The organism is Actinoallomurus rhizosphaericola, from assembly GCF_024055675.1.
GTDB lineage: Bacteria > Actinomycetota > Actinomycetes > Streptosporangiales > Streptosporangiaceae > Actinoallomurus > Actinoallomurus soli.
In genome coordinates, this window is record NZ_JAMXMW010000012.1 from 115343 (window position 1) to 173013 (window position 57671).

At 71.4% G+C, this 57671-nt stretch carries 49 protein-coding genes and 1 riboswitch (1 of these 50 cut by a window edge); of the genes, 24 read left to right on the plus strand and 25 right to left on the minus strand.

Annotated features, from left to right (window positions below; all coding sequences use genetic code 11):
• Window positions 1–802 carry the 3' portion of a universal stress protein gene (locus NE234_RS25650; RefSeq protein WP_252783193.1) on the plus strand. 56 nt of this gene lie to the left of the window's left edge, so the window shows 802 of its 858 coding nt (coding positions 57–858); the start codon falls outside the window, past its left edge; the stop codon is at window positions 800–802.
• Window positions 803–854: 52 nt separating this feature from the next.
• Here the strand turns inward: NE234_RS25650 and NE234_RS25655 are convergent, their stop codons facing one another.
• On the minus strand, window positions 855–2402 hold the full coding sequence (locus NE234_RS25655) for a sensor histidine kinase (RefSeq protein WP_252783194.1): 1548 nt from the start codon (window positions 2400–2402) through the stop codon (window positions 855–857).
• Complete coding sequence (locus tag NE234_RS25660) at window positions 2399–3106, minus strand: response regulator transcription factor (protein WP_252783195.1); 708 nt, start codon at window positions 3104–3106, stop codon at window positions 2399–2401. Before NE234_RS25660 ends, NE234_RS25655 begins: the two co-directional genes overlap by 4 nt.
• Before the next feature lie 235 nt (window positions 3107–3341).
• On the opposite strand from NE234_RS25660, the gene NE234_RS25665 reads away from it, so the two are divergent.
• The 3 genes from NE234_RS25665 to NE234_RS25675 are packed head-to-tail and all read left to right on the plus strand — an operon-like array spanning window position 3342 to window position 6070.
• Window positions 3342–4712, plus strand: coding sequence for a ferredoxin reductase family protein (locus tag NE234_RS25665; RefSeq protein ID WP_252783196.1), 1371 nt, complete (start codon window positions 3342–3344; stop codon window positions 4710–4712).
• A 21-nt stretch (window positions 4713–4733) separates the two neighbouring features.
• Window positions 4734–5243, plus strand: coding sequence for an FMN-binding protein (locus NE234_RS25670; protein ID WP_252783197.1), 510 nt, complete (start codon window positions 4734–4736; stop codon window positions 5241–5243).
• Window positions 5240–6070, plus strand: a complete 831-nt coding sequence (locus NE234_RS25675; protein ID WP_252783198.1) for an FAD:protein FMN transferase — start codon at window positions 5240–5242, stop codon at window positions 6068–6070. Before NE234_RS25670 ends, NE234_RS25675 begins: the two co-directional genes overlap by 4 nt.
• On the opposite strand, the gene NE234_RS25680 is transcribed toward NE234_RS25675, so the two are convergent.
• The 3 genes from NE234_RS25680 to NE234_RS25690 all read right to left on the minus strand — a co-directional run bounded on the left by NE234_RS25680 (window position 5986) and on the right by NE234_RS25690 (window position 9501).
• The gene (locus NE234_RS25680) at window positions 5986–6789 is read right to left on the minus strand and encodes an HAD-IIA family hydrolase (RefSeq protein WP_252783199.1); all 804 of its coding nucleotides are present in this window, start codon (window positions 6787–6789) and stop codon (window positions 5986–5988) included. The two genes, NE234_RS25675 and NE234_RS25680, sit on opposite strands and share 85 nt — an antisense overlap.
• Before the next feature lie 105 nt (window positions 6790–6894).
• Window positions 6895–8496: an adenylate/guanylate cyclase domain-containing protein gene (locus tag NE234_RS25685; RefSeq protein ID WP_252783200.1), complete on the minus strand. Its 1602-nt coding sequence runs from the start codon at window positions 8494–8496 to the stop codon at window positions 6895–6897.
• A gap of 192 nt (window positions 8497–8688) precedes the next feature.
• On the minus strand, window positions 8689–9501 hold the full coding sequence (locus NE234_RS25690; protein WP_252783201.1) for a helix-turn-helix transcriptional regulator: 813 nt from the start codon (window positions 9499–9501) through the stop codon (window positions 8689–8691).
• Between the two features lie 205 nt (window positions 9502–9706).
• On the opposite strand from NE234_RS25690, the gene NE234_RS25695 reads away from it, so the two are divergent.
• From NE234_RS25695 to NE234_RS25710, 4 genes are all read left to right on the plus strand, one after another.
• Window positions 9707–10456, plus strand: a complete 750-nt coding sequence (locus tag NE234_RS25695; protein WP_252783202.1) for a dienelactone hydrolase family protein — start codon at window positions 9707–9709, stop codon at window positions 10454–10456.
• Between the two features lie 129 nt (window positions 10457–10585).
• Complete coding sequence (locus NE234_RS25700) at window positions 10586–11524, plus strand: aldo/keto reductase (protein ID WP_252783203.1); 939 nt, start codon at window positions 10586–10588, stop codon at window positions 11522–11524.
• Window positions 11525–11663: 139 nt separating this feature from the next.
• Window positions 11664–12593 carry a DMT family transporter gene (locus tag NE234_RS25705; protein WP_252783204.1) on the plus strand — a complete coding sequence of 310 codons (930 nt, stop codon included), beginning with the start codon at window positions 11664–11666 and terminating at the stop codon, window positions 12591–12593.
• 107 nt (window positions 12594–12700) lie between these two features.
• Complete coding sequence (locus NE234_RS25710; RefSeq protein ID WP_252783205.1) at window positions 12701–14392, plus strand: LCP family glycopolymer transferase; 1692 nt, start codon at window positions 12701–12703, stop codon at window positions 14390–14392.
• Here NE234_RS25710 and NE234_RS25715 read toward each other — a convergent pair.
• Window positions 14364–15269: a glycosyltransferase gene (locus NE234_RS25715; protein WP_308206929.1), complete on the minus strand. Its 906-nt coding sequence runs from the start codon at window positions 15267–15269 to the stop codon at window positions 14364–14366. The two genes, NE234_RS25710 and NE234_RS25715, sit on opposite strands and share 29 nt — an antisense overlap.
• 101 nt (window positions 15270–15370) lie before the next feature.
• Here NE234_RS25715 and NE234_RS25720 point away from each other — a divergent pair, with 101 nt between their 5' ends.
• From NE234_RS25720 to NE234_RS25750, 7 genes are read left to right on the plus strand one after another with little or no spacing between them, the layout of a single operon-like run.
• Entirely contained in the window at window positions 15371–16234 is an 864-nt protein-coding gene (locus tag NE234_RS25720) for a glycosyltransferase (RefSeq protein WP_252783207.1), read from the plus strand.
• Entirely contained in the window at window positions 16224–17360 is a 1137-nt protein-coding gene (glf, locus tag NE234_RS25725; RefSeq protein ID WP_252783208.1) for a UDP-galactopyranose mutase, read from the plus strand. Before NE234_RS25720 ends, glf begins: the two co-directional genes overlap by 11 nt.
• Window positions 17357–19513 (plus strand): glycosyltransferase, encoded by a 2157-nt coding sequence (locus NE234_RS25730; protein WP_305886718.1) that lies wholly within the window; start codon window positions 17357–17359, stop codon window positions 19511–19513. Before glf ends, NE234_RS25730 begins: the two co-directional genes overlap by 4 nt.
• Window positions 19510–20406 (plus strand): ABC transporter permease, encoded by an 897-nt coding sequence (locus NE234_RS25735; RefSeq protein ID WP_252783350.1) that lies wholly within the window; start codon window positions 19510–19512, stop codon window positions 20404–20406. The genes NE234_RS25730 and NE234_RS25735 overlap by 4 nt, the downstream gene beginning before the upstream one ends.
• On the plus strand, window positions 20407–21801 hold the full coding sequence (locus tag NE234_RS25740) for an ATP-binding cassette domain-containing protein (RefSeq protein WP_252783209.1): 1395 nt from the start codon (window positions 20407–20409) through the stop codon (window positions 21799–21801).
• Complete coding sequence (locus NE234_RS25745) at window positions 21801–23078, plus strand: sialidase family protein (protein WP_252783210.1); 1278 nt, start codon at window positions 21801–21803, stop codon at window positions 23076–23078. The genes NE234_RS25740 and NE234_RS25745 overlap by 1 nt, the downstream gene beginning before the upstream one ends.
• Before the next feature lie 6 nt (window positions 23079–23084).
• On the plus strand, window positions 23085–24317 hold the full coding sequence (locus NE234_RS25750; RefSeq protein WP_252783211.1) for an acyltransferase family protein: 1233 nt from the start codon (window positions 23085–23087) through the stop codon (window positions 24315–24317).
• 6 nt (window positions 24318–24323) lie between these two features.
• On the opposite strand, the gene NE234_RS25755 is transcribed toward NE234_RS25750, so the two are convergent.
• The 8 genes from NE234_RS25755 to NE234_RS25790 form a co-directional block, all read right to left on the minus strand.
• Window positions 24324–25436, minus strand: coding sequence for a GDSL-type esterase/lipase family protein (locus NE234_RS25755; protein ID WP_252783212.1), 1113 nt, complete (start codon window positions 25434–25436; stop codon window positions 24324–24326).
• Between the two features lie 37 nt (window positions 25437–25473).
• Complete coding sequence (locus NE234_RS45095; protein WP_305886719.1) at window positions 25474–28482, minus strand: hypothetical protein; 3009 nt, start codon at window positions 28480–28482, stop codon at window positions 25474–25476.
• Between the two features lie 421 nt (window positions 28483–28903).
• On the minus strand, window positions 28904–29917 hold the full coding sequence (gene galT, locus NE234_RS25765) for a galactose-1-phosphate uridylyltransferase (RefSeq protein WP_252783213.1): 1014 nt from the start codon (window positions 29915–29917) through the stop codon (window positions 28904–28906).
• A 64-nt stretch (window positions 29918–29981) separates the two neighbouring features.
• A complete protein-coding gene (locus NE234_RS25770) occupies window positions 29982–32648 on the minus strand; it encodes a glycoside hydrolase family 2 TIM barrel-domain containing protein (RefSeq protein WP_252783214.1) in 2667 nt (888 codons plus the stop codon).
• Window positions 32649–32657: 9 nt separating this feature from the next.
• A complete protein-coding gene (gene arfA, locus NE234_RS25775) occupies window positions 32658–34142 on the minus strand; it encodes an arabinosylfuranosidase ArfA (RefSeq protein WP_252783215.1) in 1485 nt (494 codons plus the stop codon).
• Window positions 34139–34948, minus strand: a complete 810-nt coding sequence (locus NE234_RS25780) for a carbohydrate ABC transporter permease (protein WP_252783216.1) — start codon at window positions 34946–34948, stop codon at window positions 34139–34141. Before NE234_RS25780 ends, arfA begins: the two co-directional genes overlap by 4 nt.
• On the minus strand, window positions 34948–35856 hold the full coding sequence (locus NE234_RS25785) for a carbohydrate ABC transporter permease (RefSeq protein WP_252783217.1): 909 nt from the start codon (window positions 35854–35856) through the stop codon (window positions 34948–34950). Before NE234_RS25785 ends, NE234_RS25780 begins: the two co-directional genes overlap by 1 nt.
• 7 nt (window positions 35857–35863) lie before the next feature.
• Window positions 35864–37138, minus strand: a complete 1275-nt coding sequence (locus NE234_RS25790) for an ABC transporter substrate-binding protein (RefSeq protein WP_252783218.1) — start codon at window positions 37136–37138, stop codon at window positions 35864–35866.
• Window positions 37139–37342: 204 nt separating this feature from the next.
• On the opposite strand from NE234_RS25790, the gene NE234_RS25795 reads away from it, so the two are divergent.
• Window positions 37343–38398: a LacI family DNA-binding transcriptional regulator gene (locus NE234_RS25795; RefSeq protein ID WP_252783219.1), complete on the plus strand. Its 1056-nt coding sequence runs from the start codon at window positions 37343–37345 to the stop codon at window positions 38396–38398.
• Between the two features lie 177 nt (window positions 38399–38575).
• Here the strand turns inward: NE234_RS25795 and NE234_RS25800 are convergent, their stop codons facing one another.
• Complete coding sequence (locus NE234_RS25800) at window positions 38576–41278, minus strand: beta-glucosidase family protein (protein ID WP_252783220.1); 2703 nt, start codon at window positions 41276–41278, stop codon at window positions 38576–38578.
• Between the two features lie 336 nt (window positions 41279–41614).
• Here NE234_RS25800 and NE234_RS25805 point away from each other — a divergent pair, with 336 nt between their 5' ends.
• Both NE234_RS25805 and NE234_RS25810 read left to right on the plus strand, forming a co-directional pair.
• Window positions 41615–42154, plus strand: a complete 540-nt coding sequence (locus NE234_RS25805) for a hypothetical protein (protein ID WP_252783221.1) — start codon at window positions 41615–41617, stop codon at window positions 42152–42154.
• Between the two features lie 212 nt (window positions 42155–42366).
• On the plus strand, window positions 42367–43029 hold the full coding sequence (locus NE234_RS25810) for a DUF5753 domain-containing protein (RefSeq protein WP_252783222.1): 663 nt from the start codon (window positions 42367–42369) through the stop codon (window positions 43027–43029).
• A 99-nt stretch (window positions 43030–43128) separates the two neighbouring features.
• Here the strand turns inward: NE234_RS25810 and tenA are convergent, their stop codons facing one another.
• A complete protein-coding gene (gene tenA / locus NE234_RS25815) occupies window positions 43129–43809 on the minus strand; it encodes a thiaminase II (RefSeq protein ID WP_252783223.1) in 681 nt (226 codons plus the stop codon).
• A 61-nt stretch (window positions 43810–43870) separates the two neighbouring features.
• Window positions 43871–43968, minus strand: a riboswitch (TPP riboswitch).
• A gap of 53 nt (window positions 43969–44021) precedes the next feature.
• Window positions 44022–44810 (minus strand): sulfite exporter TauE/SafE family protein, encoded by a 789-nt coding sequence (locus NE234_RS25820; RefSeq protein ID WP_252783224.1) that lies wholly within the window; start codon window positions 44808–44810, stop codon window positions 44022–44024.
• Between the two features lie 85 nt (window positions 44811–44895).
• Between NE234_RS25820 and NE234_RS25825 the strand changes: the two genes are divergently transcribed.
• A complete protein-coding gene (locus NE234_RS25825; RefSeq protein WP_252783225.1) occupies window positions 44896–45657 on the plus strand; it encodes an AraC family transcriptional regulator in 762 nt (253 codons plus the stop codon).
• Window positions 45658–45667: 10 nt separating this feature from the next.
• Here the strand turns inward: NE234_RS25825 and NE234_RS25830 are convergent, their stop codons facing one another.
• Window positions 45668–46114: a GNAT family N-acetyltransferase gene (locus NE234_RS25830; RefSeq protein ID WP_252783226.1), complete on the minus strand. Its 447-nt coding sequence runs from the start codon at window positions 46112–46114 to the stop codon at window positions 45668–45670.
• A gap of 207 nt (window positions 46115–46321) precedes the next feature.
• Between NE234_RS25830 and NE234_RS25835 the strand changes: the two genes are divergently transcribed.
• Entirely contained in the window at window positions 46322–47362 is a 1041-nt protein-coding gene (locus NE234_RS25835) for a hypothetical protein (RefSeq protein WP_252783227.1), read from the plus strand.
• Here the strand turns inward: NE234_RS25835 and NE234_RS25840 are convergent.
• Together NE234_RS25840 and NE234_RS25845 are read right to left on the minus strand one after the other, a co-directional pair.
• Window positions 47310–48020 (minus strand): hypothetical protein, encoded by a 711-nt coding sequence (locus NE234_RS25840; protein WP_252783228.1) that lies wholly within the window; start codon window positions 48018–48020, stop codon window positions 47310–47312. The two genes, NE234_RS25835 and NE234_RS25840, sit on opposite strands and share 53 nt — an antisense overlap.
• On the minus strand, window positions 48017–48757 hold the full coding sequence (locus NE234_RS25845) for a class I SAM-dependent methyltransferase (RefSeq protein ID WP_252783229.1): 741 nt from the start codon (window positions 48755–48757) through the stop codon (window positions 48017–48019). Before NE234_RS25845 ends, NE234_RS25840 begins: the two co-directional genes overlap by 4 nt.
• Window positions 48758–48804: 47 nt before the next feature.
• On the opposite strand from NE234_RS25845, the gene NE234_RS25850 reads away from it, so the two are divergent.
• Window positions 48805–49458 (plus strand): PhzF family phenazine biosynthesis protein, encoded by a 654-nt coding sequence (locus NE234_RS25850; RefSeq protein ID WP_252783230.1) that lies wholly within the window; start codon window positions 48805–48807, stop codon window positions 49456–49458.
• Window positions 49459–49660: 202 nt separating this feature from the next.
• Here the strand turns inward: NE234_RS25850 and NE234_RS25855 are convergent, their stop codons facing one another.
• Window positions 49661–50086 (minus strand): MerR family transcriptional regulator, encoded by a 426-nt coding sequence (locus NE234_RS25855; protein WP_252783231.1) that lies wholly within the window; start codon window positions 50084–50086, stop codon window positions 49661–49663.
• A gap of 56 nt (window positions 50087–50142) precedes the next feature.
• Here NE234_RS25855 and NE234_RS25860 point away from each other — a divergent pair, with 56 nt between their 5' ends.
• A complete protein-coding gene (locus NE234_RS25860; RefSeq protein WP_252783232.1) occupies window positions 50143–51099 on the plus strand; it encodes an SDR family NAD(P)-dependent oxidoreductase in 957 nt (318 codons plus the stop codon).
• Between the two features lie 167 nt (window positions 51100–51266).
• Window positions 51267–53138 carry a rhamnogalacturonan lyase gene (locus tag NE234_RS25865; protein ID WP_252783233.1) on the plus strand — a complete coding sequence of 624 codons (1872 nt, stop codon included), beginning with the start codon at window positions 51267–51269 and terminating at the stop codon, window positions 53136–53138.
• A 52-nt stretch (window positions 53139–53190) separates the two neighbouring features.
• On the opposite strand, the gene NE234_RS25870 is transcribed toward NE234_RS25865, so the two are convergent.
• The gene (locus tag NE234_RS25870) at window positions 53191–54216 is read right to left on the minus strand and encodes a pectate lyase family protein (protein ID WP_252783234.1); all 1026 of its coding nucleotides are present in this window, start codon (window positions 54214–54216) and stop codon (window positions 53191–53193) included.
• A gap of 330 nt (window positions 54217–54546) precedes the next feature.
• On the opposite strand from NE234_RS25870, the gene NE234_RS25875 reads away from it, so the two are divergent.
• Entirely contained in the window at window positions 54547–56073 is a 1527-nt protein-coding gene (locus NE234_RS25875; RefSeq protein ID WP_252783235.1) for an MDR family MFS transporter, read from the plus strand.
• A 276-nt stretch (window positions 56074–56349) separates the two neighbouring features.
• Here the strand turns inward: NE234_RS25875 and NE234_RS45480 are convergent, their stop codons facing one another.
• The 3 genes from NE234_RS45480 to NE234_RS25895 are packed head-to-tail and all read right to left on the minus strand — an operon-like array spanning window position 56350 to window position 57589.
• Window positions 56350–56904 (minus strand): Clp protease N-terminal domain-containing protein, encoded by a 555-nt coding sequence (locus NE234_RS45480; protein ID WP_308206930.1) that lies wholly within the window; start codon window positions 56902–56904, stop codon window positions 56350–56352.
• A gap of 2 nt (window positions 56905–56906) precedes the next feature.
• Window positions 56907–57140 carry an RNA polymerase subunit sigma-70 gene (locus NE234_RS25890; protein WP_252783236.1) on the minus strand — a complete coding sequence of 78 codons (234 nt, stop codon included), beginning with the start codon at window positions 57138–57140 and terminating at the stop codon, window positions 56907–56909.
• A gap of 50 nt (window positions 57141–57190) precedes the next feature.
• Window positions 57191–57589, minus strand: coding sequence for a PPOX class F420-dependent oxidoreductase (locus NE234_RS25895; protein WP_252783237.1), 399 nt, complete (start codon window positions 57587–57589; stop codon window positions 57191–57193).
• Window positions 57590–57671 lie beyond the last annotated feature (82 nt).

Sequence of the window (57671 nt, forward strand, 5' to 3'; positions counted from 1 at the left end):
GTGGGCCGCGGAGGAGGCGGGACGGACCGGGCGCCCGCTCCACGTTCTGCACGCCGTCGAACGCTGGCCGTACGACGTGCCGTTCCACCCGGCCCCGGGCCTGGCCGAGTCCCGCGCCGAGGACGCGGACCGGGTCCTCGCCGACGCCGCGGACATCGCCGTGAAGGCCAGACCGGGCATCGAGGTCACGACCGGGCTCGTCGAGGAGAGTCCGTCCGAGGCGCTCCGGCAGGCGGCCTTCGGCGCGTACGAGGTCGTGATCGGCAACCGTGGCCTCGGGGGCCTCGCGGCCCTGTTGCTCGGGTCGACCGGGCTGAAGGTGGCGGGGCACGCTCCCGGGCCGGTGATCATCGTGCGGGGTGAGACCGGCGAGACCCGTGGTGAGGTCGTCGTCGGAGTCGACCGGTCCGGCGAGTCCGCCCTCGCGCTGGAGTACGCCTTCGAGACGGCGAGCCTTCGCGGCGCGTGGGTCAGGGCCGTGCACGTCACGCCGGCCCCGTCCGCCGCGCTCACGACGTCGTATCCGGCGGCGATCCGCGACGCGGCCGCGGCCGCCGCGACGCTCCTGATCGGCGCCCTCGCGCCCTGGCGGGAGAGGTACCCCGAGGTCAGGGTCGTCGAGCAGGCGGCCGTGGGGCACACGGTCGGCGAGCTCGTCGAACGCTCCGCCCGCGCGGACCTGCTCGTCGTCGGCGTCCGCCCGAACTGCGGCGGCCGCTACGGCCTGCACCTCGGCTCGGTGAGCCACGGCGTGATCCATCACTCCGCCTGCCCGGTCGCCGTCGTCCGCGCACGCCCCTGACCGTCCGCTTCCCGCCTGCCCCGGCCGTGCGTCCGAGACCGCGCGGCCGGCCTCAGCCCGGCGGCTCCTTGCCGGGCGATCCGATCGGCAGGCGGATCCGGAAGCGCGTTCGCCCCGGCCTGCTGTCGAGCGTGGCCGACCCGCCGTGGGCGTGGACGACGGCGGACACGATCGCCAGGCCGAGCCCACTGCCGCCGGCCTTGCGCGAGCGAGAGCCGTCGCCCCGTACGAAGCGTTCGAAGACGTCGTCGCGTAGGTCGGCGGGGACGCCGGGGCCGTCGTCGACCACCTCGAGCAGGACCGTCTCGTCCCGATCGGCCGCGGCGACGCGCACCGTGACGTTCGTGCCCGGCGGGGTGTGGGTGCGGGCGTTGGTGAGGAGGTTCCCGATGACCTGGTGCAGCCGGAACTCGTCCCCGTACACCGTCACCGGATCCTCCGGCAGGTCCAGGGCCCAGTGGTGGTCCGGGCCCGCGGCCCGCGCGTCGCTGGTGGTGTCGATCGCGAGCCGGGTCAGGTCCACCGGTTCGTTCGCGAGCGGGCGCCCGGCGTCGAGCCGCGCGAGCAGGAGCAGGTCGTCGACCAGATGCCCCATCCGCGCCGACTCCGCCTCGATCCGGCGTAGCGCGTGGTCGGCCCGCGGACCGGTCTCGCCCGGATCCCGGCGGGCCGCCTCGGCGTGGCTGCGGATGCTCGCCAGGGGGGTGCGCAGCTCGTGGCTGGCGTCGGCGATGAACCGCCGCAGCCTGTCCTCGCTGGCCTGCCGCTGCGCGAGCGCCGACTCGACGTGTTCCAGCATGTGGTTGAAGGCCGTGCTGACCTGCCCGACCTCGGTGCCCGGCTCGGTGTACGGCACCCGGGCGGGCAGCGCGACCTCCCCGCTCGCCAGCGGCAGCTCGGAGACGTGGATGGCGGTGGCGGCGACGCGCCGCAGTGGGCGCAGGGCGAGCCGTACGAACGTGGCGCCGGCGACCCCGCCGGCGGCGAGGACTACGATGAACACCGTGAGCTCGACCATGACGAGCCGGCCCACGGTCTCGTCGACACCGTGCATCGGCAGCCCGGTGACCAGGATGTCGCGGTCCTCACCGTGGCTGGCCATGAGCCGGTACTTGCCGAGGGACTCCAGCTCGACCGTGCGCGAGCGGCCGTCGGGGGACAGCGCCTCCAGCCGCGCCCGGTCCGCCGCGGGCAGGGCGAGCTGACCGCCGTGGTCCCGTACGACGCCGCACTGCGTCACCTCGCCGTCGGCCAGGCGGGCGCCGAACGTGCCGACCGCCTGGCCCTTGACGCGGTCGAAGTGCTCGTCCTCCACGGCGTGTTCCAGGCCGATGGCGTACCGGCCCTTGGCGTCCTGGAGCTGCTGGTCGAGCCGGCCGATGAGGAAGCGCTGCAGGGACAGGGTCGTGGCGACGCCGACGATCGTGCAGGCGAGCGTGAACAGCAGGAGCGACCCGGCGATGAGCCGGCCGCGCAGCGTACGGATCCGGAGCCGGCCCAGGGGCAGGCGGATCCGGTGCCCCGGGCGGCGGGTCGCGGGCCCCTCGGAGGGGCGGCTCGCCGGGACGGCGTGTTCCGCGCGGTCGGTCGGGGCCGTCATGAGGCGGGCGGCCGCAGGACGTAACCGACGCCGCGGACGGTGTGAATCATCGGCTCGCGCCCGGCGTCGATCTTCTTGCGCAGATAGCTGACGTACAGCTCGACGACGTGCGCCTGCCCGCCGAAGTCGTAGTTCCATACGCGGTCCAGGATCTGCGGTTTGGACAGCACCCGGCGGGGGTTGCGCATGAAGTAGCGCAGCAGTTCGAACTCCGTGGCCGTCAGCTCGACCAGGTCACCGCCCCGGCGCACCTCGCGAGAACCCTCGTCGAGGGTGAGGTCGCCGACCGCCAGGGCCTCGCCGCCCTGCGCACGGGCCAGCCCGGACCGCCGGAGCAGCCCCCGCAGGCGGGCCAGCACCTCCTCCAGGCTGAACGGCTTGGTGACGTAGTCGTCGCCGCCGGCGGTGATGCCCGCGACACGGTCCTCGACGGCGTCCCGCGCGGTCAGGAAGAGGACGCAGACGTCCGGGTTGTCGGCGCGCAGCCTCCGCATGACCTCCAGGCCGTCGAAGTCGGGGAGCATCACGTCGAGCAAGACGGCGTCGGGCCGGAACTCCCGGCCCGCCTTCACCGCCTCGGCGCCGGCGCCGGCCGTCATGACCTCCCAGCCCTCGAAGCGCAGGACGCTGGCGAGGACCTCGGCGAGGCTCGTCTCGTCGTCGACCACGAGCACGCGTACCGGCGAACCGTCGGGTCGCGTCATCAACGGATGCCGGGCCGACGGGGAATCGGGGGGTCGGGGTTCGCTCATCGTCTCCTACGCTGCTCCCGCAGTTCTGGGCACCCTAAACGTTTGCTGAGAAATCCCTCTGAGCGTTCCTCATCCGCGCAGGTCGGCGCGGTCTCAGCGGGGGCGCACAAGCCGTTCAGAAGGAACGTTCAGCTTCGGGACCGAAAGTAGTCGACCGAACGACCCAAATCATACGGGGGGACAACCTGTGACTACTCTCGACGAACGGGCCGCGGTGCGGAGGCCGGGGACCGGCCGGCAGCCGGTGCGCGCCCGGCCCGAGCACGTGCTGGTCCCGATCGGCCTGGGAGCGGCCGCGGTGATCGCGCTGTGGTGGCATGACACCCCGGCCATCCACGGATTCGGCGACTGGCTCACCAACGCGGGACGCATCACCGGGCTGCTGGCCGGATTCGCGGCCGTCGTCCTCGTCGGCCTCATGGCCCGGGTCCCGGCGCTCGAGCGCGGGGTCGGCACGGACCGGCTCGCCCGGTGGCACGCGATGGGCGGCCGGTACATGGTCTGGCTCGTCATGGCGCACGCACTCCTGATCATCTGGGGGTACGCGGTCACCGCGCACACCGACCCGATCCACCAGACCAAGACGCTGCTGCTGAGCTACCCGGACGTGCTGATGGCGACCGTCGCGGGCCTGCTCCTCGTCGGTGTGGGCGTCGTCTCCGCCCGCGCCGCGCGCCGCCGGATGCGCTACGAGACGTGGTACTACCTGCACTTCTACACCTACCTGGCGATCGCGCTGGCGTTCAGCCACCAGTTCGCGACCGGCGCCGACTTCATGACGAACCTGCCCGCCCGCGTGCTGTGGTCCGCGCTGTACATCTTCGTCGGCGTGCTCCTCCTCTGGTTCAGGTTCGCGGTGCCGATCCGGCGGGCGTTCCGGCATCGGATGCGCGTCGAAGGGGTGTACCACGAGGGCCCCGGCGTCGTGTCGGTGTGGGTCCGCGGCCGGCACCTCGACGAGTTGCGGGCCGAGCCGGGCCAGTTCTTCCGCTGGCGGTTCCTCACCCGTGACCTGTGGTGGGCCTCGAATCCGTACTCGCTGTCGGCTCCGGCCCGGCCGGACATGCTCCGCGTCACGGTGAAGACCTTCGGAGAGCACAGCGGCGCGCTGTCCCGGCTGCGTCCCGGCACGCGCGTGTTCGCCGAGGGCCCGTACGGCGCCTTCACCTCGGGACGGCGCCGGCGGCGGAAGGTGCTGCTGCTGGGCGGCGGCGTCGGCATCACCCCGATCCGCACGCTGTTCGAGACGCTCCCGGCCGCTCCCGGCGACCTCACGCTCATCTACCGGGCCACCGACTGGTCCGACGTGGTCTTCCAGGAGGAGCTCCGCCAGATCGCGAAGGCCCGCGGCGCGGGGCTGCACTACATGGTCGGCTCGCGCCGGAAACTCGGAGCAGACCCGCTGTCCCCGCAGGTCCTCACGCGGCTCCTGCCGGACCTGAGCGACCACGACGTCTACCTCTGCGGCCCGGACGGCATGGCGAACGCCGCGAAGGCGGCCCTCCACCAGGCGGGCGTGCCGCGCCGCCGCATCCACCACGAGTCTTTCGAGTTCTGAGTTCCAGGGGGATAAGAGCACATGAAGAGGGCGATCCTCACCATCGTCGGGACCGTCGCCGGTCTGGTCCTGTTGTTGAGCTTCAAGACGCACTCGGCGCCGAGCACCGCCTCCGCCGGAGCCACGCTGGGCACGGGTTCGGGTACGGACAGCGGCGGGGCGGCTCCGGCGCCGAGCGACAGCAGCGGCGCGAGCGCCGGCACCGGGAGCGGGACCAAGACGGGAGGCGGCAGCGGCCGGACGTCGAAGTCCACGACCCGTACCGTCACCGGGAGCACCATCGACACGCGCTGGGGCCCCGTCCAGGTGCAGGTCACGCTCAAGGACGGGAAGATCACCAAGGTTCAGGCGCTCCAGCTGCCGAGCGGCAACCGCCGCGACCTGGAGATCAACAACTTCGCCGTGCCGCAGCTCTACCAGGAGACCCTGTCGGCGCAGAGCGCGCAGATCGACGCGGTCTCCGGCGCCACCTACACCAGCCAGGGCTACATCCAGTCGCTGCAGAGCGCGCTCGACAAGGCCGGCAAGTGACGGCGCTGCGGCACGCCGAGCCGTGCATGGGAACGATCTTCTCCTTCGACCTGCGCGAGCCGTACCCGCGCGACGGCGCGCTGGACGAGGCGATCGCCTGGCTGCACTGGGTGGACGCGACCTTCTCGACGTACCGCCCGGACAGCGACATCAGCCGGCTCGCGCGCGATGAGGTGGACGTGGTCGACTGCGCGCCCGAGGTGGCGGAGATCCTCGCCCTGTGCGACCGGCTCGCCGAGACCACCGAGGGCTGCTTCAGCGCCTACGCCGACGGCTCGCTCGACCCGTCCGGCGTGGTCAAGGGCTGGGCGATCGAGCACGCCGGGAGCATGCTGCGCGCGGCCGGCGCGCCGAACCACAGTGTCAACGGGGGCGGCGACATCCAGCTGTCCGGCGGTCCCGAGCCGGGCCGTCCGTGGCGGGTGGGCATCGCCGACCCCCTGCGCCCCGGCTCGGTGGCGACGGTCGTCGCCGGGCGCGACATGGCCGTGGCGACCTCCGGGACCGCCGAACGCGGCGCGCACATCCTCGACCCGCACACCGGACGGCCTGCGGACGGGCTCGCCGCGGTGACGGTCGTCGGGCCGAGCGTCACCCTCGCCGACGCCTACGCGACCGCCGCCTTCGTCATGGGGGACGCCGCCCGCGACTGGATCGAGGGCCTGGCCGGTTACGAGGCGTACGGCATCGGACTCGACGGAGGGACCTGGGCCACGTCCGGTCTGCGCGGCGACGCCTCCCCTCAGCCCGTGGCCAGGTCCGGCAGGTCGACCATGTCCACCAGGTCCGCGATCGAGTCGGCGACCCGCTGCGGGCGAAAGGGGTAACGCTCGATCTCGCCCCGGGAGGTCACCCCGGTCAGCACCAGGATCGTGTACAGACCGGCCTCCATGCCGGACACCACGTCGGTGTCCATGCGGTCACCGATCATCGCGGTCTCCTCGGAGTGACCGCCCACCGTGTTCAGCGCGTTGCGCATCATCAGGGGGTTCGGCTTGCCGACGAAGTACGGCTCGACCCCGGTGGCCTTGGTGATCAGCGCGGCGACCGCGCCGGTGGCGGGCAGCGAGCCCTCGTTGGACGGGCCGATGGGGTCGGGGTTGGTGGCGATGAACCGCGCGCCCTTGTCGATCAGGCGGATCGCGGTCGTGATCGCGGTGAAGCTGTACGTCCGGGTCTCGCCCAGGACGACGTAGTCAGGGTCCAGGTCGGTCAGGACGTACCCGACCTCGTGCAGGGCGGTCGTCAGGCCGGCCTCGCCCAGGACGTACGCCGAGCCGCCGGGGCGCTGGTTGTTGAGGAACTGTGCGGTGGCCAGCGCGGAGGTGTAGATCGACTCGATGGGGATGTCGAGCCCGGCCGCGCGGAGCCGGACGTGCAGGTCCCTCGGCGTGTAGATCGAGTTGTTGGTCAGCACGAGGAACCGCTTGCCGGCCTCCCTCAGCCGGGAGAGGAACTCCTTGGCCCCGGGCACGGGCTGCCCCTCGTGCACCAGTACGCCGTCCATGTCCGTCAACCAGCAGTTGATCGGCTTGCGCTCAGTCATGCGACCAAATATCCCGCATGACCATGGACGTTATCCAGCCGGGCCATTCCGGCAGGTGAGACGTCGACGGTCGGGGAGGTGGCCGGACGGCGGATGGCGCTCTCCTCAGCGGCGGAGGCGGTTGATCACCCGGTCGATGCCGCTGGGCGGCGGTCGCCGGAACGGCGCGGCCAGCCGGGTCCGGCTCGTACGGCCGCGCAGCGTCACGGCGCTGCCGAGCCGCCAGTGCGCGGCCTCGCCCGGCCCGGCGGCCGCGACGACCGTTTCCGAGGCGAGCAGCCGGTCCGGCGCGGCCTTGGCGAGGTCGCTGAGCCGCGCGGCCTCGTTGACCGGATCCCCGATCACGGTGTACTCCAGGCGCTGCTCCGCGCCGATGTGCCCGGCGACGACCTGCCCGGCCGACACCCCGATCCCGGCGACGAGCTGGGGGAGCTCCGCCCGCAGGCGGCGCGACAGCTCACGGGCGGCGGCCAGCGCCTGACCCGCCGGGTCCTCGAGCCGCTCGGGCACGCCGAAGACGGCCAGGGCGGCGTCGCCCTGGAACTTGTTGATCAGCCCGCCGTGCCGGGCCACCACCTCGACGACGACGCCGAAGTACGCGTTGAGCAGGGCGACGACCTCGCCGGGCGGCCGCGTCGCGGCCAGGTGCGTCGAGCCCTGCAGATCGACGAAGAAGACGGCCGCCTCGCGCAGCTCACCGCCCAGCACGACGCCGTGTTCGAGGGCGTGCCGGGCGACGTCCTCCCCGACGTGCCGGCCGAACAGGTCCCGCACCCGCTCGTTCTCCCGCAGCCCCGCCGCCATGTGGTTGAACCCGGCCTGCAACCGGCCCAGCTCGCTCGCGTCATAGACCGGGACCGACGCCTGAAGATCGCCGCGTTCGACCCGCGCCAGCCCCTCCCGCACGGACCGGACCGGGTCGGCGATCGCGCGGGCGGCGATGTAGGTCACCGGCGCCCCCACGAGCAGGGCGACGCCGCCGAGCACGAGGATCGTGCCGGCCAGCTGGGTCAGGGACATGCCGTCGACGACCAGCGCGGCCACCGCGGCGGCGACGGAGCCGAGGACCGGGACCGCGCTGCCGAGCGCCCACGCGAGCATGGCGCGGGGCGTGATGCCGAACCACGCGTCGTACTGCGCCGGCCCGGCCGCCATCACCACCGCCGCGATGGGCCGCAGCAGGCGCTCGGTGAGCAGATACACGATCGCGCAGGTGGTGACGCCGCCGAGCGCCGTGATCATGCCGACCTTCAGGGCGAGCAGGCCGGAGTAGGGCGCGTCGATCACGGCCCAGCCGACCGCGCCCAGCCCCCACAGCGTGCCCTGCATCGCCAGCAGCCGCAGGGGACCGCGCAGCACGCCGCGCCGCTCCTTCTCGGTCGGGTCGTGCTCGTGACCGGCGAAGGTGCGCACCGGGCGGAACAACCACAGCCCCCAGGTGACGCCGATCGGCGCGCCGAACACGAGATAGGCGCAGAAGACCAGGAGGTTGACGAACCGGACGTGCGCGGGGTCGGCGATCCCCGGCGGGTCCGGCATCACGAACGTCGAGAAGAGCAGGACGAACAACGCGCCGGCGAGGTTCGCCCCGCCGACCGCGACGATGAGCAGCCACCGCGTGCGGCGTTCGAGCACCGCACGTGAGGCGCCCGGCGGCCCGTCCAGCCGCCCGTGGAGCCCCTTGTTCGTCACCGCTTTGGCGGCCACCGCCCGACTGCCTCCTCGCGCATCTGTGGAAGACCAGTGTGACCGATCCCCGGGAGAACCCGCGCGCGGAGGTTCACAGACCCACCTCCGACGAGGGCGGAACCCAGGGTTTCGGCCTCAGGGCAGGCACCCGGGACGGGGAGAGGGCCTCGGCCTCAGGACGCCGGCCCCGACGAGGGCGCGAACCCGGCCTCAGGGCCGCGACGAGGGCGCGACCTCGGCCTCGCCCGAGCCGACGGGGGTGAACGTGATGAGCCGCTGCCGGGCGTCGCCCGCGAGTTCAAAGTTCTCGAAGCAGAACGTGAGCGTGCCGAGGACTCCGTGGTGGAACCTCTTGACGCCGTACGTGCGCACGTCGACGTCACCGCCCGCCCACAACCGGCGGAAGTCGCCGCTGCCGGAGTGCAGCTCCCGGATCAGCGCCGACAGCTCGGCGTCGCCGGGGTACCGGCCGGCGGCGACCCTGAGCTCACCCACCGTCGCCGCGGCGACCTCCTCCCACTCCACGTAGAACACCCGTCCCTCAGGAACCAGGAACTGGAACCGGGCCAGGTTCCCGCGCGCCGCCGGGAAGGTGTCCAGCGCGAAGATCTGCTTCGCGCCCGGGTTCCCAGCCAGCAGGTCGAACCGGTCGTTGATGACGATGGCGGGCACGTTGATGAGACCCAGCAGGCGCCGCAGCTCCGGCCGGACGATCTCGACCGGAGCGACGTGCCCGGTCCGCCGCCGGGCCGGGCGGGCCAGGACCCGCAGATGCTCGCGCTCCACCGCGTCGAGACGGAGGACCTCGGCCAGGGAGTCGAGCACCTCATCCGAGGGGCGGGTGGCACGGCCCTGTTCGAGCCGCTGGTAGTACTCCGCGCTGATCCCGGCGAGCTGGGCGAGCTCTTCCCGGCGCAGGCCGGGTACCCGGCGCCGGGCACCACCGCGCAGTCCGGCGCTCTCCGGGCTGACGCGGGCCCGGCGGGTCCGCAGGAACCGCCCCAGCTCCCGGTGATCTTCCATGCCCGCCAGTATGCCCGGCCCGGTCACGGCGGCCTCCGGCCCTCGGGCGCGAGCCGGTGGCGCGCATGCGGAAGTGGTGCGCCCAGGGTGGCCCTGCGAGTACCCGTAACAGTGGGGGACTGGGTGACGGGACGAAGCGGCGGCAGGCTGCGGGACGTCCCCGGCCGACGGGGACCCGAGTCCACGAGAGACGGAGATTCCTGCCATGTGTCACAGTGTCGACGCCCTGCCGCCCGCCGCCCCTGTCGTGACCGGGGAGGTCGCCGAGCACGGACCGCTGGAGCTGACCGCGGCCGACGGGAATCGCTTCCGGGCCTACCGCGCGGTTCCCGGCGTTCCCAACGGGCGCAGTGTGCTCCTGCTCCCGGACACCCGCGGCCTGCACCCCTTCTACGAGGCCCTGGCCCGGCGGTTCGCCGAGGCGGGGTTCCACACTCTGGTGATGGACTATTACGGGCGCAGCGCCGGTACCGGAGCCCGTGACGAGTCGTTCGACGAGATGGCGCACCTCGAGCGGCTGGAACCCGCGCACGTGGAGACCGACGCGGCGGCGGCCGTGGCGGCCCTCCGCCGGTGGGACGGCGGTCCGGTGTTCAGCGTCGGTTTCTGCCTCGGCGGCGGGACCTCCTGGCGGCTGGCCGCGGCCGGCCTCGGGCTCGCCGGAGCTGTCGGCTTCTACGGTCCGCCACGCTTCTTCGGCGACCGGACGGCCGATCTGTCGGCACCGCTGCTGATGCTGCTCGCCGGTGATGACGTCGTGACCACGCAGGAGGAGTTCGACGCGCTCGCGGCGGGATTCGACGAAGCCGGGAAGGAGTACGAGATGCACGTCTACCCCGGAGCGCCGCACTCCTTCTTCGACGCCGCATACGCGGAGTGGACGGAGGCCTGCGCCGACGCCTGGCACCGCATCCTCGACTTCACCCGTCGGCACGGCGACGCCCGCGCGTCCTGATCCTTCCTGCCGTGGCCCCTCCCCGCAGGCTCGGCCTCTCGCCGGCCGAGCAGGCCCCTGCGGCTGCGCTGTCCGCGCCGGAGGCGGCCGGCTCCCGCGGCCGGACGGCCTCGTGGGACGGTAGGTCGCATGACCGTGATCGGGAGGATGGGGCTCGGGCTGGCCGCCCTGGGGCGACCGGCGTACATCAACCTCGGCCGGGACGGCGCACTGCCCGCCGAGCGGACGGTGGAGGCGATGCGGGCGGCCGCCTGGCGGGTGCTGGACGCGGCGTACGACGAGGGGATCCGCTGGGTCGACGCCGCCCGCTCGTACGGACTGGCCGAGGAGTTCCTGGCCGGCTGGCTGGACGACCGGGGGCACCGCGACGTCACCGTCTCCAGCAAGTGGGGCTACGCCTACGTCGGCGAGTGGCGCCTGGACGCGGACGTGCACGAGGTCAAGGAGCACTCCCTGGCGAGGTTCCGGGACCAGGTGGCGCGGAGCCGGGAGCTGCTCGGCGACCGCCTCGCGGTGTACCAGATCCACTCCCTGATGGCGGACGGCCCGGTGTTCGCCGACGCCGCCCTGCAGCGGGCCCTGGCCGAGCTCGCCGCGGAGGGCGTACGCGTGGGCTTCTCCACGTCCGGCCCCGCCCAGGCCGAGACGGTACGGCGCGCGCTCGACCTCGAGGTCGACGGGCGGCCTCTCTTCGCGGCCGTGCAGTCGACCTGGAACGTCCTGGAGCCCTCGGCGGGCGACGCGCTCGCCGAGGCGCACGCCCGCGGCCTGCACGTCCTCGTGAAGGAGGGGCTGGCCAACGGCCGGCTCGCGGTCGAGCCGCCCGCGGCCGTACGCGAGATCGCGGCGGCGCACGGGGTCGGGACGGACGCGGTCGCGCTCGCCGCCGTGCTCGCCCGGCCCTGGGCGGACACCGTGCTGGCCGGGGCGGTGAGCGTCGCGCAACTGGCGTCCAACCTCGCGGCCCCGCGCGTCCCGCTGAGCGACGACGACCTCGCCGCGCTGGACGCGCTCGCGATCCCGCCGGAGGAGTACTGGAGGCGCCGCGCCGCCTTGCCGTGGACATGACACGGTATTGACTGAAACACCGTACGGAACCGACCTATATCGGCGAACATGGCTATTGACGCGATGATCGCTATCCGCGACAGTCGTGACACTTGGAGCGAGGAACACGTGTCATGAAGCGGGACGAGAGGCTCGGTGCATGGGTGGATCCGACGTCAGGGGCGCCGTACTGGCGCTGATGGCGACCCTCATCTACTACCTGGGCTTCATCGTCTTCCGCGTCGCCGCGGGCCGCATGCCCGAACTGCGCGGGACCCGGCCGCTCCGCCTCCTGCAGTACACCTACACGGACTGGCTGTGGCTGTCCGGCCTGGTCATCGTGCTGGCCGGGGTGGCCACCCAGGTCAAGGCGCTGACGATGCTCCCGCTGAGCCTCGCCCAGCCGATCTTCGCCGTGAGCCTCCTGTTCATCCTCTTCTACGCCGGCGTCTTCTTCGGCGAGCGGCTCACCGGCCGGGAGTGGGCCAGCGTGGGCCTGTTCGGCCTGGCGACCGCGATGGTCGGCGCGTCGAACGGCCGGCACGAGGTGCTGACCTGCGCCGTCGCCGGACCGCTCACCCTGACCGCCGTCGTCGTCCCCGGCGTGCTGGTCGGTGTGGCGGTCCTGGTCGGCGGTGACATCCGGACGTTCGGCAGGCACGCCCGGCCGCTGGCCGGCATCGCCTACGGGATCGGGTCCGGCGTCAGCCTCGGCGTCTCCGAACTGGCACTGAAGGGAGTGGCCGCGGTCTACAACGCGCACGGGCTGGCGGCCGCGGCGTACGGCACGCCGTACCCGTACGTCGCGGTCGGGATGGCGGCGCTCGGCCTGGCCCAGCTGCAGATCGGCCTTCAGCGCTGCCGCATGTCGATCGTCGTGTCCGTGCTCACCGTGACCGCCAAGACCCAGCTCGTCATCCTCGGCGCACTGCTGTACAAGGAGCCGTGGCCGTCCGACCGTCTGCTGGTCATCCTCCGGATCGCGGCGTTCGTCCTGGCCGTGGTGGCGCTGGTGCTGTTCCCCCGGCACGACGCGGTGGAGGAGCGTCCCGGCACCGCGCTGGTGCCCTCCGCCCGCGAGCGCGCCTGACCTGACGCAAAGGGTCAAAAGCGGTATTTGTCATCTGATGTACTTCGGCGTGCGTCTAAGGGGCAGGGACTCGCGCGGCACCGCGCGTGACGGATCGATGAGGTGGAATGGCCGACAACGACGCTGACGACGTGACGCCGGAGGAGGCGTCGCCGAAGGCGCCGGACTCCGAGGGCCCGGCGGGCGAGACGCCGGCCGCGGAGACGCGACGGGGCGAGAAGAACGACCAAGGCCCGGCAGGCGAGCCTGGTGAGGGCGAGCCCGCGGCGGCGCCGGGTTCCGCGAACGAGGAACCCGGCGAAGGGTCCGCCGCCGAGGGACCCGGCGAAGGGGCCGCCGCCGAGGGACCCGGCGAAGGGTCCACCGCCGAGGAACCCGGTGACGAGTCCGCCGCCGAGGGGGCCGGCGGCGATGAGCCCGCCGAGGGCGGGGCCGGTGAGAAGGCGCCCCCGGTTCCGCCGGAGCCCGTGCGCCGCCGTGGGCGGCGCGTCCTGCGCTGGGTCGCGGTCGGCGTGGTGCTCGCGCTCGTCGCGGCGGGCGGCACGGCCTTCGGCCTGTACGAGAAGCTGCAGGGCAACATCACGAAGGAGCACGTCGACCAGCGGCAGCTGGGTACGAACCGCCCGCCGAAGCTGAACAAGTCGATGAACATCCTGCTGCTCGGCTCGGACTCCCGTGACGGGGAGAACCATGAGTACTGGTCGCCGGACATCGCCGGTGAGCGCTCGGACACGACGATCCTGCTGCACCTGTCGCCGAACCGGGACCGCGCGGTGGCGATCAGTTTCCCCCGTGACTCCATGGTCCACGTCCCGGAGTGCCGGAAGAAGAAGGGCGGCACGGTGCCGGCCTTCTTCGGCATGCTGAACGCCGCGTTCGCCTACGCCGGGGCGACCTGCACCTGGAAGATGATCGAGGCGGACACCGACATCCACATCGACCACTACGTCAAGATCGACTTCGCCGGGTTCAAGAAGGTGGTCGACGCGCTGGGCGGGGTGGAGATCTGCGTGCCGCAGGCGGTGAACGACCCGCGCGCCAACCTGTCGCTGAAGGCCGGCCGCCAGGTCGTCAAGGGCAACGACGCGCTGGGGTACGTCCGTACGCGCTACGGCCTCGGCGACGGCTCGGACCTGGAGCGCATCCAGCGGCAGCAGAAGTTCATGGCCTCGGTGGTCAAGAAGGCCACGAGCCAGGCCATGCTGACCGACCCGACGCGCACGTACCGCTTCCTGAACGCCGTGACCAAGGCGATCTCGACCGACGACGACTTCAGCGTCTCCGCGATGAGGAAGCTCGCGACCAGCCTGAAGGGGATGAGCGCGGGCACCGTGCGGTTCGTCACCGTGCCGACGCAGACCTACCCCAAGGACCCCAACCGGGTGCAGTGGGACATGGCCCAGGCCGGTCCGCTGTTCGACGCCATCCGCAAGGACGACGACCTGCCCGCACCGAAGCCGGAACCGTCCATGCCGGTGGCGCCGAAGCCCGACGAGGTCAAGGTCACCGCGGTCAACGCGCCGAAGAAGGCGGTGCAGGACCTGAAGAGCCAGGGCTTCCACGTGAAGGCGGCGAAGGGCCCGGCGCAGCCGCAGACCAGGATCCTCTACGGGCCGGGCGCCGAGCGCTTCGCCGACGCCCTGGCCGTCGCAGTGCCGGGTGTGGTCATCGCGGCCGACAACACGGTCGCGCCGGGCACCGTGTCCTTGGTCGTCGGCCCCGAGGGCGTGCAGGTGAAGGCCCCGGACATCCCGAAGGTGAACGGGGAGATCAACGCGGCTCAGAATCCGTGTCAGTGAGGACGGCGTCGTTGGGCCGGGGGCCGGAGCGCAGGCCCGCCCACAGTCCCCGGCCCAGGTCTCGTACGAGCGCCGTCCGGTCGGCGGAGCCCGCGAGCGTACGGGCCCAGCGGCGGGCCGTCGCGCCGGCGTAGAGCAGGCGTTCGCCGGGGCCGAGGCAGCGGCTGCGGGTGAACAGCCAGACCTTGTTGCGCACCTCGTGGAAGAACCGCCGCCCCGGATCGAAGTCGGGGGAGGCGGTCCTGTGCACGGCCACGCTGTCCCGGCAGAGCAGGCCGGCGCGCCCGCGCAGCAGCCGCAGCGTGAACTCGAAGTCGTCGTTCCAGAGGAAGTAGTCGGCGATCGGCAGCCCGCGCTCCCGTACGGCCTCGGCGTCGACGAGCACGGACACGAAGGACGCGGAGCGGATCCGGGCGCAGCCGGGCACGGCCGACGGCCGGGACCGCGGGGTGTTCATCGGGTGGTCGCGGCCGTCGGTCCAGACGACGCGGCCGGCGACGAGCGCGGGCGGCCGCCCGCCGCCGTCGCGCCCCCGGTCGCGCGCCGTCAGGAGGGCGGCCAGGGCGTCCGGCTCGGGCACCGTGTCGTCGTCCAGCAGCCAGAGCGCGTCCGCCCCGGTGGCCAGGGCGTGGGCGATCCCCGTGGCGAAGCCGCCGGCGCCGCCGGTGTTGCGGGGGAGCGCCAGCAGCCGGACGCCGGGGAAGCGTTCGCGGACGAGGCGGGCGGTTCCGTCGGCCGAGGCGTTGTCGACGACCACGATGCCGTCGGGCGGGCGGGTCTGCTTCTCGAGGGCGGTCAACGCCTCGGTCAACAGATCTCGTCGGTTGTGCGTGACAACCACGGCGGCGATTTGGGCGTCTTTCAGCTGACACCTCACCTATCACCGAGTTGGGCCATCAATGAAGTCGGCAAAAGTAGCATAAGATGCATTCCGCCTCAGTGGCCGCATCGCATCCCCCTCCACCCCGAGACGGACGCATGGCCGAACCCTTCGCGCTTCTCCTCACCGTCTACGGCGGGGACCGGGCGGACCGCGTCCGCGAGGCGTTCCGCAGTTCGGTGGACGCCCAGACGCGCCGGCCCGACCAGGTGATCCTCGTGCAGGACGGGCCGGTCCCGGCGGAGCTCGCCGGCTGCCTGGCCCGGCTGACGGAGGGGAGCCCGGTGCCCGTGACGTTCCTCCCGCTGGAGCACAACGGCGGCCTGGGCCTGGCCCTGGACGCCGGGCTGGCGGCCAGCCGGTACGACGTGGTGGCCCGCATGGACGCCGACGACATCGCCATGCCGCACCGCTTCGCGACGCAGCTGCCGGTGATCGAACGCGGGGCCGACCTGGTCGGCGCGGGAATGCTGGAGTTCGGGACGGGCCGGGACGACATCGTCGGCAGCCGCACGCCGGTCTCCGACCCGGAGCACATCGCGCGCTACGCCCGGCTGCACGATCCGTTCAACCACCCGACGATCGTGTACCGGCGCACCGCCGTCCTGGCCGCGGGCGGCTACGGCGACATGCCGCTGATGGAGGACTACTGGCTGTTCGCGCGCATGATCGCGAGCGGTGCCAAGGTCGTCAACCTGCCCGAGCCGCTCGTGTACTACCGCGTGGGCGAGGGCGCGTACGAGCGCCGCGGCGGGCTGACGCTGCTGCGGGCCGAGCTGCGCCTGCAGCGTGAGCTGCGGCGCAGCGGCTTCACCACCCTCGCCCAGTACGCGCGCAACGTGAGCGTCCGCGGCGGGTACCGGCTGACGCCGACCTGGATCCGCAAGCCGCTGTACCGGCGGTTCGTGGCCCCGCGCGGCGCGGGGGAGCGGACCCCCGTGGAGGAGACGAGTGAACGCTGACCTGGTGGTGGCCGGCGCCGGCCTGTTCGGGCTGACCGTCGCCGAGCGCTGCGCCCGCGACCTCGGCCTGCGGGTGCTGGTCGTCGAGCGACGCGACCACATCGGCGGCAACGCCTACAGCGAGACCGAGCCGTCCACCGGCATCGAGGTCCACCGGTACGGCGCGCACCTGTTCCACACCTCCAACGAGCGGGTCTGGGAGTACGTCAACCGGTTCACCGCCTTCACCGACTACCGGCACCGGGTCTTCACGGTCTTCAAGGACCAGGTGTACCCGATGCCGATCAACCTGGGCACCATGTGCGCGTTCTTCGGCCGGGCGATGTCCCCGGACGAGGCGCGGGCCCTGATCGCCGGGCAGGCCGCCGAGATCAGTGACCCCGCGAACCTGGAGGAGAAGGCGATCTCGCTGATCGGGCGGCCGCTGTACGAGGCGTTCATCCGGGGCTACACGGCGAAACAGTGGCAGACCGACCCCCGCGCGCTGCCGGCGGAGATCATCACGCGCCTGCCCGTGCGCTACACCTTCGACGACCGCTACTTCGCCGACCGGTACGAGGGCCTGCCCGTGGACGGCTACGCCGCCTGGCTGGAGCGCATGGCCGACCACCCGGGGATCGAGGTCCGCCTCGGCACGGACTTCTTCGACCTGGACGCCGTCGGCAACGTCCCGGTCGTCTACACCGGCCCCCTCGACCGCTACTTCGGCCACCGCGAGGGCGCGCTCGGCTGGCGCACCCTGGACTTCGAGCTGGAGGTCCTGCCGACCGGCGACTTCCAGGGCACCCCGGTGATGAACTACGCCGACGAGGACGTCCCGTACACCCGGATCCACGAGTTCCGGCACTTCCATCCGGAGCGGGACCATCCGGGAGATCGAACCGTGATCATGCGCGAGTACTCTCGCTTCGCCGGGCCCGCCGACGAGCCGTACTACCCGATCGACACGCCCGCCGACCGCGCGATGCTGCACCGCTACCGGGAACTGGCCCGCGCGGAGAAGGACGTGCTGTTCGGCGGCCGTCTCGGCACCTACAAGTACCTGGACATGCACATGGCCATCGCGTCCGCGCTGACCATGTACGAGAACCGGCTGCGGCCGCGTTTCACCGGAGGCACGGGATGAGGGTCCTGCAGCGCGTCGTGCTGCCCGTTCGACGCGATCCGGACGTCGTGAGCCTGTACGTCGACGGCCGCGTCGTATGGAGCGGGGCCGACAGGGACGGCGCGGCGGCGCGATGGTCCGCGGCACGGGCCGGCTCCGAGGCCAGGATCACCGGCCGGCGCGGCCTCGTCGTGCCGACCGGCCGGCGGGTGTCGTTCTGCACCTACTTCAACGCCTTCCCGGCGAGCTACTGGCGACGCTGGAGCGTGGTCGACCGCGTCACGCTGCGGCTGCGGCTGCGCGGCGACGCCATCGTCAACGTCCACCGCTCCACCGGCAAGGGCCTCACCCAGAAGGTCACGCAGGTGGAGGTCGACGCGAACATCACCGTGGTCCGCGAGATCGACCTGCCCCTGAAGCCGTTCATCGACGGCGGCTGGTACTGGTTCGACATCGTCGCCGGCGACCGCGACGCCGTCCTGGACGGCGCGGAGTGGTGCGCCGACTCCGACCGGCCGCGGGGCAGCGCGAGCATCGGCATCACGACGTTCAACCGGCCGGAGTTCTGCGTCGAGCAGCTGCGGGCGATGGGCGAGGCGTGCGACGTGCTCGACGTCGTCGACGAGATCTTCGTCGTCGACCAGGGCACCGACCGGGTCGAGGACCACCCCGACTTCGCGGCCGCCGCCGAGTCGCTGGGCGGCCGGCTGCGCCTCATCGACCAGGGCAACATCGGCGGCTCCGGCGGATTCTCCCGCGCGATGAGCGAGACCCTCGACGCCGGGCGGAGCGACTACGTCCTGCTCCTCGACGACGACGTGACCGTCGAGCCGGAGGGCATCCTGCGCGCGGTGACCTTCGCTGACCTGGCCCGTACCCCGACGATCGTCGGCGGCCACATGCTCGACATCTTCCACCGGTCCGTGCTGCACGTCTTCGGCGAGACGATCGCGCGCTACCGCTGGTGGATGACGCCGGCGGCGCACACCTTCCTCGGGCACGACCTGGCCGAGCACCCGCTGCGCCACACGCCCTGGCTGCACCGCCGGGTCGACGTCGACTACAACGCCTGGTGGATGTGCCTCATCCCGGTCGACATCGTGCGCAAGGTCGGGCTGTCGCTGCCCTTCTTCATCAAGTGGGACGACATCGAGTACGGCATCCGCGCCGCGAAGGCGGGGTTCCCCACGGTGTCGCTGCCGGGCGCGGCGGTCTGGCACGTGCCGTGGCATTCCAAGGACGACACGCTGGACTGGCAGGCCTACTTCACCGAGCGGAACCGCATCATCACCGCGCTCATGTACTCGCCGTACAAGCGGGGCGGCAACATGCTCAAGGAGAGCCTGTTCATCGCGACCAAGCACGCGCTGGCGATGCAGTACTCCACGGCCGAGCTGATGCTGCTCGCCATCGAGGACGCGCTGCGCGGCCCCGAGCACCTGCACGCGTCGATGACCACGAAGATGGCCGAGCTGCGGGCCCTGCGCGCCGGGTTCCCCGACGCGCAGGCCAAGCCGGACATCGACAGGTTCCCCAAGGTCAAGCGGCGCAGGCCGCCCCGGCGCGGCCGCGAGCCGGAGCCTCCCCACGGGCGCAAGGCGATGGTCAGGACCGCGCTCGGCGGAGTGCTCCGGCACTCCCGGCCCGTCGACTCCCACCCCAGGAGGCATCCGGAGGTGGCCGTGCCGCACGTCGACCAGTCCTGGTGGCTGCTGTCGCGCTACGACAGCGCCCTGGTCACCTCGGCCGACGGCACCAAGGCGGCCTGGTACCAGCGGGACCCCGCGCGGTTCCGCTCCCTGCTGCAGCGGGCCACGGCCCTGCACGCGCGCCTGGCGTACGAGTGGCCGCAGCTGAGCCGCCGCTACCGCGCCGCCATCCCCGACCTCGCCTCGCCCGAACGCTGGCGCGAGACGTTCGAGGCCGCGCGGCCGGAGAAGCCGTCCGAGGCGGCGACCGGCCCACAGGATCCGTCCGAGGCGGTGACCGGGTCGGAGACGGCGGCCGGGCCGGAGGAGACGTCCGTGGCACCGGCCGGGCCGGAGGAGACGTCCGTGGCACCGGCCGGGCCGGAGGAGACGTCCGTGGCACCGGCCGGGCCGGAGGAGACGTCCGTGGCACCGGCCGGGCCGGAGGAGACGTCCGAGGCCGCGGAACGGCCGGAGGAGCGATGACGGTTCCGCCCCTGACCGCGCCGGGGAGCGGCGGCGGTCTGCTGGAGGTCGCCCGGCGGAGGTACCTGCTGCGGCTGCTGGTGCGCCGGGAGCTGCGCAGCCGCTACCAGGGATCCCTCCTCGGACTGGGCTGGTCGTACGTCCGTCCCGCCGTCAACTTCGCGGTCTACTTCTTCGTCGTCGGCATCTTCCTGAAGATGAGCAAGTCCATCCCCGGGTACCCGGTCTTCCTGTTCTCCGGGATGGTGCTGGTCAGCTTCTTCACCGAGACGCTGATCACCAGCACGTGGTCCGTCATCGGGAACGCGCCGCTCGTCCAGAAGATCTACCTGCCGCGCGAGATGTTCCCGGTGTCCTCGGCGCTGGTCTCGGCCGTGCACATGGTGCCCGGCATGGCGATCCTGTGGGGCGGCGCGCTGCTCGGCGGCTGGCGGCCCTCCACGCTCGCGTTCGGGTCGATGGCACTCGGCCTGGCGATCGTCGCCGTGCTGGGCCTGGCGTTCGGCCTGCTGTTCGCCGGGATCAACGTCTTCTTCCGCGACTTCGGCCAGGTCGTCGACATCCTCAACATCGTCATCCCGTGGACCGCCCCGATGATCTACCCGTGGACGGCCGTACAGGACTCGGCGGGGAACGGCCTCGGCCTGCAGATCTACCTGTCCAACCCGCTGGGAACGGCGACGCTGCTGTTCCAGCGGGCGTTCTGGTGGCCCGCCGACCCGCGTCAGGCGCACCTGCCCGACGGCACCCCGACGTTCCCGGACGGCAGGCACGCGTTCCCCGACCACCTGACCGTACGAGGACTGGGGAGCCTCCTCGCGGCCGTCGTGCTGCTGGGGCTGGCCCAGATGGTCTTCTTCCGCCTGCAGCGGCGGTTCGCCCAGGAGCTCTAGTTGGAATCGATCGTCGTCGACGGCGTGACCAAGCGTTTCACGCTGCGCCACGCGCACTCCATCAAGGAGATGACCGTACGCGCCGCGCGCCGTCAGAGCCTGTCGGAGCGGTTCACGGCCCTCGACGAGGTGTCGGTCACCGTGGAGCAGGGCGAGTCACTCGCCCTGATGGGGCTCAACGGGTCGGGCAAGAGCACGCTGCTCAAGCTGATCTCCGGTGTCATGCAGCCCGACGCCGGGTCGGTCGGAATCCGCGGCCGGGTCGCGGGCCTGATCGAGGTCGGCGCCGGCCTGCACCCCGACCTGACCGGCAAGGAGAACATCTTCCTCAACGCCGCGATCCTCGGCATGAGCAAGGCGGAGACCCAGGCCAGGTACGACGAGATCGTCGCATTCTCCGAGATCGAGAAGTTCCTCGACACGCAGGTGAAGTTCTACTCCTCCGGCATGTTCATGCGGCTGGGCTTCTCCGTCGCCGTCCACACCGACCCGGACGTCTTCCTCGTCGACGAGGTGCTTGCCGTCGGCGACCCGCCGTTCCAGAAGAAGTGCCTGGAGCGCATCGAGCAGCTGCACGGCGAGGGACGCACGCTCGTCATCGTCTCCCACGACATGGGCACGCTGGAGAAGGTCTGCGGGCGGGGCGTCGTGTTGCGCGAGGGCCGGGTCGCGTTCGAGGGCGAGATCACCGAGGCCGTCGACTTCCTCAATCCGCCGGACGGCCCCCTCGACGCCGCCCGCCGGCAGCGGGGTCGTGAGGAGGCCAGGCTCGCCGCCGCCACGCTCAAGGCGGAGAAGGCCGCGGCGGCCGAGGCGGCCAAGCTGATCGACGAGCTCATGCCCGACGCCACGGCCCTGCCGGACCCGCAGGCGACGCTCGAGTACGCCCTGTCCCTCGCCGAGGGCCAGGAGGGGATGGCGCTGGAATTCGGCGTCTTCTCCGGCCGTACGCTGCGGACCATCACCGCCGCCTGCGACGGCAAGAACGTCTTCGGCTTCGACTCCTTCGAGGGACTTCCCGAGGACTGGCGGGAGGGCTTCCCCGCCGGCACCTTCGCCGTGGACGCGCCCCCGGAGGTGCTCGGCGCGGAACTGGTCGTCGGACTGTTCGAGGACACCCTTCCCGGGTTCCTCGACGAGCACCCCGAGCCGGTCGCCTTCCTCCACCTCGACGCCGACCTGTACTCCTCGACGCGGACGGTCCTGCGTCACGTGGGACCGCGCCTGCGGCCCGGCAGCGTCGTCGTCTTCGACGAGTTCTTCGGCTACCCGGGGTGGCGCGAGCACGAGTACCGCGCGTGGACGGAGTACGTCGAGCGGGCCGGCCTGCGGTTCCGCTACGAGGGCTACACGCGCGGCAACGAGCAGGTCATCCTGCGGATAACGGAGCGGTGATGAGTACGAAGCGATGGGTGTACGCGGCGGTGGCCGCGCTGGTCGCCGGCGCGGGCGTCACGGTGGCCGCGACCCACTCCGGCGGAGGACGGGCCGTCGACACAGAGGCCGCCGAACCGGCCGCGGCGACCCGCCCGGACGGAGGACGGCCCCCCGGCACGGGCGCCGCCGCGGCGGTCCGCCCGGACGGACGGCGGGCCGCGGGAGCGGGCGCCGCCGCATCGGCCGCCGCGAGGCCGCTGCGGGCCGGCACCGGTCTGTACCCGCGCGTCGTCCGCCTCGCGCACAGCGGTGCGGCGAACGGCCGCGTCATCGCGAGCGTCGTCACGTTCACGGGGAACGCCGGCCTCGGCTCGGTGTACGAGAGCACGGACGCCGGCAGGACGTTCCGGCAGATCGGCTCGATCGCCGACTCGTACGGCGCCGCGGGCAAGGGCGCGTGTTGTGGCACGCTGTACGAGCTGCCGAGGAAGGTCGGCACCAGCCCGGCCGGCACGCTGCTCTGGGCCGCCGCCTTCGGCCGGAACGTCACGCCGGACCGGCGCATGACCATCCGGCTGTGGCGCAGCCTCGACCATGGGCGCACCTGGGCGTACCTGTCCACGATCGCCACGGCGAAGACGGCGGGCGGCCTGTGGGAGCCCGAGCTGACCGTGTCCTCCGACGGCAGGCTGGTCGCCTTCTACTCCGACGAGACCGATTCCCGCCACAGTCAGAAGATCGTGCGCGTCCGCTCCTCCGACGGCCGTACCTGGACCGGCCGCACGGACACCGTCGCCTTCACCGCCAAGGCCGAGCGGCCGGGCATGCCGGTCGTACGCCGCCTGCCGAACGGCCACTACGTCATGAGCTACGAGGCCTGTGGCTCCCGAAAGTGCGAGGTACGGCTCCGGACGTCGGCGAACGGATGGAGCTGGGGCAAGGCGACGACGCCCGGCACCCGCCCGAGCGTCGGCGGCCGCCACTTCGCCCACGCCCCGACGATCGCGCCGCGCCCCGACGGATCGCTTCTCCTGGTCGGCCAGACACTGGTGACGGCGAGCGGATCGGCGGCCTCCGGCAACGGCCGTACGCTCTTCGTCGGCGCGAAGGGCGGCGCCGGTACCTGGCGCGCGGTGACCGCGCCGGTCGCCGTCCCGGACGCCCGCAACGACTACTGCCCCAACTACAGCTCCGCGCTGCTCCCCGCGGCCAAGGGCACCTCGGTTCTGGAGATCGCCACGGACTACGCCGGCACGGTCTGCACCCCGTACTTCGCGACCGCCGCCACGGGCTGAGCCGCGATGCCATCGACGAACGGTTCCACGGCGGCCGGCGCGCAGGACGCGGCGCCGACGAAGACCGGGGACGCGCGCGGACCCGTACGGCCGCCGGGACGGCTCCGCGAGCTGGACCTGCTGCGCTTCGTGGCCGCCGCCGCCGTCATGCTGCACCACTTCACCGGGGTGCCCGCGCCGGAATGGCCCGGCGGCAGCGCCCGGAAGATCTTCCCCGGCCTGGGGGAGGTGACGCGGTGGGGCTTCCTCGGGGTCGAGCTGTTCTTCCTGATCAGCGGCTTCGTCATCCTGATGAGCGCCTGGGACCGCGGCGTGGGCGACTTCGCCGTGTCCCGGTTCACCCGGCTGTTCCCGGCCTACTGGGTGAGCGTGTGCCTCTCGCTCGGCGCGTACCTGGCCTTCCGCTCCTACGTCCCGTTCGGGCCGGGGACCGACGGGCCCGTCATGCGGTTCCTGCCGAATCTGACGATGCTCCAGGAGGGCGTCGGGTCCCAGCGCATGGAGGTCGTCTACTGGACCCTCTATGTGGAGCTGCACTTCTACGCGCTCATCGCGCTCCTCGTCTGGCGGGGCGTCACGTACGGCCGGTGCGTCGCGTTCATGACCGGCTGGCTCCTGCTCAGCGTGTTCGCCATGGAGGCCGACTTCGGCTTCGCCAAGGTCCTGCTGCTGTGGCGGTACGCGCCGTTCTTCGTCGCCGGGATGGGGTTCTTCCTGATCTACCGGTACGGGAGCAACCTCATCGTCTGGCTGCTCATCGCCGTCGCCTGGGCGCTCGGCTGCTACTACGACCTGAAGTACAACTTCCCCGACTTCATCGTGCCGGGCGTCTCGGAGTACGTCATCCCGGCCGGCGTCACGTTCGTCTTCGTCATCATGGCGCTCGTCGCGACGCATCGGCTGGCGTGGCTGCGCTGGCGCGGCCTCACCCTGCTGGGGATGCTCACCTACCCGCTGTACCTGGTGCACCAGACGATCGCGCGGACGCTCGTCCCACGTCTCTACCCGCACCTGAGCCGGTGGGCGGTGCTCGGCGTCCTGATCGCCGTCGCGCTGGTCTCGGCCTACCTGATCTACCGGCTCGTCGAGGCCCCCGCACAGCACCGGCTGCGCGCCCGGCTGAAGACCGCGCTGGCGCAGATCCGCCGGAACGGCCTTCCCGCGGAGGCCCCGGACGGGGTTCGCGGCGACGCGGCGGCGCGACGCCCAGGGGACGATGCCGAGGTGCCGTCGTCCTGAGGGAGGTCAGCGGGCGGGCGCCAGGTCGATCGCGTCGATCTCCGCGCTGCAGGTCTGCCGGGTGAACCGGATCGTGTTCCGGCCCGCGTTCAGCCAGACGTCGACGGCGGTGATGGTCCACTGGTCCCAGCCGTACGGGCGGTAGACCAGCCGCTCCCGCGGCCGCCCGTTGACCGAGAGGAGCTGGCCGCACGGTGCGTCCATGCCGTCGGCGGCGCGCACGTACATCCGGTAGCGGCCGCCGCTCGGCAGCGGGAGCGCGAACTCCAGGTAGCTGTCCGGCGCGGCGAGGTACCCGGCCTTGCCGTTGCCCGACGCCCGTGACGTGGTCAGCCGTTCGCCCTCGTTGATCGTCGTGTACGCCGGCTTCTCCGCCTCCCACCGCGTCATCGGGACGCCGGTCAGCGCGGCGTACCACCGCGCCGCCATCTTGGAGTAGCCCCCGTAGGTCGGATGGATTCCGTCGGCGGACAGGTCGGCCCTCGTGAGCGCCGCGTGCATGTCGACGAGGTGGACGTGCCGGCCCCGTGCGGCCCGCGCCGACACGATGCCGGGGATCGCCGCGTTGTACCGCCGGGCGAGCCGGTCGCCGGCCGGGTCGGCCAGCGGGACGATCGTGGCCACGTACACCTGCGCGTCCGGCAGCGTCGCGGTGATGAGATCCACCAGCGCGGCCAGCCGCGCCGGAGCCTGCGGCAGCGCGCTCCGCTGAATGACGTCGTTCGTTCCGATGTGCAGGAGGACGACGTCGGGACGGTAGACCCGCAGCCACTCCCGCACCCGGACGGCCAGCTGGTGGATCCGCCATCCGGGATGGCCTTCCTCGTTACGGTCGCCCAGCTGCGGGGGACCGGTCGCCCGTGACCCCACGAAGTCGGCCGACCTTCCGTCGGCCTTCAGGTACTGCCACAGATCGCTGCGGTAACCACCGGACGTCTGCAGCCCATCGGTGATCGAGTCTCCGAGCGGCATGATCCGCAGCGGCGGACGGGGCGTGGCGCTCGGGGTGGGGCGACGGGGCTCGGTGACGGCAGGGGATCTCACCTCCGCGCACGCCGCCGTGACGAGCAGGCAGGCGCTCGCCACGGCCGCCAGCGTGGCCCGGAGGCGGCCGGTCACGACCGCGCGGCCTTCTGCCCGATCCGGGACGGGACGCTCACGGCAACGGCCTACGCCACAGCGTCGGCTGCTCGCCCTGGTGGTCGGTGCTCACTCCGACGGCGAGCAGGTCGCCGCCCAGCGGTGTCATCCCGGTGAGCCATTGGTCGCCCCGCCCGGACAGGCCGGTTCCCTCGGGCGTCTGGGCGGTCCAGGAGCGTCCGTCGCGGGAGGTCCACAGCACGACGTCCGAACGGCCGAGCCGCCCGCCGGCGCCGGTGACGACGAACCCGCGCGGGGTCGCGGTCGCGGCGGTGACGATGGAGTTGCGGTCGCTGGAGTCCGGCCCGTCCGGGCCGGCGGCCGGCAACCGGACCTCCTGCCACGAGGCGCCGCCGTCCGGCGAGACGAACGCGAACGCCCTCCGGCCGGAGGCCGTGGCCGCGGACCCCGTGGCGACCACCACGTTGCCGACGGCGGCGACCTTGTCGAACCACCCCTCCAGTGCGCCGGACGGCAGCGGTATCCGGTGCAGCGTCCACTTCCTGCCGTCGGCCGACGTCCAGGCGGCCGGTCGGCCCCTCGGCGCGTCCTTGACCGCCGGATCGTTCAGCCCGCCGACCGCGACGTATCCGAACGAGCCGCCGACCACGCCGCGCATCCAGCGGTTGGCCTGCTGATCGCCGGTGAGGTCCGGTCCGGTGCCCCGGTCCCAGTTCTTGAGATCGGCCGAATGCCACGTCCCCGCCGAGAGGCCGCTCTCGCCGACGATCACATATCCCGCCGGCCCGACCGTCGCGGCGTACGTGGCGACGTGGTCGGCGCCTCCCGGCGCGAACGCCTTCCCGCCGTCGACCGCCCGCCAGGTCGTCCCGTCGTCGGAGGCGACGATCAGGGGATGGTTCACGTCGAACCCGACGGCGAGCCAGCCCGCGTTGCCGGACACCACGCTGATGAGCCGCTGCTTACCCGGCCGGGCGAACACCTGGCCGGGCGCCTGGGCCCGGCTCCAGCGCCTGCCGTCGGCGGACGTCCAGGCCGCGGCGTCACCGTTCGTGCTGCCCACCGCCACGCTCAGCCGGGAACCCGTCGCCACCGAGGTCAGCGCCTGGTCCGGCTCGACCGCTCCGGCGATCCGGGTGGGGTCGACCGCGATCTCCTGCCCGAGCGGATCGCGCACCGCGAGGACCGCGTCGGCGTCCTGGGTCCCGGCCTCCCGCCCGGCGACGATGGTCGCGCCCGCGGTCACGGCCATGCCCTGGATCGAGACGCTCGACGGCGTCGGCACCTCCCCGGCGTTCTGCCACGCCCGGCCGTCCGTGCTGCGGGCGAGCAGGACCTTCCGGTCGCCGCCGATGAGGGCGGCCACGCCACGGTCGGTTCCGGCCAGCCGCTGCAGACCGCCGTAGCCGGGCAGGTGGATCTCGCCGGCGGTCTGCCACTGCTTCCCGTCGGCGGACGTCATCATCACGCCGTACCGCTCCGACTTCGAACTGCCGTTCCGGCCCGCGACGAAGCCGCTCGACGTCGCCCCGATCGCGATGCCCGGACCGGCGGTGCCCTTCGGGTGCGGGACGTCGACCCATCCCCAGGACCGCCCGCCGTCGGCGGACCGCCACACGGCGTCCTTGACGACCCTGCCCTTGTGATCGGTCGTCCACCCGTAGACGATCGCGGTGTTGCCCACGGCCGCCAGGTCGACGAGGGACAGCGGGCCGCCGGACAGCGACATCCTGAGCTGGTCGTTGCCCAGCCGCTCCCAGTTCCGGCCGTCCGAGGAGAGCCAGACGACCGGCACCGCGTCGCTGTAGTCGCCCTTCTGTGACGTGTCGCCGATGGCGACGAAGCCGCTCGCCGTCCGCGCGACCCGCGCGATCCGGTCGCGGCCGAAGGACGCGCCCGCCGCGTCCGGCTGCCGCACCCACGACGTGCCGTCCTTGCTCGTCCACACGGCCGTCCCCGCGTGCGAACTCCCGAGCGCGACCCAGGCGCCGCCCGACCCGGCGACCACCCGCGGGACGTCACCGTACGCGGGCTCGGCGCCGTCGGCCGTACGAAGCCCGGCGAGCCGGAACGAGCGCCCGCCGTCGGTCGAGACGAGGAACTCGGCCCGGTAGTCCGCGGTGTCGGCCTCGCCGCCGATGGCGACCACGGTCGAACCCGACGACGCGACCCCGAGCAGTTCCTGGTCCCGCCCGTCCGCACCGGCCGCCGGGTCCGCCGCGAACAGCCGGCCCGCGAGCCGGGCCGTCGGCGTCTTCGGCGCGGACTTCTTGTCGCCGCCGGTGAGGACGTACACGCCGCCGGCGACCAGCCCGGCGATCGCCACGCCCGCGACGCCGATGAGGACGGGCCGCAGCGGTATCCCCCGACGTCTCGTCCGGCCGGGGGTCTCCATCCGCCACGGCTCGTCGAAGCGGACGGTGTTCTCCCCGGAGGTCCGCGAGTCGCGCCCGAGGTCGCCGGGCGGCCGTGGCGTCGACCGCGGAACCATTGCCGACGGTGGCAGGTCCAGGGCGGTCGACCGGTCCCCTCCGCCCGCGTCGTAGGCGGGGAATCGCGGCGCGGGCGGTTCCTGCGCACCCGCGTCGTAGGGAGGAAAGCGCGGTGGGGACGGTTCCTCAGCGCCTGCGTCGTAGGCGGCGAAGCGCGGTCCGGGCGGCTCCTGCTCATCGGGGCCGTACGGATCCGGGGGAGGCGGGGACACGGCGGGGGAGGGCTCGACGGCCGGATCCCACACCGGCTGCGGCGGAATCCGCCACGGATCGGCCGCCGGCTCCGGCGCCCACTCCTGCGTCTCGGGCGGCGCCTGTCCTTCTGGCGGGCCCTCCTGCGCCGGAGGGCTGGACGGCGGGGGTTCTTCCGGTGGTGGCGCGTACGGCGGGGAACCGGGCAGACCCGGCGGCGGAGCGCCGTACGGCGGCGCGGGAGGCGCGGCCCAGGGCGGAAGCGTCGGCCGAGCCGGATCCGGGCCCCAGGCCGGGGGCGGCGGGGGAGGAGGTGACCACTGATCGTCGGACGGGGGCTCCTTGTTCGGATCGTCGTCCGGCGTCTTGTGCCCGGCCACGCGCACCCTTTCCGTCCATCGCCCGGAGAGGCGACCCCGAACCCGACCTCCACACAGAGCGTCGTGGCCAGATCTTATCCGGGCAAAGCGGGTCAAGCGGCGCAGTCACTGTCGCATCCTCGGCGCTGCGAACAAACGAGCCGCACGACGTCGTCCGCCCTGTCAAGAACGCGAGGGGCCTCCGAGCGCAGGCGGCGAAGAGTTCCCCAGGCGCCAGGTGCAGCGTCTGCTCGGCCTGGTCGGCGGTGATGGTGCCGCCGTCGAACAAGAAGTTCGCCAGCGCTGGCCGCCCGTCGGGTTGCGGCGGCACCCAGTCGACGAGGAGGAGACCGCCGGGCCGCAGCTCGATGCCGGGTTCCACAGCCGCCGCAGCGCCGCCACGGCCCCGAGGTCTCGCCGACCGGGGCCGCGGCCTCGCTGCTCAGGCGGCCGGGCGGTCCTCGTCGTGGCCGTCGTCCGCCACCTCGCGGGCGAGGACGTCGCGGAGCGCGGCGGCCGTGCGTTCGGGCGCCAGGTCGGTGACGTACGCGCCCGCGGCCAGTTCGCTGCCGGCCAGGTACTTGCGCCTGGTGGCGGTCCGATAGGGCGGCGAGAGCTCCAGGTGGAGGTGGGTGAGGTCGGCGTAGCCGGGGACGGCGGGCCCCTGGTGCACCGCCATGACGTAGGGCATCGAGAAGCCGAATAGGCCGTCATAGGCGACCAGCACCTGCTTGAGCACGCGCGCCAGGTCGTCCCTCTCAGGTGCGGTGAGCGACGGCAGCGCGGGCGCGTGGCGGCGGGCGCTGATGTACACCTGGTAGGGAAAGCGCGCCCAGAACGGCACGTACGCGGCGAAGGCGTCGCCGGTGACGACGAGTCGCTCGGAACTCTCCTCCCGGATGACGACATCGCACCACACGCACGACCCGTGCAGCGACCGATACCGCCGCGCGGCGGTGATCTCCTGCGCCGGGATCGGCGGGATGTCGGGGTAGCCGTAGATCTGGCCGTGCGGGTGGTGGAGGGTGACGCCTATCTCCTCGCCCTTGTTCTCGAACGGGAAGACGTAACCGATCTCCGGGCGCCGGCCGAGCACGGTCGTGCGGTCCGCCCACACGTCCACGAGGGCGCGCAGCCGGGCGACCGACAGCTCGATCAGCGTGGCGTCGTGGTCGCTGGTGAACACCACGACCTCCGCATGGCCCACCGCCGGCTCGACCGGAGTCAGCGCGTCGCCGACGACCGAAGGCTCCAGAGGGTGGGCGGTGAACGACGGGAACCGATTGTCGAAGGTGACGAGTTCGTATGACGCGTGCGGGATCTCGGTCGGCGGCCCGCCGGGCGCGGTGGGGCATAGCGGGCACTGGTCGGCGGGCGGGAGGAACGTACGGTTCTGTCGGTGGGTGGCGAAGGTGACCCACTCACCGCGGGTCGGGTCGTATCGCCGCTCGGTCATGGGACCTCCTTCGTCGGCCCCATGACCAAGGTGCTGTGCTTGCCGATTCCCTCGCTCCGCTCGGTCATGAGGCGTCCTTCGTCGCGTAGTAGGTGATGGCCCGGCCGTCGGCGAGGTGGTCGTGCTCGGCCCGTAGCCCGAGAACAGGCGCGGCGAGGTGGCGGAGGAGGTCCGCGAGCACCGCCGTGGCCATCGGGTCGCCCCGTCGTACGGCCGCGAGCAGCGGGAACTGACAGACGAGCAACCGGCCAGGCCCGACGCGGGTCTCCCCGATGATCGTGCCGGCGATCTCGTCCGGGAACGGCTTCCACATCCCGGCGACCACGTGTCCGGGGAACGGACCGTCGCCGATCCGGGTCCACACCACGTCCGGCACGATCGACATCGACTCGACGGACAGGACGGTGGCCTGCGGCAGCGAGGGCACCGCCAGTTCATCGGTGGTGAACAGGAACGGCGTCGATCCCCAGGCGGTGGCGACCTCGGTCAGCTCAGCCGTGATCGGCAGGTGCCGGGCCCGGTCCGCGTCCTGCGCCAGGACGAGGACCGCCCGCCCGGCGGCCAGCGCCTCGGCGGCCAGGGCGCCACTCTGAGCGTCCAGCGCGTCCTCTGCCACGACGAGCGGCGCCGTGTCGTCGGTGACGACATCCGCCCCGGCCAGGTCGCTCGCATCGCCGACGAGCCGTACCGCGACCCGCGCGGGCTCGGACGAGACCACGTGCACGGGATACCGGTTCGATCCGACCACGTCGTCTCCGACGAGCCGTACGGTCAGCTCATGCGTCCCGGTCACCTCGGGCGCCGGCACGCGGACCGTCGCGACCTCCGATGCCGTGTGCGCGGGCAGGTCCACCGGGCCGTACCGCACCGTACGCCCGCGGAGGGTGACCTCGAGGACCACGCCGGAGAGCGCGGGACCGTCGTTGGCCACCGAGACGGGCACCTCCACCGCCTCGCCCGCGGCCACGGTCCAGGTGGCCCGTGCGACGATCGGCAAGACGTCCGCGCAGGCCAGGGAGAACTCGGCGAGCGCGGCGGGCTTGGGGGCGCGTTCCAGGCTCCACAAGCCGTTGAATTCGTGCGGCACGTCGGTCAGCTCGGTGACGCACCAACCGGCGATGCCGTCCTGGCGGCGGAACAGCTCGACCTGCAGCCGGTCGGCGATGCCCTGGTATCGCTGCGTGCCCTCGACGAACGCCGCCACCGTCCTCGGCCACGGCGTCCGCTCGATCGCCGTGCTCAGGTCGGCGCCGTACCACCAGAACGGTCCGTCTTCGCGCGGACCCAGGTCGGGCAGGCCCCAGTCGCCGAACTCGCTCACCAGGAACGGGCGAGGCGAGGCGGCCCACGGCGCGGTCTTGGCGGCCAGCTCCGTCAGGTACGCCGTGGACAGCCGGCCGTACCAGTGCGCGGTGAGGATGGGGCTCTCGAAGACGCGATCCGGGTCGGGGTCCACCCAGTCGTTCTCGATGACCGGGCGGGTCGCATCGGCGTCCGCCACGGCGGCGTAGAGGCGCCGCGCGAAGCCCTCGTACCCTTCGCTCGCGCGGGACGGCTCGTGCTCGAGTCCCAATTCGTTCATCGCCGACCAGAGCACGATGCTCGGGTGGTTCCGATCGCGGCGTACCTGTTCGGTCGCTGCCGTGGCGCACCGGTCGGCCACTTCGCCGGTGAAACCCAACTCGCCGTGCGCGATCGGCTCCGCGACCGGGATGTCGCAGTGGACGAGCATGCCCAGCTCGTCGCACACGTCGAGGTAGACCGGGTCGAACGCCTTGATGTGCAGCCGCAGCGTGTTGAGCCCGAGCCGCTTGGCCTCGGTGACCTCGGCCTCGATCGCCTCGCGGCCGGGCTCGGCGTACAGAGTGCCGGCATAGAAGCCCTGGACCAGCGCGCTGCGCATGCGGTACGGCTCGCCGTTCAACACGAGCCGGTCGCCCTCGACCGTGATGGTCCGCAGCCCGAAACGCGTCGTCCGCTGGTCGCTGACCTCATCCTCGGCGGTGACCGTGACCTTCGCCTCGTGCAGCACCGGAGACTCCGGCGACCAGCGCGCCGCGCCGGCCGGGCCGAAGGCGATGGTCACCCCGCCGTGTCCGCCCGGCGGCAGGACGGCCTCCTCTTCGCGCACGTCACCGGGTACGCCCGCGCGGACCCGGGCGGTGACGGTGTCCGGCGAGCGGTTGGACAGTTCGACGGCGACGGTCAGGTCCTCGGGGTCGCCGTTCACGAAGACGTCCTCGATGGCGATCGGCCCGTGGCGGCGCAGCGTGACCGACTGCCAGATGCCACCGTAGGTCAGGTAGAGGCTCGGCGGGCTGGGGAACGCCTGGTTGGCCCAGCCCTGCTTGCCGTGCGCTGTGCGCGGGTGCTCCGGGTCGGTCAGGGCGTGGTCGGTGACGCGTACGGCGAGGACGTTCTCGCCCGCGACGAGCGCGTCGCCGGGGTCGAACTCGAACGGCGTGAACGCGCCGAGGTGCGCACCCAGCGCGACGCCGTTGAGGTAGACCTCGGCGGTGTCCATGACCGCGCCGAACCGCAGGGTCCATCGGCCGGACGGGTCGTCGCACGGGAAGGTTCGGCGGTACCACGCAACGCCGTCGAGGGCCGGGTCGACCTCCGCCTCCCACAGCCCGGGTACGGTGACGGGCCGCGACGGAGCGTCGGCCAGCCCGGCGATCCCGGGGTCGCCGACGATGAGGTCCCAAGTGCCGTCGAGGGTGAGATGCATCGTTCCCTTTCAGATGGTGAGCCGGAGGACGTTCCAGGACACCGGCGGCAACTCGACGAGCAGCGGCTCGCCGGGCCGTACCGGAATCTCGCCGCGCCGGGGGGTAACGCGGCCGGGGGCGGTCGCGGTGTTGGCGGCGCCCCGATCCGCGTCGGCCAGGACGATCCGTTCGGCGTTCCGCACGGGCGGCAGGGCGCGGGGGTCGAGTGTGAGGCCGACGGCCTCATCGACGTCCCGGTTGACGGCGAACACCGTGATGCCCTCGTCGTCGCGGGTCGCGACCGCGTCGACGAGCGGGACATCGCCGTACCTGGCCGTCTCGTACCGCGGGGTGTCGAGTACGACCCGCAGCGCGTCGCCCTTCGCGTACGCCGCGACATGCGCGAAGGGATGGAAGATCGTCTGCCGCCAGGCCGGCCCGCCCGGCTCGGTGCGGATCGGCGCGAGGATGTTCGCGAGCTGCGCCTGGCAGGCGACGCCGATCCGGTCGGCGTGCCGGAGCAGGGAGATCAGCAGGTTCCCGACCACGACGGCGTCGGCCACGTTGAACAGGTCCTCGCTCATGCGCGGCGCCTGCTGCCAGGTGCCCCCGTCGAAGGAGTCGGTGTACCAGACGTTCCACTCGTCGAAGGAGAGCTGGATCCGCTTTGACCTGTGCAGCTTGGCCCGTACGTGGTCGGCGGTGGCGATGACGCCTTCGATGAAGGCGTCCATGTCCACGGCCGAGGCGAGGAAGCTGGGCAGATCGCCGTCCTGGCCATAGTAGGCGTGCAGAGAGATGTAGTCGGCCTCGTCGTAGCAGTGCTCGAGGACCGTGGCCTCCCAGCTCCCGAACGTCGGCATGTGCCCATTCGAGCTGCCACAGGCGACCAGTTCGATGCTCGGATCGACGAGCTTCATCGCCTTCCCGGTCTCCTGGGCGAGCCGGCCGTACTCCTGTGCCGTCTTGTGGCCGATCTGCCAGGGCCCGTCCATCTCATTGCCCAGGCACCACAGGCCGATGTCGTACGGTTCGGCCCGCCCGTTCTTCACGCGACGGTCCGACAGGGCCGTGCCACCGGGATGGTTGCAGTACTCCAGCAGATCGACGGCCTCCTGGACGCCTCTCGTCCCCAGGTTGACCGCCATCATCGGCTCGACCCCCGCCCGGTCGGCCCACGTCATGAACTCGTGCAGGCCGAAGGCGTTGGTCTCCAGCGACTGCCACGCCAGGTCGAGCCGGGCCGGCCGCTCCTCGACGGGCCCGACGCCGTCCTCCCAGCGGTAGCCGGAGACGAAGTTGCCGCCCGGATAGCGGACGACGGTGACGCCCATCTCCCGCGTGAGCGCCAGCACGTCCTGCCGCAGCCCGTCGGCGTCGGCGTCCGGATGGCCGGGCTCGTAGATGCCGGTGTAGACGCATCGGCCCATGTGCTCGACGAACGAGCCGAACAGGCGTGGCCGTACCGGCCCGACGCGGAACGCGGGGTCGAGGATGAGATTGGCGGTCTTCATTTCAGTCCCGTCGTGGCGATGCCCTGGATGAACCTGCGTTGCACGAAGAGGAACGCGATCACGATCGGCACGGTCGTGAGCGTCGCCCCGGCCATCACCACGCCGTACTGCGTGACGTGCTGGCCCATGAACAGGGCCAGTCCGGCGGGCAGCGTCTCCATCTTCGTGCTGGTGGTGAAGATCAGCGGCCACAACAGGTCGTTCCAGTTGAACATGAAGTCGAACAGGGCGATGGTCAGCAGGGCCGGTGTGGACAGGGGGAGGATGATCCGTGCGTAGATCCGCCAGTCGCCGGCCCCGTCGATGCGCGCCGCCTCGTCCAGGGAGCGCGGAATGCCGAGGAAGAACTGCCGAAGGAAGAAGATCCCGAAGGCGTTCGTGGCACGCGGGATGATCAGGCCGGGGAAGGTGTTCATCAGCCCGAGCTTGGCCACGATCTGGTAGGTCGGGATGAGCGTGACCTGGTACGGGATCATCAGGAACAGGATGATCGCGACGAACAGCACGCGCCTGCCGGGAAAGTCGAGTCGGGCCAGGGCGAAGGCGGTCATCGAGTTGAACAGCAGCGAGAAGACCGTGACGCCGCCCGCGAAGATCACCGAGTTGATGAACTGCCGCACGAACGGGATCTGCCGGGTCACCTCCCGGTAGTTGCTCCCCGTGAGGTGCTGGGGCAGCAACTGGGCGGGATGCCCGGTGATGTCGGCCTCCGGCTTCAGTGACGCGAAGATCATCCAGGCGACCGGGAGCAGGATCACGGCCACGGCCAGTACCAGCCCGGCGTAGAGCAGTACACGGCGGCTCATCAGTACTTCACCTGCCGTCGGCTGAAGTAGAAGTTCTGCACGAGGCTGATCACGAAGACCAGGACGACGAGGACCCACGCGGCCGCCGAGGCGTACCCGAAGTCGAAGTCCGTGAAGCCCTTGCGATATATGAGGTAGACCAGGGTCTCGGTCTTGAAGAACGGCCCGCCGCGCGTCATGACGAAGATCTGGTCGAAGGCCTGCAGTGAGGCGATCGCCGCGATGACGAACACGAAGAGCGTGGTGTTCGAGAGCAGCGGCCAGGTGATGTTGCGGAACCTCGCCCACGGGCCCGCGCCGTCGATCGCCGCCGCCTCGTAGAAGTCCGTCGGGATGGTGCCGAGCCCGGCGAGATACATCACCATGTAGAACCCGGTGTTCTTCCAGATTCCGACGAACATGACATACGCCATCGCCCAGTTCGGGTCGTGTACACCGTTGCCGAGCGACAGTCCGGCGTGCTGCAGCCAGCGGGGGAGCAGCCCGATGTTGGGATCGAGTACGAAGTCCCACGCGATTCCCATCACGCCGAGGGACAGCACGGCCGGCAGGAAGATAGAGGCGCGGAAGAACGACCGGCCGCGCAGCCGCCGGTTCAGCATCAGCGCGAACGCCAGCGCCAGCCCTACCGAGATCGGGGTGACCACGGCCGCGTACTCCAGCGTGTTGACCAGGTCCCCCCGGAACGTCGCGTCCGTGAGGAGCTTCCGGTAGTTGCCGAGCCCGACGAACGTGGGCGGAGCGAATTGCGAGGCGTCGTAGAAGGAGGTGCGCAGGGACCAGATCATCGGCGACGCGAGGAAGACACCCAGGATGATCACCGACGGTGCGATGAAGCCGTACGCGCTGAGACGCCGCCGGGCGCGCAGCGACAGGCCGCCGCGCGCCTGGAGACCGGATCGTCGCATGGACCGGTCAGCTCCCCGAGACCATCGACCGGAGCTGGGTCGCGCCCTGCTTCAGGAGCGTCGCCGGGTCGCCCTTGCCGTTCAGGATCTTCTCGAACGTCGGGTCGATGACCTCGCTCTGCATCTGCGGGAACTGGGTCTGGCCCGGCATGAGCGGAACGGCCTTGGGCGCGTACTTGGCGAACACCGCGACGTTGGGGTTCTTCAGGTCGGCGGCGCCGATGTCGGTGCGGGTGGGCGGGAAGCCGGTCGTGTTGGCGAAGTAGATCTGGGAGTCACGGGAGTTCCAGAAGGCGATGAACTCCTCGGCCGCCTTCTTCGCCGCGCCCTTCACGCGGCTGCCCACCGAGAACTGCACGCTGTCGTCGATCGTGGTCTGTGCGGCCGGCCCGGCGGGCACCATCGCGACGCCGTAGTCGATCTTGGCTTGGTCGAGGGAGGACGTCAGCCAGGGTCCGTTGACCTCCATGGCGGCGGTGCCGGCCTGCATGAGCTTGTCGGCGTCGGCGCCCGACGTGCCGACCGGCATGACGTGGTCGTTACGGACGAGGTCGGTCCAGTACGTCATCGCCTGGACCGACTGCGGGCTGTCGAGCGTCACCGTCTTACCGTCGGAGCCGATCACGCCGCCGCCCTGGCCCGCGAGCAGGATCGGGATGCCCTCGACCGAGTCGTGCGTGCCCATGGTCAGCCCGTACTGCGCCGGCGCGCCGCCAGGGCCCTTTCCCTTGGTCAGCTTCTTCAGGTCGGCGGTCCACTCGGTCCAGTTCGCCGGCGGCCCGGCGATACCGGCCTGCTTGAACAGCTTCTTGTTGTAGTAGAGGAGGAGCGGGGTGAAGTTGGCCGGCAGGCCGTACTGCTTGGCGGCGTACTGCCCGGCCTGCAGGGCACCGGGAACGATCTTCGACTTGTCGATCAGGCCGCTCGAGAAGGCGTCGTCGAGGGGCTGGAAGACCCGCTTGGAAGCGTACTCCGCGAGCTGGTTCGCGCTCATCGCCGTGATGTCGGGGCCCTTGCCGGCGCCGTACGCGGGCAGCAGTTTCTGGTAGAAGACGTCCCACGGCATGATCTGCATGTTCACGTGGATCTTCGGGTGCGACGTGTTGAACTCGTCGACGAGATGCTCGACACCGGGCCGGTCGCCACCGGTGAAGCCGTTCCAGAATGACACGGTCACGGTGCCGCCGCTGCCGCCGCCCGACGAACCGGACCCGCCGCACGCGGCGGCGGTACCCAGCGCTGCGAGCGCGGCGAACACGGTGAGCTTCCTGCGTAGGTCCACGGCGTCTCCCCTCATCCACGTGCGATGAGCCGTCGGCACGGCTCCCATCGCCGGGCCGGAATTACCGGGACGATACTCGTGAAGGTAATCGATGTACACCCCTCACCTCGGAGTAGTGAGGGATGGAGCGCACCACACTTCCAACGATGTAGTAGTCGATATACTCTCGTCCCCGAAACGGAGCCACATACCGGGGGGCCGGCCATGACCAGCACGTCACCGCAGCCGGGACGGCGCTCGGCCAGCATGAAAGACGTGGCGGCCCGTGCCGGAGTGTCGGTCAAGACCGTCTCGAACGTCATCAACGGCGCCGCCGTCGGCGCCGGCACCCGCGAGCGGGTCCAGCGCGCCATCGCCGACCTCGGCTACCGGCCCAATATCAGCGCCCGCAACCTGCGTCGCGGCCGCACCGGCATCCTGGCGCTCGCCGTGCCCGAGCTCGATCAGCCCTACTTCGCCGAGCTCGCCCGTCTCATCGTCGATGCGGCCGAAGAGCACGGTTACACGATCATCATCGACCAGACCGGCGGCGGCGATCGGCGCGAGCAGTACGTCATCGACGGCATGGGGGCCAAGCTCGCCGACGGCGTCATTTTCAGCCCGGTCGCGATGGACCGCCTCGACATCGCCCGACGCGTCGACACGACACCGCTGGTCCTACTCGGCGAGCGGGTCTCGGCCGGACCGGCCGACCACGTCGCGATCGACAATGTCGCTGCCGCCCGTACGGCCACCGCGCACCTCGCCGGTCTCGGCCGACGCCGGATCGCCGCGATCGGCGCGCAGCCGGACCACGCTCAAGGCACGTCGCGTCTGCGGGAGACGGGCTTCCGGGCGGCGCTGGAGGAGGCCGGGCTGCCGGTGGAGGAGTCGCTGATCGTGCCGGCCCGGGAGTACCACCGCCGTGACGGTGCGGAGGCGGCGGCGTACCTGACGGAGCTGGAGCACCCGCCGGACGCGGTGTTCTGCTTCAACGACACCCTGGCACTGGGCGCGATGCGGACGCTGCACGACCGGGGCTACCGGATTCCGCAGGACGTGGCGGTGGTGGGTTTCGACGACATCGACGACGGCCGGTACAACGTGCCGAGCCTGACGACGGTCAGCCCGGACAAGGCAGGCATCGCCCGCTCGGCTCTGCGCCTTCTCCTGGACCGCATCGAGGCGATCGACTCGCCCCCGCGCGAGGTGACCGTGAGGCACGAGCTACGCGTCCGCGAGAGCTCGGGCATGACCACCCGCAGGCCCCACTCCGGGTGACCCATGCTCCGCGGAGGGGACTTCCGGCCGTGCGGCCGGCGCGGTCAACCGTCCGAGACGCCTACGTCGATGAGCACGGTGGCGGCTCCGAGGCTCAGCCGTGCCGCGGCTGCGGCGCGCGGGCCGGAGGGCCGTCATGCCGTGCGGCATGACGGCCCTTGGTGCCGGGACGGGGATTCAGCGGAGGGTGACGGTGGTCGACAGCGGGAGATCCGTGGCGGAGTTCCCGGCGTAGACCGTGCGGGTTCCGGTGCCCAGGACCCAGGTCTGGCCCGAGGTGGACCAGGAGGAGAGATCGCGGGCCGCGACGGCCAGGTGGACCGTACGGGATTCGCCGGGCTGTAGCTGGACCCGGTCGAACTGGACGAGCTTGCGCGACACCTGCTGGATGCTCGCGGGCAGGTTCGGGGAGGGGCCGACGTAGATCTGCGGTACGGCGGCACCGGCGCGGCGACCGGTGTTGCGGACGGTGACCCGCACGTCCAGATCGCCGTCACCGGTGGGCTGGACCCGCAGGTTCGAGTAGGCGTAGGTGGTGTAGGAAAGGCCGTGGCCGAAGGCGAACTGCGGGGCCACCTTGGTGTCGGCGTACCACCGGTACCCCATGTCCAGGCCTTCGGACCAGGTGATCTGGCCGTTCTGACCGGTCGAGCGCTCCGGGTGACCGGCGAACGGGGTGGCGTCATCGCCGGTCGGGAAGGTGACGGGAAGCCGCCCGGACGGGTCGGCCTTTCCGTACAGCAGGTCGGCGGTCGCAGTGCCGCCTTCCTGGCCGGGGTACCACATCTCCAGGACGCTCTTCACCTTGGACAGCCAGGGCATCTGTACCGCCCCGCCGGTGTTGAGGACCACGACGGTGTCGGGGTTCGCGGCGGCGACGGCCTGGATGAGCCGGTCCTGGTCGGCGCCCAGGGTGCCGACGTCGCCCGGGGTCGTCGTGGTGTTGGCGTCATCGACGAACACCACCGCGGTCCTGGCCTTGGCGGCGGCGGCCGCCGCGGCCTTGATCCCCGCCTGGACTCCGGCCCAGGAGAAGCGGACGGTGGGTGCGGCCGCGGTGTCGGCGGCGGGGGCGTAGCCGAGTGAGATCTTGTGGCGGCCGGGGGTGAGGTGGACCTTGACGCCGACGTTGGTGAGGCCGAGGTACTGACCGTTCACCGTCGGCCCGCCGGGATAGGTGTTGGGCAGGATGGTGGACGGCTGCGCGAGAGTCTGATCGGTGCCGTCCACCGACAGCGTCGCGGTGCCGGTCGCCCCGGTGCCGGGCCCCTGAGCGAGGCCGGGGTTGATCCCGCCGTTGTACGCGGAGGAGTTCCCCGAGGACGTGCCGATCGGCCGCTGCAGCCACAGCCAGTAGTCGTCCTCGGTGGTGACGTTGAGATCGCCGTCCCAGGTATAGCTGTCGCCGCGGACCAGGTCGGTCTGCCGGCCGTCCAGGGCGGAGTCGACCTTGGTGCCGATGACCTTGCCGCTAGCGTCCTTGGCCGTACGGGTCAGGCCGGGTGCGCCACCGGCCGTGGTCAGAGCGGTGACGGTGGTCCCGACCCGGTCGATGCCGGGCGTGAGGGTGGCGCGGTCTCCGGCGATGGAGCGGGCCGCGTCGTACGGGCTGATCCTGTTGCGGTCGCCGAAGCCGCGAGACCGCTCACCGCCGGGGCTGGAGGGCAGCAGGTCGGCGGTCGGGCCGATCAGCGCGACGCTCTGATCACTGCGCAACGGCAGGGCACCGTCGTTCTTCAGCAGTACTCCGGCCTCGTCGGCCAGCTCACGGCTGGTCGCGATGCCCGCCTGCTTGTTCACCGCGGCCGGCGCGGATGAGATGCGGCGCACGCCGCTCTTGGCACTGCGCGGATAGGTGGAGTCGTCGAGCAGTCCGAACCGCTGGTACTGGTACAGGATGCGGGCCACGGACTGGTCGAGTGCGCCGGCGTAGGTCTTGTCGTACGTCGCGGAGGCCGGGTCCACGAGCGGCTTCAGCGCCGCGGGGGCCAGATAGGAGGTGACGAACTCCTGGTCCATGCCGGCGAGCAGGTCGCTGGTCGACTTCGCGGCGAAGTAGTCGGAGGTGACCCAGCCCTTGAAGTTCCACTGGTCCTTGAGGATGCCGTTGAGCGCGCCGCTGTTGGAACAGGCGTAGTCGGGCCGTGCCTCCGCACCGCTGATCTGGAACTTGGCGTACGAGCACATCACCGAGGTGACCTTGCCGTCCTTGACGGCCGCCTCACTGGGCTGCAGGTACAGCTCGTGCGCGGTCTGGTCGGTCACGACCGACGGTGTGTTCTGGTCCTGCCCGTTGTAGATGGTGAAGTGTTTGACCTGCGACATCAGGCCGGTGCTCTGCAGTGCGTTGATCTCCCGGCCGGTGAGCTGCGCGGCCAGGTAGGGGTCCTCGCCGTAGGTCGTCATGTTCCGCGCCCAGGTGGGCATCCGGGCCAGGTCCACCTGCGGCCCGTAGATCAGGTCGACGTCCAGCGCCCGTCCCTCGGTGCCGACGCTGCGGCCGAACCGCGTGATGGCGTCGCGGTCGAACGAGGCGGCCAGCCCGAGCCGGGTCGGATAGGCGGTGGCGTCCTTGTAGACGTTGACACCGTGTGCGTCGGCCTGCCGTATGTCGGGAATCCCGAGCCGGGGCACGCCCAGGATGATGCCGGCCTCGCCGTGCGGATCGGGGTCCGTGCCGCCGTGGACGAGTCGGAGTTTCTCATCGACGGACAACCGGCCGACCAGCCAGGTGACCGTCGAGGTCCACGGCGCGTTCGCGGCGATCGAAGGAGACCCGTTCGCCTGGTTCGACGGTGGGGAGGCGGCGGCGGGGGAGGAGAGGGACAACAGGAGGGCGGCCGCACACGCGGCGGCCGCCGCTGTTCTCTTGCCGAGCATCGTGCTCCATTCGTGAGCCCCGGATCGGGGCGGGGTGAAACCACGGCGATCGCCTGGCCAGGCCGTTTCCGCTGCTCGGAGTAAGCCAGACCGGGATCTTCCGAAACAAGACTTCCCGGCGATTCCGGTCCCGGCGGGAACGAAACCGCTGGTCCAGCCGCTATTCGAATGGCGTATACGGACTATCCACAAGACAGATGGTCCACTGACCGAAACCCGAGGTCGGAGTGCGGAGGGTCTCTCGGAAGCGCCAGAATGGAAGGAGGTGCGCGCTCTTGGGTCTAGGGCGCTGTCCGGTTTCGGAGGCGTCGAGGTATGCGGCGACTGTTAGTGATCATGACGCTGGTTCTCGCGTCGGCTGGGGCGGGGTGCTCGCTCGTCGGTGCGCGTGAGGGGGATCCGGTCGTGGCCGTGCCGCCGGCTTCGGCGCCGTCAGCGATGGTGCGGGCGGTGGGCGACGCTAAGCCGTGCATCGTGCGTCGTGCTTCAGACAGTGCCCGCCCGAGGGGTCTGGTCGCGGTCCACCCGAACCCCGCCGGCGTTGTCGTCGTGTGGCTGCCTGGTATGAATCAGCACCCCTGCCGTGCCGAGTTGACGCGGGGGGATGCCGATTCGGCGCGACGCCTTGCCAAGGACGTCGAAGCGGCGCCGAAATGGCCGTCCGGAAATTTCAACTGCCCAATGGACGATGCCTTGGGCGCCGAACTGTACTTCGAACAGTCCAAGCATGCGAAGGCGGAACTGGTCGATGCCCAGCTTTCCGGATGCAGAGGAATCACCGCTCCGGGTAGGTCGTCTCGCTGGCTCACCACCCGATTCGCCCGCGACCTCGCGTCGATCGCACCCGCCCCTTGGCGCGTCCGCCTGACGGGCTGACCGATCGATCTGGAGCGGATACGATGATCAGCCTGCTCTGCCAACCGCGGCCTGACCACGAGAACCTGCGGCGCAGGCCACTTAGCTCTCGTTTTCGGCGAGCCTGATCATCAGATCCTTGCTCGCGTGGAACAGTTCGGCGAAGCTCGGGTACTCCTCGGCCTCCCCGTATTTGGGCGCGAACTCGTAGGCGGTCCAGCGGCCTCTTCGAGTTGCTGCTCTGGTACGCCCAGAACGGCCACAACCCCGACTGGGCCCAGTCGATCACCGCGTACGAGGCCGTCGCCCAACTGATCAGGATCTACCAAGGGCAGTACATTCCACCTCCCTTCCAGACCGAGGACTACGCGCGAGCCCTGCTGCAAACCAGCAGCGACGGCAAGGACCTCGACGAGACACTCAAGGCCAGGATGGAACGACAGGCCACTATCTTGGGCAGGCCGGATCCGCCCTACGTCTGGGTCCTCCTGGACGAGGACGTCCTGGACGACTGCATCGGCGGACCCGAGGTCATGCAGGCGCAACTCCGGCACCTGCTCGAACTGATGCAGCGGCCTAACGTCTCCATTCGCATCATCCCGCGCTCGGCAGGAGCGCATATCGGGAAGGACGGCCCCTTCCGCATCATCACTGTCGATTCCCGCGATATTGCCTACGCTGGAGCAGCGAGAGGTGGTCGGCTGATCGAGATGTGCGGCGAGGTCGACCAGTTCAAACTGGACCTCGACCGGATCGGACAGAAGGCAGCGTCCGAAGACGCCTCGCGCATCCTGATCGAACGGCGATTGGAGACCACCGAATGGCGATGCAGTGGCGCAAAAGCTCAATTAGCACCGCGGTCAACGACGAGGCGTGCGTCGAGGTGGCGTCGCTGACCTCGCAGGAGATCGACCTCGATCACTGAGCGACACGGCGCGGCTCGTACGGTCCCTGCGATCACCGGGACCGTACGGCCGCGCCTCGGCTCATGACGCCTACCTGAGCCACTCGGCGGTGGGCCAGGTCTCGCGGCGCCAGGCGCTGTCCCAGAACATCCACTCGTACTCGGTGGCGCGGAAGAAGGCGCTGGTCATCGCCTCGCGGGTGGCCGGATCGGTCGTCGCGGCCAGGCGGTCGGTGATGCTCTTGGCACGTTCGGTGGACTCGGCGAAGGCCGGGTCGGAGTAGGTCGCGATCCAAGCGCGGTACGGGTGTTCCTCAACGTCCGCGGTGTTCTCGAGCAGGGCCGTGCCGACGTCCTGGTACACCCAGAAGCACGGCAGTACCGCCGCCGCCAGCACCGGATACGGATCGGCGAGGGCCGTCGCCTGGAGGAACGACGCGTAGCCGAGACAGGTCGGGGACGTCTCGATGCCCGCCAGGTCCTCGGCGGTCAGCCCGAACTCCTCGATGTAGCCGGCGTGCAGCGTGCGCTCCGCCGCCAGCGCGGCGTGCGCGCTCTCGGCGAAGAAGACGGCGTCGTCGGTGTCGGTGGCCCGCGTCGAGGCGACCGCGAGCGCCCGGGAGAACGCCTCCAGGTAGCGGGCGTCCTGCACGATGTAGAACGCGAACCGCTCACGGTCCAGCGTGCCCGCGCTCAGTGCGGTGTTGAACGGGTGCTCGTGGATCGCGCCGAGCAGCCGGGCCGAGCGCTTCCACACCTCGTCACAGAACATCGGGATCTCCTTCAGCGGTCGGCGGACGGCACGGTACGGACGCGCGACAGCACCAGGAGAGAACCGGTCACGGCGACGTCCCTTCGCTAGCCCTAACTAGATCAGGTTCAACGGGTCTGCTCTCAGCCCGGGAGATACCGGGCACCCCGCGTCACCGCCGACCGTAACAAGGACCGGCCGGGACTTACCACTCACGGGGGCATGGGAGTGGATCACGCCGCCGCAAGCATCGTGATCGTCACGAGGACGAGCAGGCCGAGGTAGGACCGGGCGTACAGGTGGTCGGGGATACGCGGGGGGCGGCGGCGAAACGCGATGATGACCGGGATCGCGCCGGTGAGCAGGCAGGCGGCGGCCGTCGGGTCGATGAGGCCGATGAGATGAGCGCCGGCGGCCGGGCCGGCGGGCAGGGAGACGAGGGCGGCCGGTACCGCGATGACGAGGGTGAGCGGGTTGGCCAGCGCGGTCGCTGCGTGCATGGAGTGCCCGGCGCGGCGGAGCATCGGGACGGTCATGACGCTGCCGCCCACCCCGAGGAACGCCGCGACCGCGCCGATCGGTGCGCCCAGGGCGGCGGGGATCGGCCGCGGGCCGCGCGGTGCGGCCTCGCCCGGTGCGTGCGGGCGGATGAAGCCGGGGCGTACCAGTAGGTCCACGATCGCCGCAACGAGATACCCGACGAAGGCCCACCGGGTCAGGCCGGGTGGGACGAATCGCGTCAGGAGCGCGCCGGCCGCGCCGCCGGCCGCGAGCAGCGTGAGCAGGACGGCGCGGCCGCGCAGCGCCGCCAGGAGGTTCCGGCGGGTGGCGGCCGTGGCCAATCCCGCGTTCACCACCATCACGAGGGCGGACGTCGCCGTGGCGACCCGCATCGCGCCGGATCCCAGGGCGGCGTCCGACCACACCACCACCGGCACCGTGACGAATCCACCCCCGAAGCCGAACAGCACGGTCGTCACCCCGGTCATCAGCCCGATCCCGAGCAGTACGACGAGTTCCACGGACTCAAGACCATCAGGCCGGGTCGAGCGCGCGCATTCGAAGATCGGCATCATTCCTTCGTGTCTCGGCCACTAGCCTGGTCGGGTGAAGAACGTGTCGCTGGCCGAGGTCGACCACCTCTCCCGCGCCGTCCTCCCGATCGGCACCGACTACCCGCCCGGGCACCTGCTCGACTGGCACGAGCACCGCCGCGCGCAGTTCCTGTACGGCGCCACCGGCGTCATGATCGTCGAGACTCGCGACGGCACCTGGACCGTCCCCACCGACCGCGCCGTCCTCATCCCGCCCGCCATCCGTCATCGCGTCCGGATGCTCGACGTCAGCACCCGGAGCCTCTATATCGAGCCCGACGCCGTCCCGTGGTGGCCTGCGGCCTGTACGGTCGCGGACGTCACTCCGCTGCTCCGGGAACTCCTCCTCGCCGCTGTCGCGTTCCCCGCCGAGTACGACCTGGCCGGCCGGGAGGGCGGCATCGCCACCCTGCTCCTCCACGAGATCGCCGCGCTCACGCCTCTTCCACTGCACGTCGCCCTTCCGGCATCCGCCGACCTCGCCGCCCTCTGCCGGGCCTACCTCGCCGCCCCCGACGCCGGGGTGACCAACACCGAATGGGCCGCCCACCTGTCCACCAGCGAACGCGCCTTCACCCGCCGTTTCCGCCGCGAGACCGGCCTCAGCCCCGCCGTCTGGCGCACCCGCGCCCGTCTCCTCGCTGCGGTTCCTCTCCTGCGTGCCGCCACCGTCACCGAGGTCGCCGCCCGCCTCGGCTACGCCTCACCCGCCGCATTCACCACCGCCTTCACTCGCGCCTTCGGCCGGCCACCGTCCCGCTTCTCCCGGCCGTAGCGGCATTGACCTATCGCGCCAGGTCGATCTGGTAGCGGATGAAGCCGTTGTTCTCGGCCATCGCGTCGTACAGCCGCCGGGCCGTGGCGTTCGACTCCTGGGTGTGCCAGTAGACCCGGGAGCAGCCGTGGGCCCGCGCCCAGTCGGTGACCGCCGTGATCAGCGCGCGGCCCACGCCCCTGCCTCGTGCGTCGGGTTCGGTGAAGAGGTCCTGGAGGTAGCAGACGTCGGCGTCCGGCATCGAGGTGCTGGGATGAGTGAGGAAGTGCACGATGCCGACGAGCCGTCCGTCGAGTTCCGCGCCGAGCGCGTGGATGCGGGTGTCCGCCTCGAACTCCCGCCAGGCGCCCTCGTACATCTCGTCGGGTTCGACCCGCCCATAGAAGGCGATGTAGCCGCGGAACAGTTCCTCCCAGGCGGCTCGGTCGGACGGAACGAGCCTGCGAACGCTGATCATCGGTCTCCTGCACGATCGGATGGGGCCTGGCCGTCGACGGCCCGCCTTCGGCTCCCGAGCGTACGGACGAGCGATCGGCGCGAACACGGCCACTCGCCCCCGAAAGGGCGAGACCAGTCCAGGCTTCCGGTAGGGCTGGCCGTACCCGCGAAGCGGGGGATGGCGGCAATGCGCGGCCGACCGGTGCGTCCGTAGGTTGAGCGTCCGATGCGACCTTCGATGCACCGACTCGGGCTCATCCGCGCGGCCGACGCGGCGCCGTACCTTCGCGGGTTCGTCTTGTCCGGAATCGCCACTGTCCTGGTCACGCGGGCCCTGTTGGCGCAGACCGGCTATCCCAAAGTGGGCGGCGGGAACCTGCACATCGCGCACGCCCTGTGGGGCGGCCTGCTCATGGCCGTGGGCCTGGGCATCGCCGTCGCCTTCCTCGGCAGAGCGGCGCGGCTGTGGGCCGCGATCGTGGGCGGGGTCGGCTTCGGCCTGTTCATCGACGAGATCGGCAAGCTGGTGAACAAGACCGGATACTTCTACCGGCCGGCCGCCGGGCTCATCTACCTGACCTTCGCCGGGCTGGTCCTCGTCTCCCAGTGGGCCGGCGCACGGGCGCCGCTCAGCCCGCGCGAGCGTACGGCCAACGCCGCCTCGACGGCGCTCGCCGGATTGAGCCCGGGGCTGACGCCGCAGGAGCGCCGAGCGGCCGTGCGCCTGATCGCGGACCTGGACGGCGAGGTGCCCGCTGCGCTCCTGCGTCTCCTCGACGCGGTGCCGGAGCGCCGGCCGTACGTACCAGGACCGGTGTGTACGGCGGCCGCCCGCGTCCGCGGTCTCGCCGGTCGCCTGGCGAGACACCGCGTCGTCCGTGACATCGCCGTCTGCTACCCGGCCGCGCAGGGAGCGCTGACACTCGCCGGGGTCCTCGCCGACGACGTCATCACCGCGCATCCCGCCGAACGGCAGACCCTCGCGGTCGTGGCCGTGGCCTGCTGCGCCGTCGTCTCGGCGGCGCTGGGCGGGTACGGGGTGCTGCGGCTCGCCCGCGACCGCCCGGCGGCCTTCCGGCTGTGCAACGCGGCCCTGCTGGTCGACATCCTCGCCGGACAGGTCTTCAAGTTCACGATCAACCAGTTCGCGGCGCTGTCCGGCCTCGCCGTGGACCTCCTCGTCGCCTGGATCATCGCGACGGAGTTGCGCGGGCTCACGGCTCCTCGGCCGTCTGTGACTGATCTAGGAGTTCGCGCGCGCGGTTGAGCTCCGCGGCGGCGTCGGGAGTGCTCGCAGTGGACGCCGCAGCGTCCAGCAGGCGCGCCACGGCGCTGCCTTCGACCCAATGTTCGAGCGTGGTGTACCACGCGGCTTTGGAGAAAGCGCCGAACCAGATATCCGCGACGAGCCATGCCAGGTGACGCGCCGCCGCCTCATTCTCGCGCGTCTCCCAGTGCGCGAGATACGGCTCGATGGGCACGCCGAGATCACCATTGGACTCCAAGAAGGAGAACGCGGAGAACTCGCGGGGGAACTCGCTCAGCAGCGTCGGCCACCAGGCTCCGAGGAACGTCTCGATGGCGGCGCGCTCGTCATCCGGCCAGGTCGCCCACAGCAAGTCGACCTTTTCCAAGAAGATCGACGCGACGGCCTGTTCGGAGACCTCATCATCGGCGATCAGCTCCAGAACGCGGGGCAGGAAGTGCTTGAGCTCCGCCTCGTCGCCCCAGGTGGACAGCGCGCGCCACATCAGCGGGTGGAGGTCGTCCGCGCTGAGCAGGCGTAGCGGTCTCGCCCGCGTCGCCGCGACCTCGGCCGGGGTCACGCAATGCTCGCAGTAGTCGATCTCGGCGGGGAGCGGATGGCGCGCGAAGGCGGAGTAGAGCCGTTCGGTGGCCTCAGCCAGATCCGGGAATCCGATCACGCCGGACGACGATACGGCCTGTCGGTCTCCGCGGGTGGCTTCCGCGCGAGGACGAGCCGGTAGCGCGGGCTGCCGTCGTCGCGGCGGCCCATCAAGGGCACCGTCGTCACGGTGAACCCGGCCGCCGTCAGGTCGTCGCGGACCGCGTGCAGCGGGCAGGTGCGGTAGTACATGACGAACGGGGGACGCCACACGGCGTTCCGGACCCGCATGGCCAGGTCGAATCCGAGCAGCGCCCAGTACCAGCCCGACGTGACGGGCGGCGGCGCGCCGAGTGGGAACGCGAAGAGCCCGCCGGGCCGCAGCGCGCGGTACACCCCGCCGAACAGCGCGGGCCGTTCGGCGGGCAGGAAATGCCCCAGCGCTCCGAAGCTGACCGCCAGGTCGAAGGCCCCGGCGAAGGGCAGGGCCCGGACATCGGCCCGTACCCATCCGGCGGCCGGGTGCGCCCGGCGGGCCTGCGCGAGCATGCCGGCGCTGAAGTCGACACCCGTCGTCCGCCCCTGGCACAGGGCTTCGAGGACCCGCAGGCCCGCGCCGGTGCCGCAGCACACGTCCAGCCCCCGGCCGAACGGCCCGAGCGGGCGCAGAGCGTCGGCGGCCGCGTCGAGAACGGCGTCCGGAGTGCGGAAGGGCGTGTGGTCGAACTTCGGGGCCAGCAGGTCGTAGCCGCGTTCGACCGAGGACAGCGCCTGGATCGCCAGTTCACGCGGAGATGGGCCTTGAGGCGAGAACACCGGCCCAGGGTAAGCCGGAGCGGCGATGGCGTGCTTCACTTCGGCGGGTGACCGAATACGACGTGCTGCGGGTCTTCTGCGGGCCGGACGGGAACGACGGCAACGCGCTGGGGGTCGTACGGGACGGGGCCGCCGTGCCTACGGAGGGGGAGCGGCAGGCGTTCGCGCGGCGGCTCGGGTTCAGCGAGACCGTCTTCGTGGACGACGCCGAGCGCGGGGTCATCGACATCTACACGCCGACGCTGCGGCTGCCGTTCGCCGGACACCCCTGTGTGGGCACGGCCTGGCTGCTCGGCGTGCCCGCGCTGATCACCCCGGCGGGGCGGGTCCGCGCCCGGCGCGCGGGGGAGTGGACGTGGATCGAGGCGCGGGCGGAGTGGGCGCCGCCGCGCACGCTGCGGCAGTACGGTTCGGCGGCGGAGGTCGACGCGTTGCCGGTGCCGCCGCCGGGGGAGTGGATCTACGCGTGGGCGTGGCAGGACGAGGCGGCCGGCCGCGTACGGGCGCGTGCCTTCCCCGGGCGCGACGACGGGATCGACGAGGACGAGGCGACCGGCGCGGCGGCGCTGCTGCTGACGGCCCGCCTCGGCCGCGCCCTGACGATCACCCAGGGCCGCGGCTCGCAGATCGTGACCGCTCCGGGGCCGGGCGGGCTGATCGAGGTCGGCGGCCGCGTTCGCCCGGCAGGGACCGTGGCGTAGGCCTTATGCGTCCTCGGTGTGGGTGCCGCCGTCGTGGTCGGATTGCCGCTGATGGTGACGGCCGGCGACCGGTTCGCCCGGTTTGTCGCGGCAGCATCGACGTCACAGTGGCTGATCAGATCCGGTGCATGTTCGTGGTCATCGCATGGGTCCGGACGGGCGCGACGCACTCACTTCCTGCCGGGGGCGGCCATTGAGCGGGTCATCGGCCGGGGGAGGGCTTGGGGGACCACACGCCGGCGGCGGTGCCCTCCTCGACGTGCCTGCGGTACGTCATGACCTTGTCGTGGATGATCGCCAGGCTCGCGGTCAGGTCGGCGATCTTGGCCTGGACCGTCCGTTCGTGCTCTTCGAGCAGGGCGAGCCGCTCCGGCTCGTTGCCGGAACCGGCCCGTACGAGCTCCGCGAACCTCTTCATCGTGGCGATGGGCATGCCGGACTCGCGGAACCGGTTGCAGAGCAACAGCCACGAGACGTCGGCGGGGTCGTAGACCCGTTGACCGCCCGCCGACCGGCGGATCGGGTGCAGGAACAGCCCTTCGCGCTCGAAGAACCGGAGGGCGTGCACGCTCAGCCCCGTCTTCTCCGCGACCTGTCCGATGGACAGCCCTTCCGTGTGCCTCGTCACGGCGCCGAGCGTACAGCTTGACCTAGAGAGAACTCTAGGTTTTAGCGTCCTGGGCCATGACAGCGAAGCAGCAGAGGATCGGCAGTGGTTTCGGCGCCCGCAGCACGGCGGGCGACGTCCTGGCCGGAATGGACCTGTCGGGCCGGACGGCCCTGGTGACGGGCGGGTACTCCGGCCTGGGGCTGGAGATCACGCGTGCCCTCAGCGGGGCGGGCGCGCACGTCATCGTCCCCGCCCGCCGGCGGGCCGCGGCGGAGACGGCCCTGCGCGACCTCCCGCGCACGGAGGTCCGTGAACTCGATCTCGCCGACCTGGAGAGCGTGCGGATGTTCGCCGAGCGGATCCTGGAGACGGGCCGTACGCTCGACCTCGTCATCGCCAACGCCGGGATCATGGCCTGCCCGGAGACCCGCGTCGGGCCCGGCTGGGAGGCGCACTTCGCGACCAACCATCTCGGCCACTTCGCCCTGGTCAACCGGATCCGCCCGGCGCTGGCCCCCGGCCGGGCCCGGGTGGTCTCGGTGGCCTCCTCGGGACACTTCCTGTCCGGCGTCCGCTGGCATGACGTCCACTTCCGCGAGGGCTACGACCGTTGGCTCGCGTACGCGCAGTCGAAGACCGCGAACGCTCTGTTCGCCGCGCACCTGAACGAACTCGGGGCGGATGACGGCCTGCGGGCGTTCGCGGTCCATCCGGGCAGCATCCTCACTCCGCTCCAGCGGCACGTTCCCCGCGAGGAACAGATCGCCCAGGGGTGGATCGACCCGGAGGGCCGGCCCGCGGAGGGCTTCAAGACTCCTGAGCAGGGAGCGGCGACGGCCGTGTGGGCGGCCACGTCGCCGCTGCTCGACGCCCACGGCGGGGCGTACTGCCAGGACTGTGACATCGCCGAGCCGGCCACCACGGACGACATGCTGATCGGCGGGGTCAAACCCTGGGCGGTGGACCCGGACGAGGCCGCGCGGCTCTGGGTGCTGTCGAGCGAGCTGACCGGAGTCGACGCGTTCTCCTGACGGCGGAGCCGCCCCGGTCGGGCACCCGCCCGGCCGGGGGCGGCCGCGTCATGGCCGCGGTCACGGCTGAAAGGGCGGTGAAAGCGCCTTGGCCCGGTCCGGTGGCCGGTCTAGCCTTCGTCGACTCCTCGGGAAAGCGCTTTCCGAGCGGATGAAGGAGGACGCCGATGGGACGTTCACGAAGCAGGCGGAGGCGTGGCGGAGCGGTCGCGCTCGCCGTCGCCGCCGGAACGGTGATCGCCGGAGGTGCGCAACTGCCCCGGCACGACGCGGTCGCGGCGACCGCCCGCCAGGTCGAGAAGCTCAACCGCGGCGTGGTCAGCGTGCGGTCCGGCAGCGGGAACTTCGTCAGCTGGCGGCTGCTCGGCACCGACCCGGCCGGCGTGGCCTTCAACCTCTACCGCGGCTCGGCGAAGGTGAACTCCAGCCCGATCACGAACTCGACGAACTACTACGACGGCGGCGCGGCGTCGGGGGCCTCGTACACGGTGCGGCCGGTCGTGGACGGCGCCGAGCAGGCGGCGTCGGAGGCGTCGCTGCAGTTCGGCAGCGGCGGCTACCTGGACGTTCCGATCAGCCCGCCGCCCGGCGGGACGACGCCGGACGGCGTCTCGTACACCTACAGCGCCAACGACGCGAGCGTCGGCGACCTCGACGGGGACGGACAGTACGAGATCGTCTTGAAGTGGGATCCCTCCAACTCCAAGGACAACTCGCAGTCCGGCTACACCGGTGACGTGTACGTCGACGCGTACCGGCTGAACGGCACCCGGCTGTGGCGGATCGACCTCGGCCGCAACATCCGGGCCGGCGCGCACTACACGCAGTTCCAGGTGTACGACTACGACGGCGACGGCAAGGCCGAGGTCGCCATGAAGACCGCCGACGGCACGAAGGACGGCACCGGCAAGGTCATCGGCAACTCCTCCGCCGACTACCGGAACTCCAGCGGGTACGTCCTGTCCGGCCCGGAGTACCTCACGATGTTCAACGGACAGACCGGCGCCGCGATGCAGACGGTCGACTACGTCCCGGCGCGCGGCACCGTGTCGAGCTGGGGCGACGGCTACGGCAACCGGGTCGACCGGTTCCTGGCCGCCACGGCGTACGTCGACGGGCAGCGGCCGAGCCTGATCGAGGCCCGCGGCTACTACACCCGTACGGTGATCAGCGCGTGGGACTGGCGGAACGGCGCCTTCACCCGCCGCTGGACCTTCGACACCAACAGCTCCACCAACTCCGGCAAGGGCTACGACGGCCAGGGCAACCACAACCTGGCGGTGGCCGACGTGGACGGCGACGGCAAGGACGAGATCGTCTACGGCGCGATGTGCGTCGACGACAACGGCGCCGGGCTCTGGACCACGAAGAACGGCCACGGTGACGCGATGCACGTCGGCGACCTGGACCCGAGCCGCCCGGGGCTGGAGGAGTTCAAGGTCGACGAGGACTCGTCCAAGCCGAGCTCCTGGTTCGCCGACGCCCGTACCGGCCAGGTCATCTGGCAGACCTCCCCGAACGGCGACAACGGCCGCGGCGTCTCCGACGACGTCTGGGCGGGCAGCCCGGGGGCGGAGTCCTGGTCGGCGGCGGCCGACGGCCTGCGCGACACCCACGGCAACGTGGTCGGCCGCAAGCCGTCCTCGACGAACTTCGTGATCTGGTGGGACGCCGACCCCGTACGGGAACTGCTCGACGGCACCCACATCGACAAGTACGGCACCAGCTCCGACACGCGCCTGCTGACCGGCTCCGGGGTCGCCTCGAACAACGGCACGAAGTCCACGCCGGCGCTGTCCGGCGACATCCTCGGCGACTGGCGTGAGGAGGTGATCTGGCGGACGTCGGACAGCACCGCGCTGCGGATCTACACGACGACGGCCGTCACCGACCGGCGGATCGTCACGCTGATGCACGACACGCAGTACCGGACCGCCATCGCCTGGCAGAACACCGCGTACAACCAGCCGCCGCACCCGAGCTTCTTCATCGGGAACGGCATGGCCGAGCCCGCCCGGCCGAACGTCTACACCCCCTGACACACCGCGAACGGCCGTGGCGGGTGGTCCCGCCGCGGCCGTTCTGCCGGGGTCAGGAGACCTTGCCGACGCCCGCGCCGGCGGTGACGGTGGACTTCACCGACGAGCCGGACTCGGCCGAGTAGGAGTAGGGGATGCTCGCGACGCTGGAGGAGTTGCGGGTGGCGATGCTGCCGGAGCCGGTGAGGTAGTTGCCGCTCGCCTTCAGGTTCCCGTCCGGCGAGTCGCCGGTCTGGGTGACCGCCGGGCTCTTGACGTTCTCGAAGTAGTTGTTCTCGACGAAGACGCCCGCGTTGCAGGTGGAGGCGACACCGTAGCTGGTGACGGCGCCGTAGTAGTTGTTGAAGACGTGCACCGGGTTGCCGAACCGGACGCGCGGGTGCCGCTGGGTCGTCTTGTCGAACCAGTTGTGCACGTACGTCACGCGCAGGTGGCCGATGTCCTCGGACCCGTTGTCGTCGGAGTGGCCGAGCAGCGCGGTCTTGTCGTGGTTGTGGAAGTGGTTCCACGACACGGTCGCGTAGTCGGACGCGCGCTTGATGTCGACGAGCCCGTCGTAGGCGTTGGACAGGTCGTTGTGGTCGATCCACACGTTCGTGGAGTACTGCACGTTGATGGCGTCGTCGCCGGAGCCGGTGAACGTGAGGTTCCGGATGATCACGTTCTTCGCGTTGGCGACGTTGAGCCCGTAGCCGGTGATCTTCCCGGCGGTTCCGACGCCGATGATCGTCTTGTTGGACGTCACCTTCGTCATCGACGACAGGGAGATCGAGGCGTTGACCTTGATGATGTACGAGCCGCTGCGCGAGGCGTAGTCGGTCAGTTGCGACGCGGTCGTCACGGTGACGGTCGTGCCGCCCGCGCCGCCGGTCGTCCCGCCGTTCATGCTCGCGAAGCCGACCGGGCTGGACTCGTACGCGGCGGCCACCGGGGCCGCGGCCGTCCTGACGGTCTTGGCGGTCGCGCCGGTGCCGGTCAGCGCGCCGGCCCCGAGGGCGAGGCCGAGGATCGCGACCGCGCTCAGGGGGCGCAGGGGGAGCCGCCGGGTCCGGGTGGTGGGGTGCGTGTCGTTCCCCATGGGGAACCTCCTCCAGGGGTGGGTGGTGCGGTGGGAGCGGGGCGGAAAAGGTTTTCCTCTCGGCAGAGTCCCGCCGCCGTCAAGGGCCGTCAACGCGCCATGGCGGCCCGCCCGCCGGTGGGCGCGCCCCCGTTCCGCCCGTCACCGCTCCACCAGCGCGAACCCGTGACGCCTTCTTGACTTGCCTCTGACAAACGGCGTGAAAGTTTCATTTCGGTGACCATCCCGCTTCGGCGGAATGGTTCGTTGTCTGGGATGGTTAGGGCGGCTAAGGGCCGGTCGTCCCCTCCGGGGTGACCGGTTTCGCGCTGCCGGGCGAAGGGACATGGAGTGACGACGACGAATCCCCGCGGGACGGTCCAGGGGGTCGGCCTGCGATCGGAACGGGGACCGGTGCTGGCCGCGCTCATGCTCAGCACCGGGCTCGTCGCCCTGGACAGCACGATCATCGCCACGGCGGTGCCGTCCATCGTCCACGACCTCGGCGGCTTCACGCAGTTCCCGTGGCTGTTCTCGATCTACCTGCTCACCCAGGCGGTCAGCGTGCCGCTGTACGGCAAGCTGTCCGACGTCTTCGGCCGAAAGCCGATCATGTTCTTCGGCATCGGGGCGTTCCTGCTCGGCTCGGTGCTGTGCGGGGCCGCCTGGAGCATGCTCAGCCTCATCATCTTCCGCGCCGTGCAGGGGATCGGCGCGGGCGCCGTCCAGCCGATGAGCATGACCATGGTCGGCGACATGTACACCGTCGAGGAACGCGCCCGCGTGCAGGGCTACCTCGCCAGCGTCTGGGGGATGTCGGCCGTCGTCGGGCCGACCCTCGGCGGCGTGTTCTCCGACTACCTGTCCTGGCGGTGGATCTTCTTCATCAACCTGCCGCTGGGCGCCTTCGCCGCGTTCATGCTCGCCAAGCGCTTCACCGAGTCGGTCGAACGACGCTCGCACCGCCTCGACTACGCCGGCGCGGTCCTGCTGACCATCGGCTGCTCGCTGGTCATCCTCGGCCTCCTGGAAGGCGGGGTCTCCTGGGGCTGGGCCTCGGCGCCGAGCGTCCTGATCTTCGCGGTCGGCGTGGCCGCACTGGTCGCCTTCTGCCTGGTCGAGCGGCGCGTGCCCGAGCCGATCCTGCCGCTCTGGGTCTTCGGTCACCGTGTCCTGGTCGGCGCGACGCTGGCGTCCGTGGTGGTCGGCGCGGTGACGATCGGGCTCAGCTCGTACGTGCCGACGTACGCCGAGGGCGTGCTGGGCACCAGCGCCCTGGTGGCGGGCTTCGCGCTCGCGGCGCTCACGGTCGGCTGGCCGATCGCCGCCTCCCAGGCCGGGCGGATCTACCTGCGCATCGGGTTCCGCGACACCGCGCTGATCGGCGGCGCCGTCGCGGTGATCGGGACGCTGCTGTGCCTTCCGCTCGGCGTCTCCACGAAGGTCTGGGAGGTCGCCGCCGCGTGTTTCGTGATCGGCGTCGGCCTGGGGTTCACGGCGAGCCCGACGCTGGTCGCCGTGCAGTCGGTCGTGGGGTGGGAGCACCGCGGCGTCGTCACCGGGAACAACATGTTCGGCCGGTCGCTCGGCAGCGCCGTCGGCGCCGCGGTGTTCGGCGCGATCGCCAACGGCACGCTCGCGCACCGCTTCGCCCACCCGCCGGCCGCGCTGGCCGGCCGGCTCGGCCACAGCGTCGACGCCACCAGCGTGGTCTCGGCGGGCAAGAGCGGCAAGGACCCGGCGGTCGCGGCGTTCGTCCGGAACGCGCTGAACCACGCGAGCCACAACGTCTTCCTCACACTCGCCGCGCTGGCCGTTCTCGGAGTGGCGGCCGTCGCGCTGATGCCGCGCCGGACCGAGCCCCTCGATCTGGCCTGATCGGCCGGGAGCACACCGCGAGCGGACGGCCGCTCCGGCCGAGGCTCGCCGGGCTCTCCCGCGGAGCCACCGCCGTCGCTCATTGCGCGAGGGTCGGAGCCTTCCGCGATCTGACCAGCGCGGTGCGGGCCTCCGATCGTTCACGCGAGCGCGTGCTCGACCGTCATCGCCGCGCCCGCGCGACCCGGGCGGGGGCGCGGCCTTCCGGCGCGCCGGCCTCTCCGGGCGGCTGAACGCCTGTCGGCGGTGAGCCGCCCGGGCGCCGGCAGCTCGTCGTCAGGCCGCCTTCGGCGGGATGCGCCGGATCACGTCGGCGCGCAGGACGGCGAGGTCGACGCCGTCGTCGGTGAGGACGCGGGCCGCCAGACCCTGGCCCTCGCGGAGCACGCCGAGCAGGAGGTGCCCGCCGCCGATGTAGTTGTGGCCGAGGGACAGGGACTCCCGCAGGGCGAGCTCGAGGACCTTCTTGGCCCTCTTGCTGAAGGGGATGTGGCCCTTCGGCACCTGCCGGCGCCCCTTCGGGGCGAGCGCGCCGGGGCCGAAGCTGGCCTCGGTCGCCTGGCGCACCTGGTCCAGGTCGATCCCGATCGTGGCCAGCGCCTCCGAGTCGAGGGCGTCGTCCGGCGACTCGGTCAGCAGGCCGATCCGCCGGCTGAGGCCTGATCCCGTGACGCCCTGGGCGAGCAGCGCCTCGGCCGCCGGCCCGTGCCCCTCGTCCAGGAGGGCGAGCAGCAGGTGCTCGGTGCCGATGAACGGATGGCGCATCCGCCGCGCCTCCTCCTGGGCCAGCCGCACCGCCTGCCGAGCGTCGTCGGCGAACCGTTCGAACATCCTTACCGCTCCTTCCCGAGGATCCGCCGGCCGCCGCCGTACTTCTTGTGGACCGCCTGCCGGCTGACGCCGAGGCAGACGGCGATCTCCTGCCAGGACCATCCCTGGTCCCGCGCGTTCTCGACCTGCAGCCCCTCGAGGCGCTCGGCGAGTTCGCGCAGCGCGCGCACCGCCCGCAACCCGATCGCCGGGTCGCGGCTGCCCGCCGCCTGGGCGAGCTGGACTCCGTCGTTCATGGCGTCAACATAGGTTGACAGGGGAGCGGATGTCAACCTTGGTTGACGCGTTACTGGCAGGTCGTGTGCGTCGGGCGCATCACCAGGACGACCCGCCGGTCCGCGTCCCCGACCGGCGGGTCGTAGGCGAGCCCGTAGCGGCGGGCGAGGACGTCGAAGAACGCGCCCCCGGGGTCGGGTTCGACGCCCTCGATCGACCCGCGCACCTCCAGGTAGCGGTACGGCCGGTCGGGGTCGTTGACGGAGATCGCGACGGACGGGTCGCGGCGGACGTTGCGGCACTTCTGGCGGTCGGTCGTCGTGGTGAAGCGGAGGTGCTCGCCGTCCCAGAGCAACCAGACGGGCGTCACCTGCGGCCGGCCGCCGGGCCCGACCGTGGCCAGGTGCCCGAACAGCGGGCGTTCCAGCAGGTCGCGGTGGCTCTCGGGGATGAGGCTCTGTGGGGTCAACGTTGATCTCCATTCAGGTTCGGTGAGACCGCAACTTATCAAGACCTTGATAATTGTCAAGGTCAGTATCGATGCACGGGAC

Bases quoted from the DNA above. Each gene is read 5' to 3' on its own strand.
- NE234_RS25695 (WP_252783202.1), top strand. From the start codon at position 9,707: ATGTGTCACAGTGTCGACGCCCTGCCGCCCGCCGCCCCTGTCGTGACC.
- arfA (WP_252783215.1), bottom strand. From the start codon at position 34,142: ATGAAGACCGCCAATCTCATCCTCGACCCCGCGTTCCGCGTCGGGCCG.
- NE234_RS25735 (WP_252783350.1), top strand. From the start codon at position 19,510: ATGACGGTTCCGCCCCTGACCGCGCCGGGGAGCGGCGGCGGTCTGCTG.
- NE234_RS25730 (WP_305886718.1), top strand. From the start codon at position 17,357: ATGAGGGTCCTGCAGCGCGTCGTGCTGCCCGTTCGACGCGATCCGGAC.
- NE234_RS25680 (WP_252783199.1), bottom strand. From the start codon at position 6,789: ATGACTGAGCGCAAGCCGATCAACTGCTGGTTGACGGACATGGACGGC.
- NE234_RS25780 (WP_252783216.1), bottom strand. From the start codon at position 34,948: ATGAGCCGCCGTGTACTGCTCTACGCCGGGCTGGTACTGGCCGTGGCC.
- NE234_RS25710 (WP_252783205.1), top strand. From the start codon at position 12,701: ATGGCCGACAACGACGCTGACGACGTGACGCCGGAGGAGGCGTCGCCG.
- NE234_RS45480 (WP_308206930.1), bottom strand. From the start codon at position 56,904: ATGTTCGAACGGTTCGCCGACGACGCTCGGCAGGCGGTGCGGCTGGCC.
- NE234_RS25745 (WP_252783210.1), top strand. From the start codon at position 21,801: ATGAGTACGAAGCGATGGGTGTACGCGGCGGTGGCCGCGCTGGTCGCC.
- NE234_RS25750 (WP_252783211.1), top strand. From the start codon at position 23,085: ATGCCATCGACGAACGGTTCCACGGCGGCCGGCGCGCAGGACGCGGCG.
- NE234_RS25705 (WP_252783204.1), top strand. From the start codon at position 11,664: ATGGGTGGATCCGACGTCAGGGGCGCCGTACTGGCGCTGATGGCGACC.
- NE234_RS25865 (WP_252783233.1), top strand. From the start codon at position 51,267: ATGGGACGTTCACGAAGCAGGCGGAGGCGTGGCGGAGCGGTCGCGCTC.
- NE234_RS25795 (WP_252783219.1), top strand. From the start codon at position 37,343: ATGACCAGCACGTCACCGCAGCCGGGACGGCGCTCGGCCAGCATGAAA.
- NE234_RS25700 (WP_252783203.1), top strand. From the start codon at position 10,586: ATGACCGTGATCGGGAGGATGGGGCTCGGGCTGGCCGCCCTGGGGCGA.
- NE234_RS25785 (WP_252783217.1), bottom strand. From the start codon at position 35,856: ATGCGACGATCCGGTCTCCAGGCGCGCGGCGGCCTGTCGCTGCGCGCC.
- NE234_RS25655 (WP_252783194.1), bottom strand. From the start codon at position 2,402: ATGACGGCCCCGACCGACCGCGCGGAACACGCCGTCCCGGCGAGCCGC.
- NE234_RS25770 (WP_252783214.1), bottom strand. From the start codon at position 32,648: ATGCATCTCACCCTCGACGGCACTTGGGACCTCATCGTCGGCGACCCC.
- NE234_RS25660 (WP_252783195.1), bottom strand. From the start codon at position 3,106: ATGACGCGACCCGACGGTTCGCCGGTACGCGTGCTCGTGGTCGACGAC.
- NE234_RS25835 (WP_252783227.1), top strand. From the start codon at position 46,322: ATGCGACCTTCGATGCACCGACTCGGGCTCATCCGCGCGGCCGACGCG.
- NE234_RS25720 (WP_252783207.1), top strand. From the start codon at position 15,371: ATGGCCGAACCCTTCGCGCTTCTCCTCACCGTCTACGGCGGGGACCGG.
- NE234_RS25690 (WP_252783201.1), bottom strand. From the start codon at position 9,501: ATGGAAGATCACCGGGAGCTGGGGCGGTTCCTGCGGACCCGCCGGGCC.
- NE234_RS25805 (WP_252783221.1), top strand. From the start codon at position 41,615: ATGACGCTGGTTCTCGCGTCGGCTGGGGCGGGGTGCTCGCTCGTCGGT.
- NE234_RS25830 (WP_252783226.1), bottom strand. From the start codon at position 46,114: ATGATCAGCGTTCGCAGGCTCGTTCCGTCCGACCGAGCCGCCTGGGAG.
- NE234_RS25670 (WP_252783197.1), top strand. From the start codon at position 4,734: ATGAAGAGGGCGATCCTCACCATCGTCGGGACCGTCGCCGGTCTGGTC.
- NE234_RS25860 (WP_252783232.1), top strand. From the start codon at position 50,143: ATGACAGCGAAGCAGCAGAGGATCGGCAGTGGTTTCGGCGCCCGCAGC.
- tenA (WP_252783223.1), bottom strand. From the start codon at position 43,809: ATGTTCTGTGACGAGGTGTGGAAGCGCTCGGCCCGGCTGCTCGGCGCG.
- NE234_RS25800 (WP_252783220.1), bottom strand. From the start codon at position 41,278: ATGCTCGGCAAGAGAACAGCGGCGGCCGCCGCGTGTGCGGCCGCCCTC.
- NE234_RS25890 (WP_252783236.1), bottom strand. From the start codon at position 57,140: ATGAACGACGGAGTCCAGCTCGCCCAGGCGGCGGGCAGCCGCGACCCG.
- NE234_RS25870 (WP_252783234.1), bottom strand. From the start codon at position 54,216: ATGGGGAACGACACGCACCCCACCACCCGGACCCGGCGGCTCCCCCTG.
- galT (WP_252783213.1), bottom strand. From the start codon at position 29,917: ATGACCGAGCGGCGATACGACCCGACCCGCGGTGAGTGGGTCACCTTC.